General features: G+C 41.7%; 39 protein-coding genes and 3 pseudogenes (2 of these 42 cut by a window edge). 15 read left to right on the forward strand and 27 right to left on the reverse strand.

Annotated elements, in window-relative coordinates:
• On the reverse strand, positions 1-1,123 hold the 5' portion of the coding sequence (locus A3712_RS00265; RefSeq protein WP_063521774.1) for an ABC transporter substrate-binding protein. Its footprint begins 503 nt before the window's first position; the window shows 1,123 of its 1,626 coding nt (coding positions 1-1,123); the start codon lies at positions 1,121-1,123; its stop codon lies beyond the left edge, outside the window.
• Positions 1,124-1,265: 142 nt separating this feature from the next.
• Between A3712_RS00265 and mpaA the strand changes: the two genes are divergently transcribed.
• On the forward strand, positions 1,266-1,973 hold the full coding sequence (gene mpaA / locus A3712_RS00270) for a murein tripeptide amidase MpaA (protein ID WP_082856139.1): 708 nt from the start codon (positions 1,266-1,268) through the stop codon (positions 1,971-1,973).
• A gap of 196 nt (positions 1,974-2,169) precedes the next feature.
• Here mpaA and A3712_RS00275 read toward each other — a convergent pair.
• From A3712_RS00275 to A3712_RS00315, 10 genes and pseudogenes are all read right to left on the reverse strand, one after another.
• A pseudogene (locus A3712_RS00275) lies at positions 2,170-2,924 on the reverse strand (NADPH-dependent 7-cyano-7-deazaguanine reductase QueF).
• 1,270 nt (positions 2,925-4,194) lie between these two features.
• Positions 4,195-4,344 (reverse strand): annotated as a pseudogene (locus A3712_RS00280) (carboxymuconolactone decarboxylase family protein); the annotation flags it as partial.
• A 256-nt stretch (positions 4,345-4,600) separates the two neighbouring features.
• The gene (locus tag A3712_RS26370) at positions 4,601-4,813 is read right to left on the reverse strand and encodes a DUF2798 domain-containing protein (protein ID WP_082856140.1); all 213 of its coding nucleotides are present in this window, start codon (positions 4,811-4,813) and stop codon (positions 4,601-4,603) included.
• Between the two features lie 128 nt (positions 4,814-4,941).
• The gene (locus A3712_RS00285) at positions 4,942-5,622 is read right to left on the reverse strand and encodes an HAD family hydrolase (protein WP_063521775.1); all 681 of its coding nucleotides are present in this window, start codon (positions 5,620-5,622) and stop codon (positions 4,942-4,944) included.
• Between the two features lie 9 nt (positions 5,623-5,631).
• Positions 5,632-6,306, reverse strand: a complete 675-nt coding sequence (locus A3712_RS00290; RefSeq protein ID WP_063521776.1) for an AfsA-related hotdog domain-containing protein — start codon at positions 6,304-6,306, stop codon at positions 5,632-5,634.
• Positions 6,299-6,592 (reverse strand): hypothetical protein, encoded by a 294-nt coding sequence (locus A3712_RS00295; protein WP_063521777.1) that lies wholly within the window; start codon positions 6,590-6,592, stop codon positions 6,299-6,301. Before A3712_RS00295 ends, A3712_RS00290 begins: the two co-directional genes overlap by 8 nt.
• Positions 6,586-7,308 carry an SDR family NAD(P)-dependent oxidoreductase gene (locus A3712_RS00300; RefSeq protein WP_197465779.1) on the reverse strand — a complete coding sequence of 241 codons (723 nt, stop codon included), beginning with the start codon at positions 7,306-7,308 and terminating at the stop codon, positions 6,586-6,588. The genes A3712_RS00295 and A3712_RS00300 overlap by 7 nt, the downstream gene beginning before the upstream one ends.
• Complete coding sequence (locus A3712_RS00305; RefSeq protein ID WP_082856142.1) at positions 7,298-8,653, reverse strand: ANL family adenylate-forming protein; 1,356 nt, start codon at positions 8,651-8,653, stop codon at positions 7,298-7,300. The genes A3712_RS00300 and A3712_RS00305 overlap by 11 nt, the downstream gene beginning before the upstream one ends.
• On the reverse strand, positions 8,634-9,155 hold the full coding sequence (locus tag A3712_RS00310; protein WP_063521779.1) for a 4'-phosphopantetheinyl transferase family protein: 522 nt from the start codon (positions 9,153-9,155) through the stop codon (positions 8,634-8,636). Before A3712_RS00310 ends, A3712_RS00305 begins: the two co-directional genes overlap by 20 nt.
• Positions 9,156-9,656 carry a DUF2165 family protein gene (locus A3712_RS00315; protein ID WP_063521780.1) on the reverse strand — a complete coding sequence of 167 codons (501 nt, stop codon included), beginning with the start codon at positions 9,654-9,656 and terminating at the stop codon, positions 9,156-9,158.
• A 215-nt stretch (positions 9,657-9,871) separates the two neighbouring features.
• Between A3712_RS00315 and A3712_RS00320 the strand changes: the two genes are divergently transcribed.
• Both A3712_RS00320 and A3712_RS26375 read left to right on the forward strand, forming a co-directional pair.
• Positions 9,872-10,189: a MerR family transcriptional regulator gene (locus A3712_RS00320; RefSeq protein ID WP_063521781.1), complete on the forward strand. Its 318-nt coding sequence runs from the start codon at positions 9,872-9,874 to the stop codon at positions 10,187-10,189.
• Between the two features lie 105 nt (positions 10,190-10,294).
• Positions 10,295-10,833, forward strand: a pseudogene (locus A3712_RS26375) (IS6 family transposase); the annotation flags it as partial.
• Between the two features lie 545 nt (positions 10,834-11,378).
• Here the strand turns inward: A3712_RS26375 and A3712_RS00330 are convergent.
• Complete coding sequence (locus tag A3712_RS00330) at positions 11,379-11,723, reverse strand: DMT family transporter (RefSeq protein ID WP_063521782.1); 345 nt, start codon at positions 11,721-11,723, stop codon at positions 11,379-11,381.
• 310 nt (positions 11,724-12,033) lie between these two features.
• Between A3712_RS00330 and A3712_RS00335 the strand changes: the two genes are divergently transcribed.
• The 4 genes from A3712_RS00335 (at position 12,034) to A3712_RS00350 (ending at position 15,248) form a co-directional block, all read left to right on the forward strand.
• A complete protein-coding gene (locus A3712_RS00335) occupies positions 12,034-13,182 on the forward strand; it encodes an S-(hydroxymethyl)glutathione dehydrogenase/class III alcohol dehydrogenase (protein WP_063521783.1) in 1,149 nt (382 codons plus the stop codon).
• A gap of 168 nt (positions 13,183-13,350) precedes the next feature.
• Positions 13,351-14,190, forward strand: a complete 840-nt coding sequence (gene fghA, locus A3712_RS00340; RefSeq protein ID WP_063521784.1) for an S-formylglutathione hydrolase — start codon at positions 13,351-13,353, stop codon at positions 14,188-14,190.
• A gap of 149 nt (positions 14,191-14,339) precedes the next feature.
• On the forward strand, positions 14,340-14,672 hold the full coding sequence (locus A3712_RS00345) for a DMT family transporter (RefSeq protein ID WP_063521785.1): 333 nt from the start codon (positions 14,340-14,342) through the stop codon (positions 14,670-14,672).
• A gap of 174 nt (positions 14,673-14,846) precedes the next feature.
• Positions 14,847-15,248 (forward strand): hypothetical protein, encoded by a 402-nt coding sequence (locus tag A3712_RS00350; protein ID WP_004737543.1) that lies wholly within the window; start codon positions 14,847-14,849, stop codon positions 15,246-15,248.
• Between the two features lie 124 nt (positions 15,249-15,372).
• On the opposite strand, the gene A3712_RS00355 is transcribed toward A3712_RS00350, so the two are convergent.
• Positions 15,373-16,647, reverse strand: a complete 1,275-nt coding sequence (locus A3712_RS00355) for an MFS transporter (protein WP_082856144.1) — start codon at positions 16,645-16,647, stop codon at positions 15,373-15,375.
• 117 nt (positions 16,648-16,764) lie between these two features.
• Here A3712_RS00355 and A3712_RS00360 point away from each other — a divergent pair, with 117 nt between their 5' ends.
• The gene (locus A3712_RS00360) at positions 16,765-17,502 is read left to right on the forward strand and encodes a 4'-phosphopantetheinyl transferase family protein (protein ID WP_063521786.1); all 738 of its coding nucleotides are present in this window, start codon (positions 16,765-16,767) and stop codon (positions 17,500-17,502) included.
• Between the two features lie 47 nt (positions 17,503-17,549).
• On the opposite strand, the gene A3712_RS00365 is transcribed toward A3712_RS00360, so the two are convergent.
• From A3712_RS00365 to A3712_RS00400, 8 genes are all read right to left on the reverse strand, one after another.
• Positions 17,550-19,301, reverse strand: a complete 1,752-nt coding sequence (locus A3712_RS00365) for an ABC transporter ATP-binding protein (protein WP_063521787.1) — start codon at positions 19,299-19,301, stop codon at positions 17,550-17,552.
• A complete protein-coding gene (locus tag A3712_RS00370; protein ID WP_063521788.1) occupies positions 19,295-21,088 on the reverse strand; it encodes an ABC transporter ATP-binding protein in 1,794 nt (597 codons plus the stop codon). Before A3712_RS00370 ends, A3712_RS00365 begins: the two co-directional genes overlap by 7 nt.
• Before the next feature lie 67 nt (positions 21,089-21,155).
• Positions 21,156-21,875: a thioesterase II family protein gene (locus A3712_RS00375; RefSeq protein ID WP_004737538.1), complete on the reverse strand. Its 720-nt coding sequence runs from the start codon at positions 21,873-21,875 to the stop codon at positions 21,156-21,158.
• Positions 21,868-22,995 (reverse strand): Gfo/Idh/MocA family oxidoreductase, encoded by a 1,128-nt coding sequence (locus A3712_RS00380; RefSeq protein WP_004737537.1) that lies wholly within the window; start codon positions 22,993-22,995, stop codon positions 21,868-21,870. Before A3712_RS00380 ends, A3712_RS00375 begins: the two co-directional genes overlap by 8 nt.
• Complete coding sequence (locus A3712_RS00385; RefSeq protein WP_063521789.1) at positions 22,995-24,065, reverse strand: NAD-dependent epimerase/dehydratase family protein; 1,071 nt, start codon at positions 24,063-24,065, stop codon at positions 22,995-22,997. Before A3712_RS00385 ends, A3712_RS00380 begins: the two co-directional genes overlap by 1 nt.
• Complete coding sequence (locus A3712_RS00390; protein ID WP_063521790.1) at positions 24,058-29,568, reverse strand: non-ribosomal peptide synthetase; 5,511 nt, start codon at positions 29,566-29,568, stop codon at positions 24,058-24,060. Before A3712_RS00390 ends, A3712_RS00385 begins: the two co-directional genes overlap by 8 nt.
• Positions 29,565-40,922 carry a non-ribosomal peptide synthetase gene (locus A3712_RS00395; protein ID WP_063521791.1) on the reverse strand — a complete coding sequence of 3,786 codons (11,358 nt, stop codon included), beginning with the start codon at positions 40,920-40,922 and terminating at the stop codon, positions 29,565-29,567. Before A3712_RS00395 ends, A3712_RS00390 begins: the two co-directional genes overlap by 4 nt.
• A gap of 69 nt (positions 40,923-40,991) precedes the next feature.
• Entirely contained in the window at positions 40,992-43,070 is a 2,079-nt protein-coding gene (locus A3712_RS00400; RefSeq protein WP_197465780.1) for a TonB-dependent receptor, read from the reverse strand.
• Between the two features lie 448 nt (positions 43,071-43,518).
• Here A3712_RS00400 and A3712_RS00405 point away from each other — a divergent pair, with 448 nt between their 5' ends.
• Positions 43,519-44,259 (forward strand): NUDIX hydrolase, encoded by a 741-nt coding sequence (locus A3712_RS00405; RefSeq protein ID WP_063521792.1) that lies wholly within the window; start codon positions 43,519-43,521, stop codon positions 44,257-44,259.
• 118 nt (positions 44,260-44,377) lie between these two features.
• On the opposite strand, the gene rhtB is transcribed toward A3712_RS00405, so the two are convergent.
• Positions 44,378-45,001, reverse strand: coding sequence for a homoserine/homoserine lactone efflux protein (gene rhtB / locus A3712_RS00410; protein WP_063521793.1), 624 nt, complete (start codon positions 44,999-45,001; stop codon positions 44,378-44,380).
• A 117-nt stretch (positions 45,002-45,118) separates the two neighbouring features.
• Between rhtB and A3712_RS00415 the strand changes: the two genes are divergently transcribed.
• Complete coding sequence (locus tag A3712_RS00415) at positions 45,119-46,030, forward strand: LysR family transcriptional regulator (RefSeq protein ID WP_063521794.1); 912 nt, start codon at positions 45,119-45,121, stop codon at positions 46,028-46,030.
• Positions 46,031-46,103: 73 nt separating this feature from the next.
• Here A3712_RS00415 and exaC read toward each other — a convergent pair whose 3' ends face one another.
• On the reverse strand, positions 46,104-47,624 hold the full coding sequence (gene exaC, locus A3712_RS00420) for an acetaldehyde dehydrogenase ExaC (RefSeq protein WP_063521795.1): 1,521 nt from the start codon (positions 47,622-47,624) through the stop codon (positions 46,104-46,106).
• A gap of 324 nt (positions 47,625-47,948) precedes the next feature.
• On the opposite strand from exaC, the gene A3712_RS00425 reads away from it, so the two are divergent.
• From A3712_RS00425 to A3712_RS00435, 3 genes are all read left to right on the forward strand, one after another.
• On the forward strand, positions 47,949-49,739 hold the full coding sequence (locus tag A3712_RS00425) for a sigma-54-dependent Fis family transcriptional regulator (RefSeq protein WP_063521796.1): 1,791 nt from the start codon (positions 47,949-47,951) through the stop codon (positions 49,737-49,739).
• A gap of 109 nt (positions 49,740-49,848) precedes the next feature.
• A complete protein-coding gene (locus A3712_RS00430) occupies positions 49,849-51,342 on the forward strand; it encodes a cryptochrome/deoxyribodipyrimidine photo-lyase family protein (RefSeq protein WP_063521797.1) in 1,494 nt (497 codons plus the stop codon).
• 378 nt (positions 51,343-51,720) lie between these two features.
• Positions 51,721-53,835, forward strand: a complete 2,115-nt coding sequence (locus A3712_RS00435) for a methyl-accepting chemotaxis protein (protein WP_063521798.1) — start codon at positions 51,721-51,723, stop codon at positions 53,833-53,835.
• Positions 53,836-53,934: 99 nt separating this feature from the next.
• On the opposite strand, the gene A3712_RS00440 is transcribed toward A3712_RS00435, so the two are convergent.
• On the reverse strand, positions 53,935-54,786 hold the full coding sequence (locus A3712_RS00440) for a LysR family transcriptional regulator (RefSeq protein ID WP_032554014.1): 852 nt from the start codon (positions 54,784-54,786) through the stop codon (positions 53,935-53,937).
• 98 nt (positions 54,787-54,884) lie between these two features.
• On the opposite strand from A3712_RS00440, the gene A3712_RS00445 reads away from it, so the two are divergent.
• Positions 54,885-55,532, forward strand: coding sequence for a glutathione S-transferase family protein (locus tag A3712_RS00445; protein WP_004737524.1), 648 nt, complete (start codon positions 54,885-54,887; stop codon positions 55,530-55,532).
• A 71-nt stretch (positions 55,533-55,603) separates the two neighbouring features.
• Here the strand turns inward: A3712_RS00445 and A3712_RS00450 are convergent, their stop codons facing one another.
• From A3712_RS00450 to A3712_RS00460, 3 genes are all read right to left on the reverse strand, one after another.
• Complete coding sequence (locus A3712_RS00450) at positions 55,604-55,837, reverse strand: helix-turn-helix domain-containing protein (protein ID WP_004737523.1); 234 nt, start codon at positions 55,835-55,837, stop codon at positions 55,604-55,606.
• A 10-nt stretch (positions 55,838-55,847) separates the two neighbouring features.
• On the reverse strand, positions 55,848-56,396 hold the full coding sequence (locus A3712_RS00455; protein WP_004737522.1) for a DUF2975 domain-containing protein: 549 nt from the start codon (positions 56,394-56,396) through the stop codon (positions 55,848-55,850).
• Positions 56,397-56,799: 403 nt separating this feature from the next.
• Positions 56,800-57,207: a hypothetical protein gene (locus A3712_RS00460; protein WP_004737521.1), complete on the reverse strand. Its 408-nt coding sequence runs from the start codon at positions 57,205-57,207 to the stop codon at positions 56,800-56,802.
• Positions 57,208-57,592: 385 nt separating this feature from the next.
• Between A3712_RS00460 and A3712_RS00465 the strand changes: the two genes are divergently transcribed.
• Positions 57,593-57,671: the 5' end (the start) of a carotenoid oxygenase family protein gene (locus A3712_RS00465; RefSeq protein WP_063521799.1), read on the forward strand. 1,763 nt of this gene lie beyond the right edge of the window; only the first 79 of its 1,842 coding nucleotides appear in the window; the start codon lies at positions 57,593-57,595; the stop codon falls past the right edge of the window.

Raw genomic sequence — 57,671 nt, forward strand, 5'->3', positions numbered from 1 at the left:
CTTTTAGTAACTCTTTTGCTTTTTGATCGCGTTCTTTCTGAGTCCAAGTACTGTACTCAGGTTGTGTCGCATCAAAACCAGCTGTGTACTCATGTGCGAAGGTATAAGCTGGTAAGTTGCCCACCTGAGTCACACCATTGGTGATAACGTCACGCATCATAGAATAAGAGACAGCTTTACGTACTCGCGCATCATCAAAAGGCGGTCGCGTAGTATTGAATGCGTAGTAGTAAGTACACAGCAAAGGCACTGTGGTAAACGCTCCTTGGTATTTACTTTTAAGCTGCTGCGCCATATGGGTAGGCACGTCCGAAGTAATATCGACCTCGCCCACTGCATAACGGTTAATCGAGGCATTCTGATTCTCAAACGGAATATAAGTCACTTCGGTTAAGTGGGTATCTGAGCTATCCCAATATCTCGGGTTCTTCTTCAGTTCAATGCGCTCGTTCACCACCCACTCGTCTAGTACGAATGCCCCATTACCAACAAATTGCTTAGGATCGCTCCACGGCTTGTCGCTACTTTCTAGGGCTGATTGATGTACTGGCATCATGGATGTGTGGCCCGTCATCGCCACAAAGTAAGGTACTTGGCTGTCTAGCTCAAAACGGACTGTATGCTTATCAACAGCCGAAACGCCTAGCTCTTCAATCGGCTTCTTACCTTCTGCCACATCAATAATATTGTTGATTTTAGTGAGCTTGAGATACCACACATTTGGCGATGCTGTTTTAGGATCTACCGCACGTTTTATCGCATACACGAAATCATCGGCGGTCACCGGATCACCATTCGACCATTGCGCGTCTTTGCGCAGGTGGAATACAAACGTTTTGTTGTCATCGGTTTCCCAAGATTCCGCCACACCTGGGGTGATATTGCCATCGCGGTCTTGAATCACTAAGCCTTCAAATAGGTCACGTAGAATGTGCATTTCCGGTAGGCCCTCAGCCTTTGCAGGGTCTAGTGTCGCCGCTTCCGCATCATTAGCGCGCACTAAGTGTTGCTGCTTTGCCAGAGTAGTTCCCGCAGGCAATGTGTCAGCAACGGCAGTTACTGAGATAAAAGGGGTCAATAGAGATGAAATGAGTAACGCCGTTGAGTGTTTCTTAAAATCCATATGTTTTTGCTCTCCTAGCCTATCTTTGAAGCAAGTAATAAAATTAACAATGAGACTGTTGACGAATTTTAATGCTTTCGTTTATCTAAGTAGTTCTTTAATCGTTAATACTTGATAGTACTTGATCAATCAGGAGATAAAGGTGAGTTTAATTCCAAGAACGGAAAGAGCTGCATTTTCAATAAAGCCGCTACCATATGGAAAGTCGATACTGGGCGCACCCTTGCTCTATTTCCCTGCGCAAGTAGAAAGCGAATCTCGAGGTCTAATCATAGCAGGCACACACGGTGATGAAACCGCGTCTATCGCAGGTTTGTCTTGTGCGCTAAGAAGCCTACCTGCCAACAACTTGCGACACGATGTGATCTTGTCGATGAACCCAGATGGTAATCAATTAGGAACACGTGCCAACGCTAATCAAGTCGACCTAAACCGCGCTTTCCCAACTCAAAACTGGACAGAAGACGGCACCGTTTATCGTTGGAGTTCTCACACACCAGTCAGAGATGTAAAAGTAAAAACGGGTCAAGCCGACCAACTTGAACCGGAAGTGCAGTCGCTCATCAACCTTATCGAAACCCGTGAACCTAAATTCGTCATCTCTTTCCACGAACCACTCGCCATGGTCGATGAACCAAACCAATCGGAACTTGCCACTTGGCTAAGTAAGCAGTTCAACCTGCCGCTCGTTGAAGAAGTGGATTACGAAACCCCAGGCTCATTCGGCACCTGGTGTGAAGAGAGAAACCTACCGTGCATTACCGTAGAGCTACCACCGGTTTCTACGGACCTGACGATAGAGCAGTATTTAGATGCGTTTGTGGCGGTGTTGGGGTGTGAGAAAGGTTAGGTCAACTCGTTTTTTGGGCGATTACTAGCCAGCACTTTTGCTAAATTAGCAAACCTCCAATAACTACAGATATGGAAATTTACTTTGACTAACTAGTGCGATGAATAACATCGCACTAGAGAAAGTGTTGGTTTTTTTGTGTGTTTACAAACATGGGTTTACAAACAATGTTTGTGCAGCGAATTTTGTGTTAAATTTATTGCATAGGGTTTCTAGCAGAGCAAATTTCGCTTTCAAAGTCGCTACGGTAAGGGGTTATATCGAGCCAGCCTCGTCGCTTATATCTAGCAAAAACTGTCAGCTTTTCAGGCGCATAGCATCGTTTGATATCAGAATAAATACGATCGACACATTGCTCGTGAAATTCATTATGTTCACGAAATGAGATTAGATACCTCAGAAGACTCTCGTCATTGATTTTTGCTCCCTTATAACGAATATATACGCTTCCCCAATCTGGCTAATTCGTCACCAAACAGTTCGATTTCAAAAGGTGAGAGCATAAAGATTCAGAGACATATTCATCTACTTTACTTTCAGAGAGCGAATCCGCATCATACTCAAACGAGTCTACTGTGATGTCTAAACCATCAATACAATGAAATTGCTTATTTATTGAGGTTTGTTGTGGTTCATCTACATCCGTAAATGATACCGTCACTTCAGCATCTGCAGCATTAGCTAAATCAGACTGCATTTTCTCAATAACAATCTCTTTCGACTCAAAACATGTTTGATTCAAGCTATTTAAATACAATTTGAATGGCTTAGATTCAATCAAGTTGTCAGGAGTATGAGGAACTATAAACTCCGCTATTGCGACGATTGGCTTTCCTTTAGATCTTTAATCTCATCTCTGCCTTTTTTTCTTGGGATAGGGTCGAGCAACTCAGGTTGATACTGAGAGATATACTCACTTCTTTTACCTAGGTTCTTATCGTAGGTTGTCATTATTATTTAGCTCCTTGACGTTGATTAAACGGGTAAAAGTTTTCTTGCGAAGTAAATAGGCGCGACAATGAACAGCTATTCTACAAGCACCTCCTTGTCCATCTCTTCCTTAGTAGCCATCAGCTAACCACCACTATGTTAGAAGCAAATTCGATAATCTGCTCAAGAACTTCCTATTAACCATCGGCGATTGGGTCATGATCAATAACCAAGCGTTTTTCCAGCACGTAAATAACCACGGCGCTCCTCCCTATCGCTTGGAGAGGTAGCCCCCTGTGTGTATGATGAAAACATTCACATTCCTATATAATTTGCAATATATTGAAAGTAATAAATAAAATAGTAAAAATTATAGATTTTGGGGTGGAGCATGACCCCATATCAAGGGGTAGTTGCAGGAGGAGGGTTTGTTAATCTCTTTTTGTTAATGTTGATGCTCTCGAATCTAGGCGTTTTTTCTGAGAAGGCCGGAGAAGCCTCAGCTAAGCCATATTTCCGCTGGTTTCAGTGGGTGATAGTTCTCCCGCTTTCATTTGCAGACACGTATTACAACCTCTACAGTTCGCTGACTCAAGTATCCTCACTGGCCGTGCTCATTTCAGGATCTATTTTCTTTGTTTGTATTAGCAGTCGCTCTACTACTACATCGTAGAGCATCCTTTTGAAGTTGCTAAAGATAAGGCGGAGACTGAAGAAAAAAGAGGGCGATTTAAGAGAAGAGCTGAACACGCTCAATCCAAGCGATAAACTTTCCCTCCCACATCGTGAGCGCTGAATTAATCAGCGCTTTTTATTGCGCGTTTTTGGGCAATTGGGAAGGGGATTCCCAATTGCCTTGCCGCCATAGTTGATACTCGTCTATGTCTGGGTGAACCCACACTTCAGTGTTCCGCTACGGATTTTCGTGAATGCTATACCCATCTTCTTTTGCACGCTTTCCTTGCTGAATAATCTGATATTTGGTCAAAATACTCACCTTTTATTTGTTTGTACGAATTTTAACCATGCAATAGAAACTTGCTAAGAGTTAAATATACTCCAAGATATCGGATTTATACGTTTTCAAAACTGGAGCTCTATTACCGCTCGTATCATCAACCGAACAAACCGAGTAAAATAAATGGCCGTTTGAATTAAAAAAGTATTGAAAGATTCTTCATAAAGTACCTTTAGAGTGCATAAAGAGACCGCCACGGTGGACGGTCATTTTATAGTAAAGCTATTTATTCATACAAATTGAGCCTACACTCAATACGCCCACATGGAGAACTTAGCTATTGTGATTTGCCGTTCGATCAGCAAGTACTTCTTTGAACGCCAAAATCACATTCAGTGCCGCAGGAAAGCCAGCGTAACAAGTCATCTAAATTATCACCTCCTTAATCTCTTCTTCATTGCAACCCACATTAAGCGCCGTATTAAACACGTCAAGCTCTAGTTTGGAAGTCAACGGAAGGAGCCTTGGCTAATTGCGTGGGCGTGAAATCTGGACTATTTTGAAACAAGACCAGATAGATGTTGAAGGCAAGGCGGCCTTTGAGTGATTCTACGCGCTCGCAGTATAATTATATCTGTAGGATGGGCCTGTCAAGCTTCTAACTAGATTTGCGACAGAACCAATTACACCGGACTCTTCTTTCTCGTCAACCTTCAGTCTTTGCAACAATCACGTCCAATCAATTTTTAAGTACTTTATTAGTTATCTTTTGAGCAAATGGAGAAAAAAAGAATGATATAATTCCAGCGGCTGGCCAGGCTAATAAAAAAGCATTTACCCACAATTTAAAAAAAACTGGCGAACTGCCTATGTTTAAGTACGTAACCCATAAAGTCATTAGTGATGATAAAAAAAAAGACATTATAGTAGAAAATAAAACACGACGTTTCATATTAAATCCTATTAATTTAATTAATATATTATGATTTTAATATAGCTGTATTTATAAAACATTTAACAGAGATACAGAGATACAGAGATACAGAGTATGATGTTTAATTAATCCCTTTTCATAGTTAACTAATAATTATCTATAATTCTCCATCCACGTAATTTAGCACTCGATATTGTTTCTTTGTCCTTAGAAACAATTACGCCATCAGAGACACAAGATAACATTTGAAAGTCTGAAATATGGTCCCCATAAGCAATGCATTCATTAGATTCTACATTATGCAATTTCATAAATTTTTCTACAACAACGGCCTTACCATCTCCAATTGTTTGAGGAGGAATAATTTCTCCAGTTAGAATTCCATTTTCTTCTCTAATCCGTGTCGCAAGAACGTAGTCAACACGCAAGTCTCTAGCAATAAGCTCAATTAGTTTAGCTATAGAACCAGAAACAAATACGAGTTTAGTATTACTTTTCTTAAGGATATTAATTTCATCTATAATAGGATTAATAAAAAAGGATTCTCCCATTAATTTTTTTGTTATTTCATACCACTTTTCTACTATCGATTGAAACTTACATGAGTCAACACTTGAAAAAATACGGTAATACTCTTGATTTATTTCTTCACGAGGTCGTCCATTTTTCCAGTCATTTTTAATTTTCAACATATACTGATTGAAAATTAATTGCCCTTCTAATGGATTTATTTCATTATAAAAAAACTCTAAAAATTTAAACATTGTTTTAAAGCTAACTACGGTTTCATCTACATCAAAAAACGCATATTTGTAAGATTTAGACATATTACACTTCTATATTTTTGGGATTGACAACTTTTCAGTTAGAGCTGCAAGTTTTTCTGGTGTCAGAGATGCTTTTATTTTGAAATTCGCACACACTTTTGAATACTGCGATATTAAAATTTCAGCCTCTAAATTCGATTCCATTTTTGATATGTTAAAATTCATTATTGAAATTTTACCATCAACTTCTAATGGATAAACATAATTAACAAATTCGCTTGAAATTGATTTCAATACAAATCGAGATTTAGCTGACAGGTCTTCAAAATATACCTCGAGAACCGAAATTAAAGACTGCCTTGCAGCTTCTATCAACAATAAACCTGGAACGTGTATACCTGTAACATGATCAGATAATATCTCACTATCTTTGTTTATTCTAATTTTGAAGGAAAAATCCCTCTCACTTAATCTATTCAAGTTAGATATCAAAACATTTTTTTTGTTTTTCTTATGTACGGACTCTTGGTTAACCCACTCAATATTATTGATAAAATTTATTTTTTCATCTACCATTGAACTCAAAGTTAATACATCACCATGTGATAGGCCCTGACCTAAGTAAATACTATTAAACTTTTCATCATCGAAATTATCACTAAAACACAAAGGAGATAGTATATTTTTTTTATTAACAAAGGAATTAAATTCTTCACCAACAACTATGCAAAAATTATCACTCATGAATAACCTCTATAGTTTTATCATTAACTATCGTCTGATAATAAACATCAACAAACTCACCTATTGTCGAAATGTCTGAGATGGAATAAATCTCACTAAAAGGCTCAACTAAAATATCGTCCTGTACCAGCATTATTAGCTGTGCCATCATCAATGATTTGAATTCTAAATCTTTAACAAAACTAGTGCTGTCAAAAACATTTCTTTCTGATGAATCGTCAATGTCGTTTAAAATAAGTTTGATTTTATTAGTAACAATGTTAAATACTTCATTTCTTGTTAGCATGTCATGCCTCCATCTACAATTATATTTTGCCCCGTTATAAAAGATGCTTTATCAGATGCTATAAATAATACCGCATTTGAAATATCCTGTATCTTGGCGATTCTACCTAGTGGTGTTCTTTTTAATATCTGATTTCTTCTTTCTTCGTTTAAATATGAAACTAGTTCTGTTTCAAAAAAACCTGGTGATATAGTGTTTACTCGAATATTTGAAGGAGCTAATTCTTTTGCAAGACTCCGTGTAATCCCATCTAATCCAGCTTTTGATGCTGTATAAACAGATACTCCCTTATGACCTCTAACTGAATTTATAGAAGATATATTTATGATCACTCCACTTTTGTTTTTAATCATAGATGAAATACATAATTTTGTGAATTTAATAGGGTTTGTTAGGTTTAAATTAATTGTTTTATCTATGTCGATCATCGGAGTGAATGAGAGTAGACCCTCAAATAAGTATGCTGAATTATTAATTAAAATATCAACTTGACCAAATTTACCTTTAACTTGATTGTGGAATTCTTTTAGATTTTCAAATTTTTCTGCATCTACTGGCATCCAAAAAAAACTTTCATTTTTCTGTAATGTTTCTATGCTTCTATTCAGTTTCCTACTGAATGTCGCTACTTTGTATCCGGAATCAAGAAATTGTTTAACCAATTCATACCCCAGACCTTTACTTCCGCCTGTAATAATAACAACTTTATTTTTCAAAATGATCTCTCTCAAATTTTCTAACTTTTTTATAGCGATTTGAATATAGATCTTTATCTATAAATACGATAACCATAGGGATTTTATATTCTGATAAGTTTCTCTTACAATAGTTGATGATTTCTTTTCTTAACATTGATGTATCAGAGTCAATTTTAGCATTTATAAATGCTTTTATACCCATTCCCGTTATAGGGTTTTTTTCTCCAACCACTGAAACATCAACTACATCATCAACTTCTAAGATTGTATTTTCAACTTCCGTTGGATAAACTTTCTCGCCTCCAACATTTATGATCTCAGATTTCCTACCAAGTATTTTCATATACTCTTTTTTTTCATCAAACTCTATAACATCTTGAGTATTAAAATATCCATCTTCATCAAATGGAGATTCAGCATTTAAGTAACCAAGCATTGCTGTGTCTGATTTTATCCATAAAATGTTGTCTTTTACTCTGTAATCAAATCCTTTTCCACCAATTTTTAACCAAAGTTCATGGTTGTTTTTTGATTTTGTTGGTAGTATTCCCACTTCAGATAAACCATATGTCTGCTTAAATTTAACTTTAGTAAGCAATGTTGATATTTTCGTTAGCGTTGATTTTGGCATAGGCTCTGTGCCATATGTAATTAGTTTTAGTGAAGACAAATCATAATTCTCAAACAATCCGCTCATCAGCAACATATTAATGAAAGTTGGAGTTGTTGGCAGTATTTCTACAGACCATTGCTGTATATCTTTTAATACATCTAATGCTTGGCGTGTCTTAGGGATCACAACTAGTCCCCCTGAGCTTAATGTATAAAAAATTGTATTAATTCCACCAATGTGGTCAAATGATAAAAATGACATTATATTGAGATTTTTGTCTGATTTTTTAAACTTTTCAGCCATTTTGTCAAAATTTAAAACAGTTCCTTTAGGTTCTCCAGTTGTTCCAGAACTGAATAGAACTAAACCAGAAGCGTTAATTGCCGTTAATTTTTCATAAAGTTTGTGGCCAATATTTCTAGATGACGGATACACTTTGTTACTCACAGAGTCTAATCTATACTGAACATTCGCTACTTTTAAATACTTATCTATACTTTCTTTGTTGATTGAGTTTATAGGTACAATGATATTTTTATTTTCTATAAGTGCAATGATCGCTGCCATTACCCATGGCGAGCTTTCCCCCTCTACTGAAACCACAGCACCTTTAGGTACATTTGAAAAATAGATGATATCTTTCCACTCACATACATAATTATACATTTGGTTATATGTGGTTATCTTATCTTTGTAAACCACAGCTTTTTCATCAGCACATGATAGAAACCTATCCAGTAACCAATCCATTGTAATTCTCCTTACATTTTTTACTAAGACCAACTGATAAGTGCAAATCGTTATAGTTTGACATATATATTACATTTCTACTTGTAGGTAGTGATTTTTCAGCCACGAAGTTTACTCTCCATAACTCAAAATCTTTTGTTTTTTTAACGAAATTAACATTACTCCCTTTTAATATAATAGATAAACCATCTCCGTTTATTTTTGATGCAGCTTCTTTTATTGTCCACGTTTTCCTATCAATAACACTTATATCACTATTTTTTTTGTCTTCAATATCTATTGAAACAATATGACTTAGACTGACAGCAATGGCATAGTATTTTCTTGAATGTGACGCATTAAATGATATTTCATTGTCATATATATATGGTCGAATATTTTCTCTTTTAACTATATCAATTTTTTTTTTGTTAGTATGTTTTCTTAATATACTTTTTAGTATTTCTTCTTGATTTAAATTTAACCAATCGCACTTTCTGAAAACATATGTATAAAAAGACATTTATAGGTACTTATTTTCAGTTGAGTTAAACATTATATAACCTAATATTGAAATTATGATTCCCAGCAAGTGAACCATTTGAAACGAACCTTGATGCATCCAGTACCCAAACCACATACCACTACAAAGCAAACATGTAAAAACAGACATAAATGCTGAGATACTCAAGTTTATATAATTAAGGGTTTTATCTCTCAAGTCCCTTTTTTTTATAAGGTCGCTTAAATAAAGAAAAAATGCACTCCACATCAAAAAGTCAATTACTGCTTCAAGAGTTATTACTCCCCAGAGTAATACATTGGGTAAGAAAGGTAAGTTTACGGCTCTCCATAATAACCCTTCACCAACACCACTACCCACTGTGAATAAATCCATGGTCAAGACATTTTTTATAAACGAAGTGTTTGTTTCTGGATCCGTAATGTTATTTAAAGTAATAAAGGTCATCCACAGTGAAAATGTAAATAAATAGATAATTTTCGGCAAGTGCTTACTCAGCATTGTAAAGATCCTTTTTAAATTTTCGTTTTGTATTAGTGACTTCAACTTTAGTAACACTACACTCATTGTCGCGAGGCGTCAATTGTTTTATTAATAATTTTATAAAAGTATCTAAAGAGCATTAGGTGAGCTTTTGGTACTTTTAATGTTATCTTGTATTATTTCCAATCCCGAGATAACATTAAGTAAATCCCCCTTACTGAGTAAAATCCCAAATGATTGATATTAAAGAAGAAAGCACCAATTCTGAGAGTTATAGTTCATTTTTGAGGCAAGTTATTGTTGGTATCAGTGAAGTTTCTGAAATGACTTCCATACCTGTTCGTAAGCTACGTTATTGGGAATCAAAAAACATTATCAAAGCTGTTGATCCTGAATCTTCCAGTAGGCAGTTTGATTTGGCCAATATAAAGAAAATAATATTAATACAAGAGCTAATAGATGATGGTTATACGTTAGATGGTGCAAATGCAAAAGTTGAGAAACGTATAAAGCGTATTAATTCGCTAATGGCCTTACTCGATATAGAGTAACGTAAGCACCTCTAAATGGGCTAGTTCTAAAAATTGGCTTCTTTCTCAAAGTTTGAGTCTTCAAGTTAAAATTTACTTGATTTCTGTTCATGACACTGATTCTCAATACCTAAAGGCTGCCACTTTCCCTCTGAAGTTATTCTCGAAACTATCAGCTATTACCTTGCATACAAACACAGCTATCGTGAAATTGAAGAAATACAAATAGAGGGAGGTGTTGTTGTAGATCATGCCACCATCAATCGTTGCGTTATGAAATTTGCCCCATTATTAGAGCATAGATCGAGACGAGGAAAGAAGCCGGTATCTGTCTCGTGGCGTGTTGATGAAACCTATATCAAAATTAAAGGTAAGTGAATTTACTATTACCGAGTCGTCAATAATTTGGAAATGTCATTGATTATTATCTTAGTCCGAAGCGTGATGAGGCTGCTGCTAAAGCCTTTCTGAATAATGCTATTTCACAAAATGGCTCATCAAGTGAAGTCGTCATAGATGGAACTAAGATTCATTACGTGGGCATCGATTCTATGAATGTGCAGCTTTGATTGACGAGTTATTTTATGCACTCATTGGTAGAGATTTGGGACATTAACTACCTGAACAATATCATTGAGCAGAACCACAGTTGGGTGAAGCAGAAAGCACATCAAGCTCTAGGTTGGAAGTCAACGGAAGGAACCTTGGCTAATTCCATAAGCGTGAAATGTGGACGATGTTGAAGGCCAGGCGGCCTTGAGCTATTCTACGCACTCACATTAAAAATGTATTTGTAGGATGGGCCTGTCACGCCTCTAACTAGATTTGCGACAGAGCCTTGTTCGTCCTGTTTTACTTTGGGTGAACAAGACACGCTATTGAATAACACCTCCACTGGATATATCCCTTACCTTCATTCTAACCAAATCACATGACCCTAACTTACAGCCAATGGCTAAATTATATGATGCCAGTTCTTTTAGATTACCTTCTATCTCTAGCAGTGTACGGGTACGCCAGATATCTTCAAGTTTGAAGAGCTTTTTCTGCCCAGTTAGGTAATCTTTTTCTCCCGCATAACTCATTGAAGCGTAAATAATTTTTGTTTAAAGCCGCTCAATAATACGTATTTTTCACTCTTTACAAAAATAAATTTGAGACTAGTTATATTTGGGCAAAGTTCGCCTAACTAGGAACATAGACCCCTTAACTATTGACTCACCGAACTTGAAAACAGGTTGATGATCACCACACCTGACAGAATCAAAGCGATGCCGATGATCGCGTAGATATCGAGCTTTTGTCCGTAGACCAGCCAAGACAATGCTGCGACCAGCACTATCCCTGCCCCACACCAAATCGCATACGCCACGCCTAAAGAGATGGTTTGCACTGTGAGAGACAATAGATAGAAAGCACAACCGTAACCAATTAATACTGCGGCACTCGTGGGCAAAGAAGTAAACTGCTGCGTTTTAGGCAATAGAGAAGTGGCAACAACTTCAAGCACAATGGCAAGTGACAGCATTACAGGCGGTGAGAGAGAGAAAAGCATGTTCAAACCTACAAATAGAAAATAGGCGGCAAGCTTATGCTTAATTTATTTCGCATAAATGTCCCTTCTACTTAGTTACTGTTTAGAGTTTCGATAGATTCTCTTAGCAACATCTCCCCCTTCAAACTAACAAATTATTACAAATAGGTAATAATCATTTTCTATTTAAGGGGATTATCAAAACCCGTGACCGCACCTATACTGGCTCCAACAAAACGAGAGAGCGGAAGCAATTAAGCTCGACTACGCTTAACGGGTTGAACCAAATTGCAAAGTTATCTGCTGTACTGACATATAAAGGAAGCATCCAATGACTATCGAAATCAAACCTGGTCAAACTCATATCCAATCTAAAGCAATGGTTGCTTGGAAAGCTGGTGAGCCGCTAAAGCGTGAAACGGTTGACGTTGAACTGCCAAAGGCTGGCGAAGTACTTGTTCGTATCGTTGCTACTGGTGTTTGTCACACTGACGCATTCACTCTTTCAGGTGACGATCCAGAAGGTATCTTCCCTTCTATCCTTGGTCACGAAGGTGGCGGCATCGTTGAAATGGTTGGCGAAGGCGTAACAAGCGTTGAAGTTGGCGACCACGTTATCCCACTTTACACAGCAGAGTGTGGCGAATGTAAATTCTGTAAGTCTGGCAAAACTAATCTTTGCCAAGCGGTTCGTGAAACTCAAGGTAAAGGTCTAATGCCAGACGGCACAAGCCGTTTCTCTATCAATGGTGAGCCAATTTTCCACTACATGGGTTGTTCTACTTTCTCTGAGTACACTGTACTTCCAGAAATCTCACTAGCGAAAGTAAACAAACAAGCACCTCTTGAGGAAGTTTGTCTTCTAGGCTGTGGCGTAACCACTGGTATGGGTGCGGTACTAAACACAGCTAAAGTTGAAAAAGGCGACACAGTTGCTGTATTCGGCCTAGGCGGTATCGGTCTTTCTGCAATCATCGGTGCTCGTATGGCGGGTGCAAGCAAAATCATCGGTGTTGATATCAACGAGAGCAAATTCGAGCTAGCAAAACAACTTGGCGCGACTGACTGCATTAACCCAATGAAATTCGACAAGCCAATCCAAGACGTTATCGTTGAGATGACAGACGGTGGCGTTGATTACTCATTCGAGTGTATCGGTAACGTAAACGTGATGCGTCAAGCTCTTGAATGTTGTCACAAAGGTTGGGGCGAGTCTGTAATCATCGGTGTTGCAGGCGCAGGTCAAGAGATCTCAACTCGTCCATTCCAACTAGTAACAGGTCGTGTATGGCGTGGTTCTGCTTTCGGTGGTGTTAAAGGCCGCTCTGAGCTTCCAGAAATCGTAAACCGTTACATGGCGGGTGAGTTTGGTCTTCAAGAGTTCATTACTCACACTATGAGCCTTGACGAAGTAAACGACGCATTCGACCTAATGCACAAAGGTGAATCTATCCGTACTGTTTTACACATGGACAGATAATTCTCCTTGGTCTCGGCATTTAGGTGTCGAGACCACAGTTCTGACTTAAAAATCAGAGCGAAACTGTCTTCACCACCTCCTGCCCGGTGGGTGGTGAAACCTCTATCTTAAGCTACAGAAAATCAAATACATTAATTCCGAAACCATCAACCTAACGGAGCACAATAAATGACAATCGAAAACATTAGCCAAGCAAAGGTTGCTGGTGGTTGGCACAAACAATACACCCACTTTTCTGCAACGCTTGACTGCGATATGCGCTTCGCAATTTTCTTGCCACCAAATGCAAGCAAAGAAAACCCAGTTCCTGTTTTGTATTGGTTATCAGGCCTAACCTGTACCGATGAAAATTTCATGCAAAAAGCCGGCGCATTTAAAGCTGCTGCTGAGCAAGGCATCGCTATTGTTGCACCAGATACAAGCCCTCGTGGTGAGAACGTTGCTAACAATGAAAGCTACGACTTAGGCCAAGGTGCAGGCTTCTACGTGAATGCCACTCAAGCGCCATGGGACAGCCATTACCACATGTACGACTACGTGGTAACAGAGCTTCCAGCACTGATTGAGTCTTTCTTCCCTGTGACACCAGTGAAATCAATTTCTGGTCACAGCATGGGGGGACACGGTGCCCTTACGATTGGCATCAAGAACGAAGATAGCTACCGTTCTATCTCTGCATTTAGTCCAATCAGTAACCCAATGCAATGCCCTTGGGGCCAAAAAGCATTTAACCAGTATTTAGGCTTAGATATTGAAGAGTGGAAGCAGTACGACGCCTCTGAGCTTCTAAAAACGAAAGGCACTAAGCTGCCAATGTTGGTTGACCAAGGCGAAGCGGACAACTTCCTAATTGAACAACTGAAACCTGAACAGTTAGTTGAAGCAGCCACAGTATACAACGCGGATTTAGAGCTACGTATGCAGCCTGGTTATGACCACAGCTACTACTTTATCTCTAGCTTTATTGACGAGCACATTGAGTTCCACGCTGCTTACCTACACAAGTAGTCACTCCTGTTTAGCCCGCACCTTGCAAAAGCGTGAGGTGCGGGCTTTTTTTTGCCTGCAAGGCGAGCTAATCCGCGATTGGCACCAATGACCACTTTCAAACACTCTTGCTATACCAACACAAACAATACAAAGATAAAGGTACGAATATGAGCTGGTTTTTCTTGATAATGGGCGTAATGGCTGAAGCGCTTTCTCACGTTGCACTTAAAGCCACCGATGGATTTAGTTTGTCTAAACCAGTCCCAGCTTTACTGGTTATCTCAGGGCACTTGGCGGCATTTTTATTCTTAAGCCAAGCGATGAAAGAGATGCCGGTTGGGGTGGTGCACTCTTTATGGGCTGGATTAGCAATTTTGACAGTGAGCTTGCTCTCGAGCTTCGTTTACAGCCAACACCTAGACACAAAAGTTTGGATTGGCATGGGACTTGTCGCCGCAGGCGTCATGTTGATCAACCTATCACAAGGCCACGCGCACTAATTTGCCCAGACGCTTTTACATAGAAAACGTCTGAAACGTAAATTATGAACAGTGCGTCAATTCTTTCAGATTTCATAACAGAGTGATGCCGCTTTCACTTATACTTACTCTTACAATCGACAAGTCAAACCTGTTACCATAGCACCTTCAACATCACCTATTTTAAAGGTTGCCATGAAAGCAATTAAGACTCTTTTTCTACTGATGATTTTAGCTTGCGGTCTATTCACGGCTTGGTTGTTTATTTCAATCCCCGCGACGATAGATAAGCAAACACTTGATGTTCCATTGACGGAACCGTTCAAACTTGTGGCGTACCGTAGTAATCCAAATGATGCGAGTAAGCCATTTACTTATCACTACTACGTGATTTCAGATGCTGTTGATATCGATGATATGGACCCGTTTTTGGTTACGACAGACCAGTTTGTAAAACTTGGCGAGTTCGACGAAAACACGTTTAAGCTAACGGTAAATGGTAAGATCGAGAGTTACACAAACGATTTGTGGATCAAAAAAACGGACGGCACGCTTCAGCACTGGTATGTCAGCGTTGATGCGAACTACGTCCGTTAACTAGCTACTTGTTTAGCCTTTTTAAAACTGTGCTCTGGCGTCCAAGCCGAGCGCAATGTGCTTCTAGAGAACAATACGTATTCAGTCTATGGCGTTTGCTCACTTGCTCAAATATTGATTAAACTCAGTCATTGTACGCATCACTCCAGTGGCGATAATGAGTTGATTTCAACACTGCAAATAAGCAAGACAATGCAATCACTATTCCGAGCACCAAAGCACTACTATATCCACTCCCCCCCGCTAAACTTGTGGCTAAAGAAGAAAAGACTATCTCTCCAAAAGTCTGTGTTCCCTGAAAGAAAGCAATGTTTGTTGCAGGCTGCAAAGTCTGCTGAGAAAAACGCATTGAATATGTATAGGTGCTTACCGCAATAAAACCCATCCCCAAACCTACAATGACAGATGTTAACCACACACACCATGCACCCAAAAGCCAATCCTCGGCGATCGCTATCCAAAGAAAACCACCGAACATAACCAACTGCAAGCCGAACAGCAATGTTGAGCGATATCCGCAACGCTTTATAAGGTTGCTAGCAATGAAACAACCTACAAGCATTACTAGCAAATGACCAACTCCTGTTAGCATTCCTACTTGCGACATAGACCAAGATAAGTCAACCAAGATAAATTTTGACAGCGCCATTGTGATGACTCCACACAAAGTGGCGCATGAACATAGTACCAAAGTTGAAGTCGCTCTTGGGGCTTTGAAAAACTTGAGAAGGGATGCTTTTGCTGTTGTACTGCTGTGCTTCACTTTCGGCTCTTGCCAAGTGATAATTGGTATCAGACATACACACACTATTGCGGCCAATAGTAGTAAAGTCACCCGATACCCAACATATTCAAAGGCAACCATTGCAAACGGGCCCGCAATTAACATCCCGATAATAATTCCTGAAACCTGAATCGCATTCACTAAACCGAGTTGTGACTTCTCTGAATGATCAGCTGCTAAACCATCGGTCGCAATATCTTGTGTCGCTCCCACAATAGAAATGATCGCGAGTAATAATGTCACTATGGCCAAGTTCTGTTCAGTAACGTTAATCATCGCTAATGTTATCAGTGTCATTACCATCACCAATTGCATAGGTATGATCCATGACTTTCTTCGCCCAAGAGAGCCTAGCCAATTATTTTCCACTAATGGCGCCCACAAAAATTTAATGGCCCAAAAAATTCCAGCGAGCGGTACCATTGAGATCAATTCTAGTGGTAAACCGAGTGTTTTTAATAGTGTAGGAATAGCATGGAATGTTAAACCAATAGGAATACCCTGAACAAAATACAGACTACAAATAATGACAAAAAAGACATTGCTTTGTTTAGATCTAAAATTCTCACTCTCACCTTTAATATTGCAGCTTTCCATAAAAGTCCTTAATTTCATTTCTGTTCAATAGGTAAATTAATGTATGGTTTCTGAGAAACTAAATTATGCTTTACATATAAAAAAAAGTAAATGATAATTATTTTCAACAAGTAATTTGGTCATAACCTTAAAGTAATGGAAAATTTATCATCAGAATTTATTAATGACTTCAAATTTTTTAATTTTGATTATCAAGGTAAATCCTTAGATATAATGAAAATTAGTTTTTCTCCAGATAAATTTAGGGAAAACTTATTTTTTCACTTTGATATTGAATATCCAAATTCAGTCAGAGAGTCCGTACCCAAAAGAAAGAGGGAGTTTTTGGCAGGTCGGATATGCACCAAGTACTTGATAAAAAAGAATTTGGGTTACGCAATCGATGTTCCAATCTCCGCAGACCGTTCGCCAAAATGGCCTTGTGGATTAACAGGTTCAATATCTCATACCGATAATAGTGCTATTGCAATAGTGGGTAAAAAAGAACACTCAGACGACAACCTTTCATTTGGTATCGATATCCAGACTTTAATGTCTCAGCAACAGAGCAAAAGCATCCAACCACTTATTGCTGACATAACAGAATTATTGCTATTGAAGAAGCTTAATTACTGTAATGAATATTGCACTACATTGTTATTTTCGGCTAAAGAGAGCATATACAAAGCTATATACCCACATATTATGGAAATAGTCAATTTTGATGCTGTTAATTTAGTCAATATTAATCATCACAAATCAATCCTGACCTTTTCTACGTCCACGAACCTTAACAAAAACTTTAACATCAACAAAATTATCACGTGCAACTATCGCTATGACACCAAGAGAAATGAGATCACAACGCTATGCTTGTATAAACCAAGAAACTAAAAGCTGGCAAAACGTTATCTTGCCAGCTTTCTCTCAACAACAGAAAACTACGAAATAAAGTGCCAACTTTGAGCTTGCTGTTGAAGGTTCCAAAGCTCATTATAAAGAAGTTTATTTTGCAGCAAAGTGTCGTGCCCCCCTTGCTCAACGATCTTCCCTGAGTCTAAAACAACAACATGATCAGCGTATTGAACTGTTGATAACTTATGAGCTATTACAAGTACGGTTTTATTCTGAACTAAAGCTTGCATTGCAACCTGGATATCTCGCTCATTTTCAGGGTCTAGAGAGGCTGTGGCTTCATCTAAGATAACAAGTGGCGCATCTTTAAGAAGTGCACGAGCAATTGAAAGTCTCTGTTTTTCACCGCCTGATAAGTGTACACCACCAGCACCAATCTCGGTATCAAGCCCCTTTTCCATCTCTGACACTAAATTTTTGAGTTTCGCGAGCTCTATAACACGCCACAATTCATCATCTGTCGCACCTGGTTTAGCAACACGAAGGTTATTCGCCAGTGTGTCATTAAAAATATAATTCAATTGAAACACAATACTGACATGCTGAAGCCAATGCTCAACTTGCATACTTGCAATATCAACCTGACTTCCTTGTTCTCCTATTGAGATTGAGCCTGAATCAAGCTGCCAAAAACGAGCTATCAATGACGCAATTGTCGATTTACCTGAGCCTGATGGGCCGACAAGTGCGGTTACTTTATTGTGAGGGAGAGTTAGGTTTAAACTATCAAAGAGCGGATCTTTTGAACCCGGATAAGTGAAACTCACATCATTAAAGTTGATCGCCATATTTGAAATCTGCGGTCGGCCTTGACCATGTGGCATAGTAGGTAATGACAACACTTCATCAACTCGGTTTACAGCCAGATCTAAATAATTTAGCTCAGCCAAAAACATTGACATGTTAAGTAATGGCCTGAAAAAACGAACTGCTGCAATCAAAAATAATAATACTTCCGGTAAAGCTATTGTACGCTCTAACCAAGCCCAAGTAAGTACAACCAGCAACACAATTAAGCCTGACTCCACCAGTACATTAAAGCTGTATACAGGCCATACAGCAGCCTTCTCAGCTTTTAAGGCTTGATTACGTGTTGATGTTAAAACATCATTTAAACGTAAAAAAGCTTTCCCCATCATACTATGTGACTTGAGTTCCTTTAAGCCATTCATATACTCCATTACGGCATCATTCAGTTGATGCATCAAATGCTGCATGTGACTCTGCCACTTCCTAGCGTAAGCTCGCGTTAGTAAATAAGCGAAACAAGCTAATGGCAAGGTTGACATCATGGCCAGCCCCATTCGCCAATCTTTAGCTATCAAGCCTAAGGCAAAAAAGCACAATACTGAACCAGTGGCTATAATTGGTGCATACAAATGAGTAAAAATCCGCTCAATCATATCAATGTCTTTTAGCAAGGTGTTATTAACACTGCCAAAATCAGAACGCTGGAAAAAACCCATTGGCATTTTCCGTAAATGGTCACCTAAACGCTGACGAATTTGCCTTCCTGCATCAAAACCAATAAGAGAAATGTTCACGTGAATGACTCGTGCCAATAGGGCCCGTATGATCATCATGACAGCACATCCGATCACCAACAAAAATTGATGCTGTATATCTGGCTTATCGGCTAACATATCCAGCAGAATATAATAAAGAAAGCCATAGGGAGCAGAAGCAAAGAAAGCATCAAGCACTGTCAGAAATACAGTTCGATTTAAACCTTTCAGAGACGTACCGGTTAAACGCTTTAAGGTATTTATTCTCAACATGACTCTACACCCTCTGACACTGTCATAGTCTCTTGACCCTTTGATGATTGCCCAAAGTGCCAAGCTTTAGTTTCTTGGTGTGCTTCCCACATGGACTGATATAGCTCGCAGCCTTCTAGCAATTCACCATGTGTACCTTCTGACACTTTTTTACCTTTATCCATAACAATAATTTTATCGACATGAGTAAGCGTATTTAAACGATGCGCAATAACTAATACTGTTTTGCCTCGCATTAAACTTGAAATTGCTTGCTGGATGCGAACTTCATTGCGCGCATCAGCATAAGCCGTTGCTTCATCAAGGATCAAAATAGGCGAATCTTTAGCTATAGCCCGAGCAATCGCAATTCTTTGAGCTTGCCCACCACTTAAACTCCCTTGATCAACTATCGTCTCGTAGCATTCTGGTAATGACAAAATAAACTCGTGAGCACAAGCTGCTTTCGCTGCATTAACTATGTCTTCATCGGAAAGCTCATCATTACCCATGCGAATGTTTTCTTTGATAGTCTGCTCAAAAATATAAACATCCTGAAAAACAAAACTAACAAGCGACATCAACTGATCAAATGGAAAATCTGTTATCAACTTATTACCGATAGTGATCTCACCACTCTGGTATTCAAAAAATCGAGGAATCAACTGAGCCGCTGTTGTTTTACCCGCGCCAGATGGCCCTACAATAGCGGTAATTTTTCCTTGCAAAGCAGTAAAAGAAACATCATCGACAGTACTTTTAATCGCTTTATTATGTCGAAACGTTACATGATCAAAAGTGATACCTGTATGTGCTATAGTTTGCTGTTGAGAGCCCTCACTCTGAGGAGTTATTTCACAGAAGTATTTTATCTTTTCAACTCCTTTTAGCATCTCACTGAACATACCACCAAATTGAATAAGGTTGTAAAGAGGTTCCATCAACCCCACGCCCAGTAATATAAAAATAAATAATGTCGATAGCGTTAAATCACCTTGAGCGTATAACCATACACTAACAGGTAATAAAAAAAGCAAACCAAGATCAAGCGATAACTTAAATAAAGATGCTGGCGTTTTTGTATCTAACAACCAATTCGTCACCAGTTTATGATGCTCATTCACTGCATCTCGATATTTTTGATGCGAATCGACCGTCATGTTAAACGCTTTTACTACAGGTATAGATGCTACAAAATCGACAACACTAATATGCAAATTGGAAACGACTTTATGGTACTCATCTACTCTAACGTTGAAGCCTTTGAACATAAGAGCTTGTAAAACCAAAGCGATAGGTAAAGGTAAGAGAGCTATAAGTGCCAATCGCCAATCGATATATAACAAGAGCAGTGAAGCAACTAAAGGGCTCACAATCGCAGCAGCCATATCTGGTAAATGATGGGCAATAAAAGTCTCAATTCTGTCGACATCATCTGAAATAATTTTTTTCATTGATGCCGCAGCTTGTTTATTACTTTCACCTAATGATAACTGCCCTACGCTATCAATAATTTGTTGGCGTATTTCAAATAATAGTTGAAAAGCGGCTTTGTGCGACAATAATCCAGATGCTAGTTGCAACAGCATTTTCATCACTAATGCAATCGTAGCAAGTAAAACTAATTGCCAGACAATATAGGAGTCAGCAATAGCATCATTGATAAATCCATCAACCAAATGATAAATAATAAAATATGGTACTACCGTAAGTAAAGAATAAACAACGGCTAATACCATAGACGATAAAAGCTTACGGCGTTGGTTTGCAACCAATTGAATTAACCAAGAAAACGGCGTTCCTTTCATTTTTTTGCCTATATAAAGAAATAAAAAACAAAAGCGTAAAATTTCACCTTACGCCCCCAATAAAGAACTAAGACATTTTATTTTTAAGGTAGTCAAACAATGTAGGGCAGAGGTTATTAAGGTAAAAATGCCCACCAGAGAAACGCTGAAAATCAAACTCCCCCGTAGTTGCTAATGACCAATCTAGAATTTCACTTTCTGTTACTTCTGTATCTCCCTCACCCAGCAAAGCACTAAGAGGACAAGAAAGTGTTGGTAAAGAGTCTCGTTGATAGCTTTCTATTGCCTCAAAATCAGCACGAATAATGGGTAGCATTAACTTTCTAAGGGCTGGGTTATCAAACACAACCTCTGATGTTCCCCCCAACCCCATGATTTTGTTAACCAAAGCATCATCACTTTGCTTATGGTAGTTGGTCCCTCTACTTTTATGCGGTGGAATTCGTCCTGAAGCAAAGAAATGCGCCAATTTACGCCCCTGCTGCTCCCAGCGTATTGCGGTTTCAAACGCCAAAGCGGCGCCCATACTGTGCCCAAAAAAGGAGGTGGGGCGATGAGGCAAAAAAGATAAACTTTGCGCAACCTCATCAGCACACTGATGTAAGCAAGTCTTGAGTTTTTCTGATAGTCGATGACCACGACCTGAGAGTTGCACTGCATACACAGCGGTATGCTCATCAATATGGTCACGCCACGGCATGAAATATTCCGCATTCCCTCCAGCAAAGTGAAAACAGATTAGCTGCCTACGTGTGCCTGGTTTGATGAGTTTCAATTGCTTATGCATTTTCACTCTCCTGATGATATTCAACCAACCAACCTTCAATAGAAGGGCTCGTTAACATTGGCTCTTGCGCCGAAATGACTTCAGGATTCCCAATGCACCCCATTAAAGATCGCCATACTGATGCTTGTCCTAGTAAGAACTGTGCTGATGCAGGGGTTGGTGATTCAATATTACTTACCATGCTATGTAATGCTGTTCTGATTGCCTCTGGCCAGTGTTCGTCAATAATTTCTTCTAAGCTTGGCATTTCTTTGTATAGAAACTCGCAAGAAGCGGGCTGATAAAACTCTGGCGCTTGTTGTTTATCGAGCAACTCTCTCATCCCATTTTCCTCAGGGGTTCGAGGTATATGAAAAGCTCTATTCCATAGCACTGGGCCATGTGTGTTAACTAACACCAAATTGCCACTCGGTAACCCCACAGTAATGCGATGCATAATGTGGAAATGGTTATCAGGGTCGCCTGGATCCAACTGGTTCTGAATCTTCAAGATGAGCGGAATCCCAGCAAAAACACCGTGAATTACTTGATAAGGCGGTAATAGCTCCGACTTTAATTTTCTCACCTCAGACCAATCAACATTAGAATGGAACTCAAATGGCGTAACCCCTCCTAATGCCTGTCCCAACATATCGAGCAAGCCGCAAATCACTTGTACTCCACAGGTCGCTTCAATAAAGCAAGGCTGCTGAGTTTCACGCGCTTTCTTTAAGTACTCAACAAAGTGGCGAACAGCTGGCACATTAGGATAATGAGTATTAATTTGGTAATGACATCCATTTTTCCTCGCTAACTTTAAGCATTCCACGACATCTTTTTCATAAACGGGATGCTCTTGCAGAACATGTATGCCTTTTTCTAATAATGCGCGGGCAAGTTGTGACCCAGCCCCCCCTACAATTGCAGAACGAACAACAACACATGCAATATCAATATCTTGAGGTAATTCTGACACCTCACGATATAAAGGCACACCATACTCCTTAGCTATTGTTAACGAGCGTTCACTTCCTCTTGCTAAAATTCCAGCAAGTTCAAATCCTGGGAATTGGCGTTTAAATGCGGAAAGGTATACCTGACCAAAAAGCGTTCCACATACAACAACACGATATGTTTTCATCACAAAGCTCCCTCTTCAAACGCTAATTCATAATTAGGCTCAATCGAGAGGTCCCAATGACTAAACATATTTTGTTCGTGCAAAAACGAGATTAAATGACCTGTTTCAACTATTTCAGAAAGCCAAAACACCCCATTATTTAAATGAGATGATGATTGCGTTAACAATTGGTGCGCAGTAAAAGCGGCGACCAGTCCCGTCATTCGATAGCCATCATTAAACTTACAACGAAGCGTTAAATTAACTGGCTGTTGAGCAATCCAACCTTGCACATCCATTACGCAATATTGCTGAGTACCATGCTTCTGAACCATGGATTGACTCAGACTAACTAACGCTGCATTTTGCTCCTTAGCACTTTCATTTGCTGACATTAATAACTGTCGATCAGCGACTAAATTAAAGGCCGCGAAGTTAGATATTGAAAGTGTGTTAGCGACGCGTTGATGCTCAGCACTCAAATAAGGTAATGCGGTAAATTCTTTTCCCTCAGGTAGTGGTTGATACCCCTCTCTTGTCCCCTCTCTCACCTTTATATCATCTCTAATTACCACCCCGCTTAAAGCATCATTACCCCCTAAGCTTGCAATAAAATCTATCGCAGACGTTGATGTAAATGCTTCAATACCCCCTACATAAAGCTCGATACTGTACAGTTCTTGTAGCTTTTCTTTGGCAATAAAAGGAAGCAACGAGGTAAAACCGGGAACAAAACCCGCTCCAAAAACACAGCTAACTGGTAAGTCTCGCCCCTGCAACTGCTGCTGAACGTGACCGAAAACATCCTGCTCCCCCCCCACATCGACATATAAGGTATGAGTGTCTATTGCAACGCGAGCTATATTGTCTCGAATCGCCGACGCAGGCCCTGCTGCATTTATGATCAAATCATGATGATGGCAAACAGCTGCCACCTCCTTCTGATCATACAAATCAACAATCCTATAATGTGTTAAGTCAGGACGTGGCTGTCGTCCTATTCGAGTAACTTGATAACCAAGCGCACAAAGCGCTTGGTCAATATGTTGTCCCACTTCACCACAAGCTCCGAAGATGGCGACTCTATTCATGCTTTCCTCCTTGCATAGCAACTGTGTTTAAGTGCTTAGCTAGAGGTAAAACTTGAGATGATTGCATACAGGTGAAGTGATCACCTTCAAGCGAAATAACATCAATGTCACCAACACTATATTGCTGCCAAAAGTCATGCATATCGGCTTTAAGCGTGGGCAGTAAATAAGTTTCATCTTGCTGACAAGCGAAAGTGAAATCACCACTATAAAAAGATGGTTCATAATGAGTCACAGCCTGCAAACTGTGATGGAACACTGGATAGAGCTGAGAAATATCTCCTACTTTTGCCGTTTGTTGATTTGATTGGATATCAAGTACTGTTTGGAAATAAGCGATACGCTGTGCTTCATTTGCTTTTGCGTAACTCGCATAATTTAGTGAGAGCTTATCAAAGCCGAGCTGTTTAGCTTTAGCCACTACATCTTCAATATTAATTTGATTAGGCTTAGTGGCTAATAAAGCCAAATAAGTTTGCTCAAGCTGAAGTAAATCAATACCGCTCCAAGGGTTTGGTACATTCAGTTCTTTAGCAAGAGCGACATCCGTCATCATAGGGTCATTTACTTTGTACGGAATTTGATAACTACTTGCGATCGTCAATGATGCGAACGGAGAGCCACATTCCATCGCTTGTCTTGCCAGCTCAAAAGCAATTAACCCCCCCATACAAAAACCAAAAAGATGGCATTTAGACAAGTCAAAATTATCTTCCAACAAGGCTTTGTATTGATCAGCTAATTCAACGATCAAATGTTCACTTGGAATAGTTAAATATTGCTGTCTATCTTGAACACTAATGCCATAAACTGGCGCTGTAAGGTGCTCTACGAGTGCTAAGCAAGGCATCACAGTGCCGCTACCATCATGAAGAATAATGATAGGTGCGCCGTCACCTTCTTTAATACGTTGCAAAGCCGTTGAACTATCTTCAATCGCACTGCAGTGCTGCTGAATTGGCGTTTGTTTTCGTAAGAAGATCGCAAGCTCTTTAATAGTGGGGGTTTGCAATACCTGGCGAAGTGTCCCTTCCCAGGGAACAAATTCTTCACCTAATTCTTGGCGGATCCTACTCACCCACTGCGTTATCAATAATGAGTCACCACCCGCACCAAAGAAATCATCATTTGGCCCCATATTAGGGTTACCAATCACATCCCGACATGACGATAGTAATAACGTCTCAAGTTGATCAAGGTCTTCTGATACCTCGTTTTGTAGAGTCTCTTGATGGCCTATAATTTCAGGTAACGCCTTTCTATCTATTTTACCGTTATTTGTAAGCGGAAAACGGTCTAAGACAGCCAATTGTGCAGGTACCATATAACTAGGTAACTCTTTACTAAGCTGTTCTAAGATTTCAGTCTTATCACATTCATGCTTCTGACCATTGAATTGGGCCAGCATAAAACTTTGACCTAATTGATATAAGGCTTCTTGATTATTAGGGAATGCAAATAACTGCTCAGCCCCTACATCCGACATTGCGTTTAACCAACGTTCCTGAGGCATAAATGGAGAATTTAATGCTAAACGCTCATCATTATGAGCGGTCAAGCCATGTTTGAATTCCATTGAAGTCATAAGTTGGTAATTATCTCTTGTCGCCTCAATTACAAGTAACCAAGCCCCTGGCTTCATTAACTCACGTAAGTGATTTAACCCTTCACGTGCAACAACTGCGTTATGTAACACATTAGAAGAAACAACCAGATCATACTGACCGCAATCAAAACCTTGCTCTAACGCAGGTTGATTGAAATCGTATAAGCGATAATCAACAAAATCATAACCTTGGTAACGAAGCTTAGCTTCATTGAGGAAAAATGATGAAACATCAGTAAAGGTATACTCGACATTATGTGCTGCTAGAGCCGGAATAAGCTCGTTACTTGTACCACCAACACCAGCACCAATCTCTAGGATACGAATTGGCTGAGCACGTTCAGCTAAATGCTTTACTTTACTTAACGCCGCTGTGATCAACATTTTATTCATCATTTTGCTGATCAAGTTATTTTGGTAAGTTGATGTCGCGACATCTAACTTGCCATCAGGAAACAACAAATCGAGAGGATCGGCCTTATCTCGCAGTAACTCAGGCAAACATTGACTACTTCGCTCAAGGTAGTTAACTAAGCCTTTATCACCATCCAAACACTCCAGTGCTTCGTAACATCTTTTCCAACATAACGAGATATCATCTTCGCTCACTTGCTGTAGTAAAGCGTATGTTTCTCCATCATGTCGTGCTAGCTGATTTTCAATAAGCACTTTTAGCCATCGACTTAATAATTGTTTATGACGAGGCGCATAATTACCATCAGCAATCATGTCATCGATGTTTTTCTGTTGACCTTCACCTAATCCTCCACTTGATTGCAATGCTTGAACCATATGGAGCAAAGCGACTCTATCTAAATAATAAACAAAGTCTGTTACCGACTTCTCTGGCACTGTTTGCCTAATAGCTTCTGCCGTCAAAGTTAACTCGGTTTCCGTCTCTGCAAATTGATGCGAGAACAAAGTACTTTTTGCATCATTTTGGTAAATAGCCGGCTCAATGTAAGCTTGAAGGTGATAATTATGCTTATCTCCTCGCGCTAAGACGACAGCTTGAGATACTGATGATTGACGCTCAAGCGCTGATTCTATTTCACCAAGCTCAACTCGATATCCTCGTACTTTTACTTGGTTGTCATCACGACCAACAAACACGATCACACCATCATCTCGGTAATAACCTCGGTCACCCGTTCGATACCAAGATGTTCCAGTATTTGCATCTTGGAAGAAATGGGCAGCCGTTTTCTCTTCATCTTGCCAGTACCCGAGCGCTACCCCGCTACCGCCAATACACAGTTCACCAGCAACCCAGTCAGGGCAGGCCATACCTTTGTCATCCAGTACAGCAAACATCTGATTTGATAACGGAGTACCGTAAGGAATAGAAGTGTAATAATCAAAAGTAGGATCAATTGGGAAATAAATAGACCAAATAGCGGCCTCTGTCGCGCCACCTAAGCTGTATAGTCGGGCGGCAGGCATCAAGGTAGCAATCGCTTTAGCTAATGCGACCGGAATCCAATCACCAGACATCATTACGCATTTAATACTATCCAGTGTAGGTAATGATTCGTCGGCTAAATATCGCGTTAACATTGTCATCTGCGCAGGTACAGAGTTCCAAACACTGACGTTATGTTCTCGAATTTGACGAGTCCATTCTGCTGGGTTTTGAATATTTTTCTCGCAAGGTAGCACCAATGTAGCACCACAAGCTAAGGTACCAAAGATGTCATAAACTGAGAGATCAAAACTTAGTTTAGCCAATCCAAACACCACATCGCTTGCTGTAATGTCAAAGCGACGATTGATATCGACCACAGTATTCACAGCCGCTTGATGACTTACCATGACACCTTTGGGGCTTCCTGTACTACCAGAGGTATAAATAATGTAAGCCAGTCGTTCAAATGACTGAGTTATCTCTGTACTACCAATGTTATGAACACGACCTTGTAGCGCTTGCGCATTACAAATATTGACGGCCTCAAACCCATCGTCTGCTAGCTGTTGGGCAAGTTCATTTGAGCGCGTCAACACCAACTCTACATCAGCATCAAACAGAATTTGCTTCATACGAGAAACCGGCTGACTAACGTCAAGCGGTAAATACACCCCATCAGCTAATAACGTTGCTAATGTTGAAACAACTTGTTCAACACTTTTATCAATCGCAATCGCAATACGAGCTCCCTTTGGTAACTTGCTCGCCAGTGACTTTGAACGAACGATCAGCTCATCGTATGTCACTGTTTGTTCGGGCGTAACCAGTGCTGTCGCATCAGGCGTTAACACTGCTTGCTCTAACACCAGTTGATGCAACATAGATTCAGCAACAGGTTTAATCGTATTATTCACCTGTTCGCGAACCTGTTGTTGTTTATTCGGTAAAGCAAGGCGAGTAGCTTGATCCCACTGCTGAAGTCCACCAGCAATGACTTGTTCAATCGCACCTTCAAAACATGTAAACATTGACTCGATCATTGAGTCAGGGAATATGCCGTCAAGTACATCCCAATTGATGTACAAACTGCGGTCTCGATTCATAAGTTGGCAATCAATCCAAACTTGAGGCGTTTGACTAATACCATATGCAACCTCCATCCCCATCTCGTACTGAGATTTGGTCTCTGAAACTTGCTCTCTATTACTACCGACTAATGCACTCGTGAAGACTATTGGCATGCGAGCATAATCAGCACCACGTTGTCGGGCTATTTCACGCATAACCTCAACGCCACTAAACGCTTTATACTCTAAGTCTTGCCACAATTGATTCTGCTGCTCTTTCACTTGTGCTAATAAGGTTCGTGACTCCGTAAGATTCACTTCCAGCAAGTTGACACTCGTGAAATCCCCCACCATGTTGAGTAAATCTGGATGGATCGGTTCACGATTCATTACCGTCATGTTCAAGCAAAAATGTTTTGATTTAGACCACTTAGCTAACACTTCACTAAAGAGCGTCAGTAATAGCGATGAAGGACTAACCCCTTGATGATTACATTGACTTTCGAGTTCAGCCCATTGCTTTGGCGCTAATTGCATTTCATGGCGAGTGAAATGCGGTGTTTCTTTCTTAACTTCCGACGTCAAACCATCATTAATATCAGCGAGGAGTGATAACTCTGGTGCCATTGGCAAATGAGGCACTCGGTCTTGCCAGTATTGTCTCGCTTGCGCATATTTGTCTGTCAGCTTCTGTCGCTTTTCAAACTCCATGACATCTTTGAACGATAAGCTAATAGGCGCTAGCACCAATTCAGACTCATGATAAAAATGAATCAACTCAGACAAAATCACCTGAATACTCATAAAGTCTGCAATCAATAGGTCAATACTAAAATGCAGGTATGATTTACCTTCCGACTCGCTTACTTTTAAGTCAAACAGAGGCCATGCTTCAGTGTCATAAACGCGATGGGACATGTTTGCCCGATACGTTAACCTCGTATCAGTTTGCAAATCACATTCAATCTTATACTCAGGTACTTGTGATAGTATTTGCTGAGTACCATTAGAAAAGACTATAGCTCGCAACATCTCATGGCGTTTAATGAGCTTATTCCAAGCTTGGTTTAGCTTCTCAGCATCAAGATGTGCAAATTCGAGCTCAAAGTAACCGTGGCAGCCTGTGCCACCGAACTCAAACACATTTTGCCGTCCAATAAGATAAGCGGCCTGTACATCATTTACCGGAAAAACCTCATATTTATCTTTCGTACTAGGACAAAGAACAGCGCCCAATTCACGATCTTTTAGTATTGTTATTAATTCACTTTTTACTGCTTTCAGCTGCTCAACAACCTCTTTGGTCATCACGCCTTGAGGAGCTCTGAACTTCAAGGCGTCAGCTTCAAGCCAAAACTCGGCTTTCTTAGCTTCTAACTGTTGCAGTAACGCTAATGGTGACATTAATGTTGTTCCTTTTTTCATAAGGTTCCTTCCTCAAAATCAACCTCGTTGCTCTCTTTTTCTGAGGTTTCAAGAGCAAGTGCAATACGTGAAATCGTTTGTAAATTAAACACAGCGTGAAGTGGCAAAGTAATGCCGTGCTGTTGTTGGAGTAAGCTGGCTAGCTGAATCGCAACAAATGAATCTCCGCCTAAGGCAAAGAAGTTATCGCTCGCGCTAATTGGCGTATTAATACCAAGAACTTGTTGCATTGCTTGAGTCAGAACAATCTCTTCATCTGTACTTGGTGCAACAAACTCACTCTCATTAGAAATTGAAAGCTCCAAGGTTTTTAATACATTTCGATCGACTTTACCGTTAGCTGTGAGTGGCCATTCTTGAAGTACGGCGTAGCCATCAGGCATAGAGTAACTTGGTAAATAATTTAATAATTGCGGCTGAATAATCGACAGTTCGACGGCCATATTCGACAACAAATAAGCATGAATCTTAGGACGAGAATCATGATGCTCAATCAATACAATCGCATCTTTCACTCCAGCGCATGACTTAAGTGCTTTCACTATTTCACCGAGTTCAATACGCAGCCCTGCCACTTTAACCTGGTGGTCACGACGCCCAAGGAACTCTATAGTTCCATCAGGCCAGTAGCGCCCTATATCACCGGTTCGATACCAACATTGTGATTGATGTTCACAGAACTGCTGCTGAGTTAATTCCTCATTACCAATGTAACCTTGGGCGACACCATCTCCCCCAATCCATAGTTCACCGGCAACCCAATCAGGGCAGTCATCACCAATATCACTTGCAACTCTAAAACATTGATTTGGTAAAGGCTTACCATAAGGAATTGAACGCCATTGCTTTTCAACTTGCTGAACAACACAATAGTTCGACCAAATTGCAGCTTCAGTCGCACCTCCCATCGCCACGAATTTGGCAAGACAACTGTTACGACGTAAGCGTTCAGGTAATTCCAGATTGATCCAATCACCTGACAACATAACGCAGCGCAATGAGGTCAATAGCTGACATTCAGCCTGTGACTCATTCCCCATCAAAAGCATTTCTAACAATGCTGGTACGGTATTCCACAAGGTAATTTGATGCTGCTGAACCAACTCTAACCAAACGCCAACGTCTCTGGTTTGCTCATCGTTGATAAGCACTAATTTCCCGCCAACAGACAGCAAGCCAAAAATGTCATATACTGATAGGTCGAAGTACAAGGCTGATAACGCTAAGACACTGTCATCTGCAGTTACATTGTGCTGGCGATTGATCGCTTCAATGGTATTCATGGCCGCGCCATGAGTGATCGCAACCCCTTTCGGTGTTCCTGTACTGCCTGAGGTGAAGATCACATAAGCCAACTCATCAAGCGTGCTCTGAAGGGGCTCAACCAAAGCTTCTTCAGAAGCCAGCAAGCTTTCAACATTGATCCCTTGGCCACCATTCTCAAACAACTCGTTACGGTCACAAATCACGAACTTGATGCATGCTTGCGCCAATACAGACTCAACCCGAGCTTTTGGCCAATCAGTTGCTAATGGTACATAAGCCGCTCCAATCCACTGAATTGCAAGGACAGAAGCAATCTGCTCGATAGAGCGCGGCAACATGACACCAACGCAATCACCTTTAGCAATTCCATGTTTTTGCAACTGGTACGCTGCCTGACTCACTTTTATATGCAGATCTCGATACTTATAGCGCTGACCATTAGCGACAATCGCCGTCGCCTCAGGTGTTGCTTGCATTTTTTCATACACACTAATGTGCATTGCTCGCAGAGGCACCACGTCCTGAGTGCTGTTAACAAGAGTGCGAACTTCTCGCTGTGATGCAGGTAACGCTATTGGCGATGGCTGTGACCAATCACAGTCAGCAAGTTGCTCCAATAATTGGCAATATGCATTAAACATTGCATCAATTACGCCGTCAGGGAACAACGCCTCGACAACATCCCAGTTAAAGTGTAATTCTCCATCTTGCTCAAATACTTGATGGTCAATCCAAACTTGAGGTGTTTGAGATACGCCCCATACAGATCGGGTAATGCCTAACTCAGAAGACTCATCAAGGCTAGTGTCCGCACCTAGTGCACTAGTGAACACCACAGGCATACTCAAATCAGTCACTTCTTTTAACTTGGCTAACTCACGTATCACCCAAACAGCAGAAACATCGGCGTACTCCAAGTCTTGCCATAACTGCTGTTGCAAACGCTCAGCACTTTGCAACCAACTTTCACCTGCAATTTGATTTGTCTCGAGTAACAAGAGTGAGGTGAAATCCCCCATAATGTGCTGAATATTGTCATGGACAGGCTTGCGATCAAACAAAGTAACATTGATGCAATGCGATGAGGATTCGGACCATTTTGCCAATACTTGCGCATAACAGTTAAGCAACAAACAAGACGGCGTGATCGCACACTCTCGTGCTTTCTCTGTTAAACGGCTCCATAATTCTTTAGACAAGCAGGATTGGCGTCGAACGAAGCGTGGCTTCTCTAATTGATTTGGCTCCATGCTTAACGGCAGACGCGGAGCCTCCGGTAAACTAGGCAGTCTGCTTAACCAATAACTCTTCGCTAATGTTTGGGATTCATGTTCTTCTTGCAGATAAACTTGCTGTTGATAATCACGGAACGTAATCCCCAACTCTGGCAAGTCGGCTTCCAAATCACGATATAAAATTCCAAGCTCAGCAAAGAAAATCCGCATGCTAAGACCATCAAGAATGACATTGTCTAAGCCGATACATAGCCGTTTTTTCCCACATTCAGACTCAATGAGTGTAAGGTGGAAAAGCGGCCATACCTGAGGATTTAACACTCGATGAGATAGTACCTCACGTTGATGAGTAACAACTTCTTCCCATTGCTTTTCAGTACAAGAGACCATTTCCATCGGACAGTAAAGCGCTGACGGAATACAAACTTGTTGCCCTTGATCATCAAACACAATACGAAGGGTGTCATGACGCTCAATTAAACGCATAAGCGCTTGCTCTAGACGCGTCACATCAAAGCCATCAGCTTCAAATTCAGAATAGAAATGTGTGCCAACACCGCCCATCACAAAGCCTTCGTTTCGCCCCATAATGTAGGCTTGTTGAACATCAGTCAGCACAAATGGTTGATAACGTTCATTCTCGTTATGCACTAACGTGATTTGTGATGAAATTTCACCTGCATCAAATTCTAAATGGCGAGCAAAGTCACTCAACAAAGGAAGTGAAAAGACATCGGACAACTTCACACTATTAAAGCCAACCTCGCCCAATGCCGCCGTAATTCTTGTTGCATGAAGACTATCGCCTCCTAACAGGAAAAAATTATCTGTACGTGATGGTGTTACACCAAGAACTTGCGCCCAAACCTCTGCAACATACTTTTCATTGTCGGTTACACAATCTTGTTTATCTTCATGAGTAACCATAGCAATATTGGCAGCTGATAAGCGCAGTTGAGTACGGTCAATTTTGCCATTGTTTGTTAAAGGCATTGTTGAACAAACGACAATGTGTTGAGGCAACATATAATTGGGTAGCTGTAATGCTAACCAGTCAGCCAGTTGAGAGGTATCAGACACAGCAAGGGTTTCAGCCTGGCGCCCCGTCATCACTAATAAGTTCGCTTTATTTACTGCAGGCAAGACATTCATGCTTAGTGATGAAGTTTGCAAACTAGTTTGCCATTGTTGGGCATCAAGTAGAGGTGAAGCCCCCCCTCGGCGACAATCATGATAAGGGCTTTGATCTACGCTTCTCATTAACGCTTCTGGCTGCATTAATGTCACCGTTAATAATGCAAGAGGGCTCAGCGCTTGCGTCTCTATCGCAACAAAATGACCACTTGGTGCGATAAGTGAGGACATTAGGTTAATCCCTTCATTCACATCATTAAAACGATGGAGTGCATTGTTACTGATCACCAAATCAGCGTGATGCCTTTCAACGTCGCTTAATGCACAAGCAAAAGCATGATCCCCATAGCCCGCTAATCGGAATGTCGCTTGATCAAGAACCGACTTAGCTTGTTCAGCTACGCAGTAACTTACCTGGCTAGCGTCACATTGATTCAATATATGTGATGCTAAATGACCCGTTCTACCATTGAGTTCGACAACGTTTACAGCTCGACCCAATTGCTTAGAAAGTAAGACTATTGTTTCAACAATATATTGTTCCGTTGATGAAAAATCAGGGTGGATTAATGCTAACGCTTCAGGTGTCAACACCGGGTCATCAATAAGCGTAATTTCACTCACCTCGCCCTGCATCAAATCAACATACCAATCAACCTTATTTTCTAATGCCGATAAGATTGAAGCATGAGCAGGCATATGCGCTACCTTCTTTTGGTAGGCAACCATTGGACTAACGACTTCTTGCTCTTGACGCCAGTATCCCCGCTCAGCTGACCATTGCTTTGTTTCAACGAGAACATGCAACCAGCTTTCAAATACAGCTTGAAAACGAGGTGTAATATGCAAACTACATAGCCACTCATCCAGCGTCAATGACGCACCCGGTTTAACGTTATTTGCTATCACCATCTTATCGAGCACCAAACGCATAACATGCGTTGCCATTGCTTTCTCAATAGCGGTGTGATCGACAGACTTTTGTAGTGTGGGTTGCGATACCTTTGTATCAAGCAGCGTCATATCAGCTTCATACTCTGTTTGAAGAGCACTAACCTCACCTTGCTGTTTAGAAACAAAAAGTTGAATATGTTTCTGTGGTTTATCTAGCAATAGCGCTATCGCTTTTTGTACCCCAGAAAATTGCTCTGCCGCATGCTCAACGTCCCCAAGTTCAATCCTAAAGCCATTAAGTTTGACCTGGTTATCTCGTCGCCCAATAAACTCAACGATCCCGTTAGACCAAAAACGTCCCATATCACCAGTTCGGTAATACTGTTGCCCATCATGGAAAATAAATTGTGCTGCTGTTCTTTCAGGGTCAGCAAAGTACCCCTCTGCAACCCCCTGACCACCAATCCAGAGCTCACCAATCACCCAATCAGGACAATCTCGGCCCAAGGCATCCATCACTCGGTAACTTTGATTACTCAATGAATAACCGTATGGAATGCTTGTCCAATCCGTCTCTACGTAGTTGACATCAAAAGCATTAGACCAAATCGCAGCTTCTGTTGCCCCTCCTAATGCCGTCAATTGAATTGATGGGTTCAAAGCATTTAATCTTGGTTGTAAATCCAAACCAACCCAGTCACCTGACAACAGAACATTTGTCATCGAGCTTGGCAATTGACGAGTGTCATTTTCAGCTGCAATTAACAACATTTCGAACAGTGCAGGCACACTATTCCATATCGTAATTTGATATTCATGAATCAATGAAATCCACACTTTTGCTTCTTTTCGTTCTGACTGTTGAGGAACAACAACGCAGCCCCCTACAGAAAGTGGTCCAAAAATATCAAAGACAGATAAATCAAAGTTCAGTGCCGATAAAGCAAATGTTCGACAGTCACTAACCAACTGATAGCGTTGATTAATATCATCAATAGTATTGGCCGCTGCTTGATGGGTAGTAATAACGCCTTTAGGAATACCGGTAGAGCCAGAGGTATAAATAATATAAGCAACATCGTGTGGTGATACCGAAGCAATTTGTGTTGCTATGATGTGCTCTTGCCCACGTTCATCAATATCGAGCAATGACCAACCAGCCATTGCTTCTTGGTTGGTAATTGCCTCCACAGCATCCTGATTTATTACAACGATTTTAATTGCTGCTTGCTCAATAATTTGATTCAACCGAGCGACTGGTTGCTCAATATCGAGGGGGACATAACTAGCGCCCAATAAGTGTATTGCCAACACCGCGACAACTTGTGATGCTCCCTTTGGCAATAAAATCGCCACACGATCCCCAGACAGTACACCTTCTTGCTTGAGACGATAGGCAAGTTCACCAGCACTTTCTGACAACTGGCGATAAGACATCGACGCTTTATTTTCAATAACCGCAATGGCATCAGGTTGCGCCTCTGCCAATTCAAAGAATCGCTGATGGAGAGTGCGAGGGGCGTACGAAATCACGTCACTGCTGTTTCTCGAAGCACGATCTTTTCTTGCTTCTTCGGTTAAAAACGCGGGCACCGTTTGTTTCAGCATGTTAGGTCGCTGCGATATTTCAGTGATTAGCCTCCCCATGCTAGCAAACATCTGATCGACCATATTGGCTGGGAATAAATCATCGACTGTATCCCAACTTATTATCAACTCCCCTTTTCTCTCCATTACCTGGCAGTCAATCCAAACCTGAGGCGTCTGAGAGATGACATAATTCATCTCACCCAGACAACTATCGCCAAGGAAGTCATTACCTAGGTTACTAGTGAAAACTATCGGCATGGCAACTTGAGAGCCTCTCTGCTTGGAAAGCTCTCTTAACAAGCGAATTGCATCGAAATCACTATGGTCAAGATTCGCCATAAATTGGCGATTCAATGCACTTGCATTATCTAAGATATTGGATGCTTCTCCATCACGGCATGCTAATAGCATCAGCGTAGTAAAATCAGCAACAACACCCGACACATCCATGGCAGTATGACGTCGGTTGAAAATCGTAAGATTTAAACAAAAATCCTTATTATCACTCCAGCCTCTTAAGGTCTCCGCATAACAACTCGCCAACATCATTGAGGGTGTAATACGGTGTTGACGGCATGCTTGCTGTAATGCTCGCCATTTATCGGCAGCTAAACGCCATTCGCGGTGAACAAACACGGGTTGTTTGATTTCTTCCGGTCGTTTTGCCAACGGTAATTGCGGCGCCGAAGGCAAGCTAGGCAGTTGTGCTAGCCAATATTGACGATCAGCCTCTACATGCGCTTGCTCACGTATTGCTGATAGATATTGAGGGAAATGCAGGGTTGGTTGCGCAAGTTGTTCACAATTATCATCGAGATAGAACTGAGCTAGATCATCAAGCAGGATTTGAATGCTTAATGCATCAGCAACAACCATATCAATATTGAAGTGAAGACGACTACCTCGCGGACTATGACTTAAATTAATTGCCAAGCCAGATTCATTTTCTAAATCCAGAATCTGCGCTTCTAAATTACGCCTCAGACCTGCCTGTTTACTTGTTGCCAATTCACAGTCAAGAGTTCTCCAATCATATTCATGGATTTGCGTTGGAGCATTCGCTGTAATATAGCCAAGACCATCGCTATTCATCCTCATTCGTAACATGCTATGACGGGCATATAGGCGATCAAGCGCTAAACGAAGTTTGTCACCATCGATCCATTCACTATCAAGCTCTAAGTAGACCTGGCATGCAACCCCACCAAGAGTTTGTGTGCTGTTCCTACCTTGCCAATACGCTTGTTGAACACTAGTCAACTCGAAAGGGTGAGTTAATACTGTTTCAGTATCTTGTTCTTTTTTAGCATCTAGATATTTTTCAGCAACTTGGTCACAACTTACTGATGATTGCCATAATGCAGACCACGCAGCTAAAGTTGGCGCTTCGTACATCCGAACAAGTTCAAACACAACATTGTGCTTTTTCGCTTCATCAACAAGATCCATCATCTGCAATGAATCCAAGCCTAAGTTAATCAAATCAGCGTCTAAGCCTATTTCTCCTGGCTCGATAAGTAGCACATCGCTCAGCCATTCAGTTAAGAATGCTTGATGATCAATGATTGATTTCGTGGGTAAAGTGGCTTCCTCTATATTATTTTTGCTACCTGTATTTTGCCGTTCAACCCAGTATTGCTCTCGTTTAAATGGGTATAGCGGTAAAGCCAATAAAATTTCGGTTGGATAAGTCACTTTCTCACTAAAGTGCGACCAGTCATAATCAGCACCATTGCACCATTGTTCAAGTTCGGCTGGTAATGCCGACGGAACGAAAGATTGACCTACGGCAATTTGTTTTAATTTACATAGTAAGTCTTCGATATCTGTAAATGGAACACATCGCCGGATTGGTAAGTGATGCTCGCGTTTATCTCTCCAAGCATGGAATAGCTCAACAGCATTGTGACGGTGTGATTCTATAGTTTGAATCCAAGCTTTAGCCAATTGGCTAAGACTATCAATATGACTTGCTGTTAAGGGAAGGAACCCTATCTGTGGTAGTACATACTCAGATTTGTCCGTCACATCTTGATGATTACGAATAATAATGTGACCCAAAGTCCCAGTAAAACTAAAGGAACTAACCCCCATGCGTCTTAACGGTATTGGACGAACGTCGTTCTCAAAAATATAACGTTCAATCCAAGGCCGTAACTCAGGATTAAACGATTTAAACGTTGGGTGAGGGAAAACAGTTTGTGCACGCATTTGAGCAATCGCCCTAATCACCCCCGCAACACCAGCAGCAGATTCTAGGTGACCAAACTGCGCTTTGCCTGCAGTCAAATGCAGCGGTTGAATACGACTCTGATAAACACCATCAATAGCACTTAATTCGATAGGGTCGCCAAGCGGTGTGCCGGTGCCATGCATTTCAATTGCATCAATATCATTTTCTGTTCTTCCACTGCGCGCTAGTACTTCTTTCAACAGTGTTTGCTGTGCAAGTGGGTTAGGTGCCGTCAAGCTACTACTCTCACCGTCTTGTGCCACACCTGTAGCCTCAATAACCGCTAAAATAGGGTCACCATCTCTTATCGCTGCATCATAATCTTTTAGCAGTAGTAACCCTAAACCCTCAGCACGAGCATAACCATCAGCATCAGCACTAAAAGTAGCGCATCGCCCGTTCGGAGAAAGCATACCTGCTTTTTGTAAAGCACTCTCTATTTGAGACGAGAGAAGAAGGTTTACACCACCAGCAATTGCAGATTCACAACGCTTTGATTGAATGTTTTGGACAGCCATATCAATGGCAACGATAGATGATGAACAAGCGGTATCTACAGTAATAGCTGGGCCACTTGTACCGTAATATTTAGCAAGTCGACCCGAACTACCACTACGACTCGTGCCAGTAATTAAATAACTTTTTAAAAACTCAGGAGCGTTTTGATTAGCCAACAGATCACTATAATCTTGGCTTCCCTGGCCGACAAAAATACCTAATGACAACCCTTTTAATTTCGAAGGTAACCAACCCGCTTGTTCAAAAAGATGCCAACTTGACTCCATCAACCAGCGTTGTTGTGGATCGAGCAAGCAGGCTTCTCGAGAAGACATAGCAAAGAAATTAGCATCAAACTTGTCTATGTTATCAACCGCACCTATGGGTAAAGAAAATGTGCGTAACTCATCACTCACACTCGCTAGTGCTGATTCGCCTTTAATTAGCCAATCTGCGTACTCAACCCAACTTGCGTTTTGTTGCTTTGGTAAACGACTGCTAATTGCAATAATCGCAATATCAGTTGACCGAGATGAAAACGCCTCCACCAACTCTTTTGGGGACTGCTGCCTGTGTTGCTGTTGAACAAACTGACTAAAAGCGGATAGATTTGGATAAGCAAATAACTGTACAGGTGAAATCGAGATACCAAGCTGACTCGAAATTTGTGCGCACCACTGTGTCGCAAGCAAACTTGTCAGTCCGACATCAGTGAAACCTTGCTTATCACCCAATAGCTCAATACCGACAATAGCTTCAAGGGAATTTCGCAAATATTCAGAAATGTCAGTAATGAAAGCGGGAGTGGCTGGTAGCGACGATATGTATAGTGGCTTTAATTTTTGTGCTTGGAGCTCTGATAGCATCAAGCTTCGACGGATCTTACCGCTAGAAGTTTTTTGTAAGCAACCTCTTGCGATGAGGGTAACTTGACTCACTGACAAATTATGATTTTTAGCGATAAGCGACTTAATTGTTTTTGAAATTTTTATTAGTTGTCTTTGTTCTGTATGGCGATGCACTTCGCATAACCCATGAATTTCACCTGACTCAATATCTTGAACAAAGCAAGCCCCCCCAACCTCGATGTCACCACACATGCTCTCAATCGTAGATTCTAGGTCGTTAGGCATATGGTTTTCACCAGAAACAATAATGACATCTTTGAAGCGGCCGCAAATGTACAATTCACCACCCCACTTAAATGCCAGATCTCCGGTGCGCAGATACTCCCCATCGTCACAACTTGAATTTATCGATGCATTAAACGTTTGTTGAGTGAGCGAAGCTTTATTCCAGTAGCCTTTTGCCACGCTATTACCGCGAACCCAAACTTCACCAACCTGTCCCAACTCACAAGCAGCACCGGTATGAGGGTCAACAATCTCAACTTGCCAAGAATTAAACTGGCTACCGCTACTGACTAACTCGCGCCCCGACATAGATTCAACAGCATGTCCTTCAGCAAGGCAGCCAACATCAAAAGTCTTCATTGCTGCAGAGGTATTCGCAGGTTTATGGCTCACAATAAGCGTGGCTTCTGCCATTCCATATGCAGGTAAGAATCTAGATGACTGGAAACCTGACGATTCGAACTTTTGAGAAAAGCTCCTTATCGTTGAAGCGCGAATTGGCTCAGCAGCATTCATCACGACCTTCAAAGATGAGAGGTCCAGCTCACTGGCTTGGAGATCTGAAATAGAATCAACACACAGTTGGTAGGCAAAATCTGGCGCAGCGGTAATTGTGGCCTGGTACTGCTCTATCATGTTTAACCATTTTTCTGGTTCTACAGAAAACTGACTTGGCCGGATAAAACTGCACGTACCACCAGACAATAAAGGGAACATAAGACCGTAGAACAAGCCTAGATCATGATAAAAAGGTAACCAATTTGCGGTGTGGATATGCTGTAGACTTGGTTCTACTTGAAGCATAATGTCGAATTGATGATAAATATTTTTATCATAGTTGCAAACCGCTTTTGGGCTTCCCGTTGAGCCCGATGAATATTGCAACATAACGGGACCTGTGGGTGGGCACAGGTCATTCCAACAAAGTGGTTGTTTCTCTCCGAATAACTCATCCAGATATACAACTTCTCGGTTTATATCCCAACCAAATTTTTCAATTTCTCCTTTAGTCGCTGACAAAGCAACAATGAGGTTTGGTTCACAGTCATCCAGGATATGCTCAATATTAGATTTAACTCGCTGTAACCGTTTAACACCAGGCAAATTGACAGGTACCGCAGTAACCCCCACCATCAGACAGGCTAGGTACGAAAAAATAAAACTTGAGTCCCCTGGTAATAATAATAACGCTCTTTCCCCGGAAAAATATTTTATATTTCGAGCAACTTTACTCACTTCATAAAATAGTTCTTGATAACTATAGCTCTGATGTTTTTCACCAGTACAATCATTCAGTGCTATTTCTAATGCATTATTTTCAAAATTATGCATTAACCTTTGCTGCACCCAGCCAGCTACAATTTCTTGCATTATTTTTTTCCTACACGAATAATTTGTAGTTATCCCCCTCAAACAGAGGGGGAGTATATTATTGGAGAACTACCATTTTAGATTGACAGTGGCACCAATTGTCGCTGGGTCACCAGAGCGGCCGTACCATTTTTCATTTGGTCCATCCCCCATAGGGAAGGCACGTGTCAGGTATTCTTTATCTAATACATTTTTCGCCCAAAGAATCAGGTCAATATTATCACTTGTGTAACCACCCCTTAAGTTCAGAACGCCATAAGCATCTTGTTTAGTCGTGTTAGCACTATCGAAATAAAAATCACCCGTTACGTTATAATCAGTGTAAATAAAGTAGTTTTCTAAGAAGTTATAATCCACACCTAGGCTATAAGTATATTTAGGGGAGTTGGCTGGGCGATTACCGCTATAATCATGTTGACCGGCGAAGCCACCATTCATGTCGTAATCCTTGCTAACAAAATCATCAAAGCTTGCATCATTAAATCCACCGTTAACCCAAGTCGTTAAACCAGGCTGAATTAACCATGACAACTCAAATTCAGCGCCCTTACTAACGGTGCCCCCTGCATTTTGGGTAAAGGACTTAGGGTAAGCCTGCTGTTCAACTTGTTGATCTTTCCAATCGATCAAGAATACTGACGAATTAAAGCGAATACGATTATCTAACCATTCACTCTTCATTCCTAATTCATAGTTTATTGTGTATTCAGGATCATACTTTGGTGAAATAGTTGGCGGGGTTAGCATATTAAACCCACCACTTTTATAACCGCGCGCGATGCTCGCAAACATCATAATGTCGGGGGTGGCGTAGTAATTTAGACCAGCTTTAGGCAACCACTCATTAAAACTAGCCTCATCTGAACCATTTGAACTTGGGGCATACATATTCCAAAGGTCAAGATAATCAAACTGAACTTTCTGATAGTCATAACGTAAACCAGCAATCGCTTCCCATTTTTCAGAGAATCGATAATTAACATTGCCAAATACAGCATAATTTCCTACTTTTGACTTTGTTTTAGTTTTATTAAACATACCGGCATTTTTCATACGCATATCAATGTCATTTTTGGCAGTTTCATCAAAGAAGTACAGACCACTCACCCAACGAACGGCATCATTTTGATCAGAACTCAATCGGAACTCTTGTGTCATGCGAGAGAAGTCTGAATCAATAAACAGTTCTTGGTTATCAACTTGAGTAAAGTCTAAATCTTGATTATCAACTTTATCCTCTTTGGTATAAGCCGTAATAGACGTAAAATCGAAATTATCTGCAGCATAATTTGCACGAATTGAACCAGTCAAGATATCAGCTTTCGCTTGCCCCTCTAAGTTGGAGTAGACTTTATGGCTATCTTGATTAATCTGGTCTAGTGTAGCGAATGACATATTGCCATTTTTACGATTTTGGGCATCGACAGTTGCAATTACATCCCATGACTGATCAACGGGTACCCAACGAACTTTTAATCGACCATTAAAGTCTTTTACGTTATTAACGTCGTCTTTACCGTCATAGTCCCTTGTAAAATAGCCGTCATCCTTCGAATATTGAATCGCAGCACGGTATGCCCACTCATCGCTATCCGCAATAGCACCGCCCGAAATAAGAGTGCTCTTCTTTTGGTTATAACTTCCGTAGGTTAACCCGGCGCTACCTTCAGTGAAAAAGTCAGGATCCTTTGTATGGATGCTAATAACACCTGATGAGGCATTCCGTCCATATAGGGTACCTTGTGGCCCACGCAATACTTCAATACGTTCAACATCGAGTAATTCTGTGTCAAACGTTTGATACATGACACCATCAATTAAAAACAGTACAGATTGTGAGCCTTCCATGGTGGGGGTAATTCCTCTCATAGAAAGAAAACTCGCATCGGAAGGGTTACCTGCTTTAATCATGGAGACATTTGGGGTTCTTTTTACAATATCAAACGTGTTTTCGATACCCGCTCTTTCAACATCGTAATCCGATAACACTGAAATGCTGATCGGGGACTTTTGTGATTCTTCGGCTACCTTTCCAGCCGTCACCACCATTACTTCTAATTTATCAGGGTCAATAGCTTCCCCTAATACAGTAAAGGAACTTAATGATAAACACACACTAAATGCTAGCTTAGATACTTTTAACGTCATAGGTCCAACCTTTATCCATAAATAAGTAATATCTAATAAAAAACAAATGAATATAGTAATAATAATGTAAACGATTCTCATTTGAGTTGCGTATATTTCCTTGTATTGCAAATAAATGCAAATAACTATCATTTATAAAGAGAGGCTTACTTATTATATTTACATAAAACTCATTTAAATAAGGGGGAAATGCCATTGGCAGGCACAGTTTTTTAGTAGAAAAGGGATTTAAGGTTATTGATTGACTTCCTAAGCGATCGCTAAAATAAAGAGTAAGGACACTTAATTTACTATTTTAACAATAACACTCAACTTATGATTGTATTTACTAAGGCGTGGGGTTACCTCGTACATATCCTTTAATGATTAGAGTGTTATCGACACCTAAGATGATATAAGCTGACCAAATTCTCGACATTTAATAAATCAAAACCATAAAGGATCATCTGTGGAATTTACGCTCGATAAATTTAACGGCATCATCATCAATCCAGCAACAGTCACATATGATGTTGACTCATTCCATGCTGAGCTCAACAAGATCACCGAATTTTCAAAGCAAAACAACAAAGGCATCATTTGGATCAGCTTACCAATTGCATTATCACACCTTATCCCTGTAGCGACTGAACTTGGTTTTGTGTTCCACAACTGCCTAGAGGACGAAATTACGCTGATTCACAAATCCGAGATTGTTGAATTTGTGCCTTTTATTCCCACTCACACCTTGGGTGCTGGCGCATTGATCACCAATGAACACAACCAAGTACTGATTATCAAAGAACATGGTATGACGGGCTATAAATTACCTGGCGGCCACATTGAACTAGGCGAAAGTATTGAAGAGTCTGTGGTTAGAGAGACCATTGAAGAGACTGGCATCAAAGCAGAGTTTGTATCGGTAGTTGGCATGGCAACGCGCCACCCATATCAGTTTGGCAAATCGAACCTCTACTTTGTTTGCCACCTTATCGCTCAAACTCAAGAGATTGCGATTCAAGACACGGATGAAATAGCGGAAGCCAAATGGGTAGATGTAGAAGAGTTCATCAACAACGCTGAGAACTACCCGTTCAACCGTCAGATGGTCGCTTCTTTGGTCGGCAAACAAGGTTTGGAACTGACTCAACTCGAAGGCAATTCAGGGCCTACTCATAAGCCAGAAGTCTTCTTTTCCAAAAGCGAATAATAAAAAGTTTGTTCGAGAAGTTTACACCATGAAAAAAGCGCCATTAATAGGCGCTTTCAAAGAGGCAATATCTGAGTTAAGTAAATCAATAAACTCATCATATCCTTTGAAGCCCATATTAGCTTCGCCCAGCCAACGCTAATAAACTGCCTGTCCCAATAAATACACTGCCGAAAATACGGTTTTGCACAATCATATGACGGCGATTCTTAACCAATCCGGTCAAACGACTGGCTAATAGTGCATAACCAAACATCACAAGCATATCGACGGTAAGTAAAGTACTACCTAGCACTAGTATCTGCTCTACATGGGGACTGCTTGACACAATAAACTGGGGCAAAAGAGCAACAAGAAAAACAATACTTTTAGGATTGGTAACGTTGACAATCACTGACTGACAAAACATTTTCAAGCCACTTACTTTCTGCTGGTGTTCTTTGTAATCTGTATTATCCACCGTCTCGGTAAACTTCTTGATACCTAAATAAATTAAGTAGAGTGCCCCGACCCACTTTATAGCGTTAAACGCAACCTCTGACTGGGCAAGAACAGCACCAAGCCCAACACCAACTATCGCAATATTGAACATATTCCCAACTTGTAACCCAAGGTTTGAAATCACGCTTCGGCGAAAGCCGTATTTCATTGTTATTGACATCATATTCACGGCCCCTGCACCAGGAGAAACAGCTAAAACAATGCACGCCATCAAAAACGCAAACCACAAATCAAAATTCATTTAAGCTTCCTTTTAAAGTGACATCGACTCTAGACTTAAGCCGCAGTTGTAGTTAGTTTACTCACCACATAAAAGTAGAAAAACTAATTTTTCATATATTCATTCGTAAGGAAACCTATGGACAGTCGATTTCTTGAAAGCCTTGTCGCAGTCGTAGAGGAAGGGTCAATAGCCGCTGCAGCTCGTGCCCAAGGCATAACACCAGCAGCTATCAGTCAAAGGATTCAAACGTTAGAAAGCGAGTTTAACTGTAAGCTGTTTAGACGAGCAGGAAGTACTGTTCAGGCCACGTATGCCTGTTTGGCGGTTGTCCCCAAAGCAAAATCGATTATCAGGGAGACTCGTGATCTTATCGAAGTTGCGCAAGGGTCGGGATTAGATGGCACGTTAAGAGTGGGAGCTAACTCAACGTCATTAACCGCGTTTATCCCATCGACTCTCAAGTCCATTCGCGAAGTTGCACCGCAGGCTAAGTTTCATATCATTCCTGGGAATTCTATCGACTTAAATCGGAGCCTTATCAATGGCGACCTTGATGCCGCGATTATCGTTGCACCTCCCTCAGCTATCCCAAAAACATTACGATGTAGAGAACTGAGAAATGAGCCTCTTGCATTAATTCATAGCAAAACGATTCAAGGGTCTATTGCAAGTATACTGAAAAACAACGCTTATATTAGATATGACCCTACCTGTTGGGGCGGGCAGATGTCGGAACGATTCATGAACGACACGGGGATGACTAAGAATACCATTTTTGACCTGGATTCCCTTGAGGCGATTGCTCAACTGGTGGTGGAAGAGGTTGGAGTATCAATTGTTCCAGTTTGGCCTGGTTTGGAACTCTTTGATGAACACATCACCATCACACCAATAACCAACAAGAAATACAACCGGAAGATGGTACTACTGAGTGCATACCACCCTAGACAGCCCAAACTTCTCGAATTGTTTGTAAAACATTTAGGTGAACTCGACTCGATTACACTGCAAAAAAGTGAGTCAGAGCATTCAAGATCGGGGCAATAAAATGGGAATAAGCGCCGTTGATACGGCGCTTTGTACTGAGTCCAAATAGTCCCCTGAATCCATTTTAGTGTAATCAGAAAAAGCCTAGCGGATTCGTATCGTAGCTGATCAGTAGGTTTTTGGTGTTTTGGTAATGATCGAGCATCATCTTATGTGTCTCACGACCAATGCCCGATTTCTTGTAACCACCAAACGCTGCATGTGCTGGGTAAGCATGGTAACAGTTAACCCAGATACGGCCCGCTTCGATATTACGACCCATGCGGTAAGCAAGGTTGGCATCACGCGTCCATACACCTGCACCCAAACCATATTCGGTATCGTTGGCAATCTCTAACGCTTCCGCTTCATCTTTAAAGGTAGTCACCGCGATAACTGGGCCAAAGATCTCTTCTTGGAAGACACGCATCTTATTATTGCCTTCGAGCATGGTTGGTTGAATGTAGTAACCATTACCGAGATCGTCTGGCTGCTGCGCAATCTCACCACCAGTCAGGACTTTCGCCCCCTCTTGACGGCCAATCTCTAAATAGCTAAGAATCTTATCAAACTGCTCTTGAGAGGCTTGTGCGCCAACCTGGGTATCGGTATCTAGTGGGTTACCTTGTTTGATGGTTTGAGCACGCTCGACCACTTTCGCAACGAACTGGTCGTATACCGATTCATGAATCAGCACACGCGAAGGACAAGTACACACTTCACCTTGGTTAAAGAACGCCAGAAGCATACCTTCAACACACTTATCTAGGTATTCGTCTTCATGATCAAAGATATCCGGGAAGTAGATGTTTGGAGACTTACCGCCCAGTTCTACCGTTGAAGGAATCAAGCTTTCAGCCGCACATTTTAGAATATGATGACCAACCTCAGTTGAACCAGTAAATGCTAACTTAGCAATACGATCACTAGTCGCTAGGGCTTGCCCCGCTTCACTACCGAAACCATTAACGATGTTGACTACGCCAGCAGGCAGAAGGTCGGCGATCTTCTCCATCATAACCAAAATAGACGTTGGTGTTTGCTCGGCAGGCTTCATCACTACACAACAACCTGCCGCCAATGCTGGTGCTAGTTTCCAAGCTGCCATTAGAATCGGGAAGTTCCAAGGAATGATCTGACCGACTACGCCAATTGGCTCTGGGAAATGGTAGCTTGCCGTGTTTGAATCGAGCTCGGCTGCACTGCCTTCTTGCGCTCGAATACAACCCGCAAAGTAACGGAAGTGATCGACAACTAACGGGATATCTGCTGCCAGAGTTTCACGAACTGGTTTGCCATTTTCCCATGTCTCAGCAACCGCGATCTCTTCTAGATTCGCTTCGATACGGTCAGCAATTTTAAGTAGGATGTTAGAACGCTCTGTCACATTAGTGGCTGCCCAAGTTGCACGAGCTGCATGTGCTGCATCGAGTGCTAAGCTAATATCGGCCTCAGTTGAGCGCGCCACTTGGCAATACACCTGACCATTCACTGGTGAAGTATTATCAAAATACTCGCCGCTGACAGGCTTCACCCACTCGCCACCGATAAAGTTATCGTATTGAGCTTTAAAGTTCACCACTGCATTGTCACTACCCGGCTGTGCGTAAATCATAGTTAGATCCTTCTTAGATTTGTTGTTCGTTATTGAGCGAGAGCTGTCTTTTTTTGGCGACTTCTCCTGCGAAGAGAACTCATAATAAGACGCCCATGTTTATGCTTTCTGTTTAAAACACTAATAATTCTTACTTTCTTCACAACAAGAACAACGCAAATCACACGCCATAACCTCAAAGCTTGTTGTTAATGAGTTGTAAAACTATGATTACCAAACATTTACAAACCAAAGTGAGTTGGCATTGAACGGCCGTATAGAAACCAATCCAATGTTCAACTGTTCCAATTTGGTACACCTTCACTGTTACAACATGGAACAGTCATGCACCTTCAACAAGCAAACACCTCAGATTGGCTTTCATCTTCTTGGCACCGCAGCACAGAAGCGGGACTAAAACAGAGACGACTTCCCGAAGATATTCGCCTACCACAGTCGATTCTTAAGCAGCGACGTCATCAGTCATCGAACTTGATTCAAATCATCGAGCGCAATGCACTGCCTCTGTTCAACCAGATGTTTGCACGTACCGACAGTCGTTTGATCTTGACCGACATTGAAGGGGTGATTCTGGCTAGTTGGGGACAAGAGCGGTTTAGGGAAAAACTGACTTCGATTGCACTCAGCTCTGGTGCGTGTTGGCAGGAACAACTCAAAGGCACCAACGCCATCGGCACGGCGATTGTAGAAGCTAAACCCGTGACTATCATTGGTGAACAGCACTTCATCCACCAGCATAGGTTTATCAGCTGTTCAGCGAGCCCTGTATTTGATCACCAAGGGCACATGGTTGGCATACTGGACATTACCAGTGAGCAGCAACAACACGACAGTTCGGTACAGCTGCTCGTTCAAAACATGGTTCAGCTTATTGAGAATCAGTTGTTAAGCAATATCCCACAAGGCACGACTCGTATTGATCTCGCGTGTGAGAAATCGCTACTTCACAGTGGTTGGCAAGGGATTGTAATAGCCAATGAAGCTGGAGAGGTGGTCGCGCACAATCAGGTCGCCTCTCAACTATTGGATCAAACCTCGATCGTCGGTGAAAGTATCGATACCCTCTTCAACCGAACTTCAATAGATGCCTCCTTTGTGTTTGAAAAACAGCATCTAAAGCGCCCAACAGCCAAGCACACACGCTCTCTTTCCACATCGTGTGATTTACACCATGGTGAACAACAGATAGAACACGCTTGGCAGCAGGCCAATAAGGTTATCGACAAAGGCATCAGCCTATTAATCCTTGGTGAAACAGGCGTCGGCAAGGGCGAGTTTGTTAAGGCGTTACACAAGCAAAGCCAGCGTAAATCATCGCCCCTAGTAGCGGTAAATTGTGGTGCGCTGCCTAAAGATCTTATCGAATCTGAACTGTTTGGTTACGCACCGGGGGCTTTTACTGGCGCAAACAAACAAGGTTTTCAAGGGAAGATCCGTCAAGCAGACAAAGGGATCTTATTCTTGGATGAAATAGCTGATATGCCGTTAGAGGCTCAGTGCCGACTACTGCATGTTCTGCAAGACAAATCCGTGGTGCCAGTTGGTTCCAATCAAAGCTACCAAGTCGATTGCCAGATCATCGCCGCGACTCACAAAAACCTCGAGCAGTTAGTCGCAACCGGTGAATTTAGGCAAGACCTGTATTACAGACTCAATGGCTTAGCCTTTACCTTGCCAAGCTTGCAACAGCGACAAGATAAGCATGCCTTAATCGAACACATTCATCGTAAATACGCCGAGGCTGAGCAGTCAATTTGCCCGCACCTGATGAGTTTATTGTGCGCCTATTCTTGGCCGGGCAATATCCGCGAGTTAGATAACTTACTAAAAGTCGCCACTTTACTGGCAAGTGACGAACCACAACTCACTCTTGAGCATTTGCCTAACCATCTTACTCAACACCTCACCTGTTTAGCTCAAGATAGCCATCATCAGGTTACTGCTTCTCGTATCATCGAAGGTAAGCCAAATGCTGATTTAAGAAGCACCGTTGAAGAAGCCTTGTTGCAAACCTATCTAGCCAACCAAGGCAATATCAGCAAAACTTCACGCATACTTGGCATCAGCCGTAATACGATTTATCGAAAACTAAAAAGCTTAGGCATTCTCTTATAATGAACACAGGTGCTCATAGCCAGCCCTTTCATTATCGAAAATAAAATTCAATTCCAGTGAGACATTTTGCCCTCTGACTCGTAATGCTCCAAAACGAAAGAGGGCTCAGATGCAAACAATTAACGTAGTGTGGCTAAAGCGCGATTTAAGGCTCACCGACCACGCACCTTTACAACACGCTTTATCAGCTCGATACCCAACGATTTTGCTCTACATTTTCGAACCCATGCTGCTAAACAATGACCACTATTCTGAGCGACATTGGCGGTTTGTTTGGCAGTCGCTGCAATGCATGAACCAGTCGCTGAAAGAGTATGGACATCAGGTCTCAATACTTCATGGCAGTGCGGTGGACTGCTTCAAAGCAATCCAATCTCGTTACCACATAAAAAAACTCTTCTCTCATCAAGAGATAGGGTTAAATTGCACTTTTGAGCGCGACATGCAACTTTCTGCTTGGCTTAAAGAGCACAACATCCCATGGCAAGAGTTCGCACAGGGCGCTGTCGTGAGAGGGTCGAAAGATAGAGTCGGTTGGGACAAACATTGGAACAGTGTGATGCGTGCTCCCATCGAAGAAAGTGAATTAACTGCAGAATCACTACATACCCTTGATGCTGAAGAGCTTGAACTCGCTATGGAACCTCTAGAAGCATGGTTAACCAAAGTTAACGGTATACAAACGGGCGGAAGTGCACTGGCATGGGAAACGTTACACGACTTCTTTGAGCGCCGTGGTCGAGATTACTACCGCAGCATCTCAAGTCCTGAAGCCTCGCGACATGCCTGTACACGTCTATCTCCATATTTGGCTTGGGGTAACATATCGCTGCGTGAGGTTTATCAACACCTATTGGGGCACTGGCAGGTCGCGGGATTTCGTCGCAGCTTGATTGCGCTCTCCTCAAGGCTCCACTGGCACTGTCATTTCATGCAGAAATTTGAATCGGAATGCGCGATGGAATATCGCTGTATCAATCACGCCTATGAAGCGCTCTTACAAAAAGAAACGGTAAAAGATTCTACACTTCTTCAAGCATGGAAGATGGGGGTTACAGGGGTGCCATTGGTCGATGCCTGTATGCGCTGCCTGCATCATACGGGGTACATTAATTTCCGCATGCGCTCAATGCTGGTGAGCTTTCTCACTCACCATATGAACATGGACTGGCGTGATGGTGTCACTCATTTAGCCCGGCTGTTCCTCGATTTTGAACCCGGCATTCATTATCCACAGTTTCAAATGCAAGCTGGGGTAACGGGCATCAACACCATCCGTATTTACAACCCAACAAAGCAAGCCCAAGAACACGATTCTGATGGGGACTTCATCCGAAAATGGGTACCAGAACTCTCAGACATACCCACTCCACTTCTGTTTGAGCCTTGGAAGATGACGCCAATGGAAGTCATGATGCATGAGCTTGAACCAGATTCCCCTTACCTTAATCCAGTCATCGATCTCGAAGCTAGCGCTAAAGAGGCACGAGTGCGTTTATGGTCATGGAGAAAGCTTACGGAAGTGAAACAAGAACGAAGTCGTATTTTGTCGCGCCACGTTAGGCCACCGAAGAAACAAAGCAAAACAACACGGGCAAGCTAAGACAACGCATTCCCTCTTCAAATTACTTATAAAAAGAGTGGTCATCCACTAGGGTAGATAAAATTAATTGTGACCCTCGTCATATAATGAGTAATAGACTCGCGGTCACAAACTCGAAAAGAAGAATCGCTGCCTTACTAAAATATTGAACTCACTTAGGTATCATTAAAACTAATAAATACAGAAAGTTAGCAATTGCTAAATGATGATTTTGATCGTTCTCTAAGCGTTGCGACCAAGGCCAAAACTGCACATTATGCAATCTTGTTTATATTTTTGATCTCCCTATTCTTTTTGTGTTCATTTTTTTGCATTTTCCGTTCACTTATCTTGTTTAAAATCTCTGCAAAACTAACACTATTTAGCTAGAGAGATCATATGTTTAACAGTATACGAACGCGAATTGCGGTGAGTGCAGGCGGAGCGATGGCTTTCACCCTGTTGATCGCAATGGGCATGACCACTAGCGCTTTTACTGATGTGAACAAACAAGTCACAGAGAAAGTAAAACTCCAGTTAACCGACGCTACGACAACCGATTTACAGAATACGGCACTTCAGCAAGGGTTGAACATTTCCAACCAACTTAACCCGGTACTCGCCAACTTAACACAAGCACGTTCAATCATAGAGTTAAGTTCAGAAACTGACGCTAGCGCAGACCTCATCGTTAAACAGTTCACTGCCGCACTAGAAGCACAAAACAAAGCCGTATTTGCCGGCTACATGGTGTGGGAAAACAAAACTTGGCCACGACAAACCGATCTCAATGGCGAGATCAGCTTGGACAGTGAATTAGGCTTTAATAGTCAGGGCTATCTTGCCCCTTTCTTCTCTCCCAATGACCAAAACAGCTTTGATGCGGTCGCAATGGAGAGCTTCAGCAATACCGAGTTAAACAGTAATGGCGAACGCAAAGACGACTGGCACTTAATGCCTTATCAAACCGGTAAAACATTCGTAATGGAACCGTACTTCTATCCGGTTCGTGGTAAGCAAGAACTTATTACTACTATCAGCCAGCCAATCAAACAGAACGGTAAGATCATCGGCTCACTTGGCTTCGATTTGTCACTTCATGAACTGCAAAGCCAGAGTGAAGGTCTTGCTCGTCAGCTATTCGACGGACAAGGTAGAATCCTCATCACTTCATGGAAAGGCATTACCCTAGCCAACAGCAGTGCTGGAAATATGGTGGGTAAGAAAGTCTCACCAGCGCTAGAAAAAGAGTGGTCGCGTGTTCAGTCTATCGCGAAACAGTCTGGGGCTGGGCTGGTGACGTTTGGTGGTGAAGAGTACGCCATAACGGCTATCGAGACCAGCGACGCACCGTGGGTAGTCATGGTGTCGGTTCCCAGTAGTCACCTTGCAAAAAGTGTCGACGAGTACACCCAGTGGAGTGATGAACAGAATTCGAAAGCGCTTGAAAAAGGTGTGTGGGCGGGGATCGTCGCCGTTCTTCTAGGCATCATATCGATGGCATTGATCGCCAACTCTCTGGGCAAAGTTCTCAATAACTTGGTCGAGCGATTCAAAGATGCCGCACAAGGCGAAGGCGATTTAACCTACCGCATCGAAGTAAAAGGGAAAGATGAGACCGCACAACTGGCTCACTGGTTTAATACCTTCCTATCTCGTATACAAGAGATGCTACTTACTGTAATGGCGACAGCAGACCAAGTCGATAAAAACGCGACTGAAGGCCAAGCGCGTGCAGAGGTATCTCGTGACCAGTTGAACGCCCAAGTAAACGAAGTGAATTCACTCGCCACTGCAATCAATGAAATGAGTGCAACTGCGCAAGAGGTGGCAAACTCAGCCGTGCAAGCCGCTGCCGCTGCTAGCCAAGTACAAAGTAATAGCCTTAACGGCATGACACGCATGGACAATGCTGCAAGCGCGGTGGATAGCTTAGCGGTTCAGGTGAATGATGCGCAGCAACAAACGCAAAACTTGGTCGATTCGAGCACTGCGATTCAAGGCATTTTGAGCGAGATTGGTGGTATTGCAGAACAAACTAACTTGCTTGCTCTGAATGCTGCCATTGAAGCTGCCCGCGCAGGCGAAGCAGGACGAGGCTTTGCCGTGGTGGCCGATGAAGTACGTAACCTAGCAAACCGTACTCAAGGTTCGACCGAAGAGATCCGTTCGATGCTAGCTCGCCTAGAGCAAGAGACCCAATCTATCGTGGTCTTGATGGAGCAAAGTCAAAAGCAAGCGAATGATACCAAAGGCGAAACTCAAGCCGCTCATTTGGCGCTGTCTGAGATTAACCAAGCCATTGAAGTCATCAACGACATGAACAATCAAATCGCTTCTGCAGCTGAAGAGCAAAGTTCAGTATCTGAAGAGATTAACCGTAATGTCGTCATCATTAACGACACCGCCGTGGAAGTGATGGACACCATGACATCCTCGGTAGAAATCAGTAATGAGCTGACAGTAAAAGCCGGAGATTTACACGGAGAACTGAGTAAATTTAAGCTCTCATAATTCGCTCTCTTCCATAAAAACAAGGCCGAGAAACGCAATGTTCTCGGCCTTTCTATTTATTGTTCGCTCTCGAACTCAATGCATCTCACCGAGCAAGAGCTAATTAGAATCCAATTCAACCAGCTGATTGAGTACCTCTTTGTCCAATACTGGATGATGCTTACTCGCGAGCAACAGTACGATGTCTACCGCAGGTAACGGTGGCATATCGTCGAGAATCTTCAAATCAGGCGTGACACTGAGCTTGCCCATCGCACCAATTGCTAACCCCGCTTTGACGATTGCACGCTGCGCTGAAGCCGTATTACTACAAGCCAAAAGCTGATATCGCGTGTCTTGTTTAGTTAAACCATTCACCGCCGCAGCATGATATTTACAATCCGTCTGGAACAGAGCAAGTGGGACAGGTTTAGAATCATCAAACACAAAATCAGGACTGCTTATCCAAACGCCCACATCATTGGTTAGCCAATATCCCTCTTCACTACCGGGAGCGCGGGTCACAATCGCAGCATCAAGCCGACCATCATCAAGCCACTCTCTAAGCGTAATGCTCGGCAAGCTAAATATCTGAATGGAGCACGTGGGTTCCGCGTTCTGCAACAGCTTAATCACGTTCGGCAAGATGCTGTCGTTATAGTCTTCAGGGCAACCTAATCGTAGAGGCTGTTTGTCTTCATAACGCTTCACTTGTTTCAATGCCGTATTGTGGAGTGCGACGAGCTGCTCAGCATGGGCACGCAATGCCAAGCCCGCTTCAGTCAAAACCAGGTTGCGCCCTTCCTTTTGAAACAGGGTGACGTTCAGTTCTTCCTCTAACTTGCGCATCTGAGCACTAAAGGCCGATTGGGTGCGATTAATCTGCTTTGCAGCACGTGTAAAACTGCTGGTCTCCACAAACGCGAGAAAGCCTCGCAACGCATCAATATCCATACTGTAATCACTACCCATCGTTTTTATTAATGTATTGCATCAAAATTATCCGTTAGTGCGCCGTAATACAATCCCTTAAGCTCAAATGCACATACACCAGACGCAAGGAAGCATTTATGCAGCTTTATATCGCTAATCAGAACTACTCCACTTGGTCACTGCGCGCATGGCTAATATTCGAACACTGCAACCTCAACGCAGACGTCATCAAACTTAAGCTATCCACCCCAGATTTTTATGACACGCTGGCTTCAGTTACACCCACCGCAAAAGTGCCGACTCTAGTTGATGGTGACGTTGCAGTGTGGGATTCACTCGCAATTCTCGAATACGTTAATGATGCCTATTTGGACAGTGCTGCATGGCCAACTTCCGTTGCTGAACGCGCCTTAGCCCGAGCTATCTCGGCAGAAATGCATTCTGGTTTTTTCAACATCAGAAATGAATTACCAATGAACTGCCGAGCCAAAAGAAAACTGGTTTTGAGTGAGGGTGCCCAGAAAGATATCGCCCGCATCGATGCGATTTGGTCAGAGCAAATGGAGCAATACCCAGAGGGCTGGCTATTTGGTGAATGGTCGATTGCTGATGCGATGTTTGCACCTGTAGCACTGCGAGTTGAAACCTACGGCATTCAACTTTCGGATAGAGCCCAACAGTATCAACAACGAGTGTTGAATAGTCCGTCGATAAAAAAATGGTTGGCAGAGGCGAGTTTAGAAAAAGATATCGTTGAAAAAGACGAGGCAGGAGAGCCTGTTTAATTTGGAGTGAATGAGTCTCGAATAACTTCGAGACTCATTGTTTTCATGAGAGAACACGATTTACTGACTCGCTATTCAGCAGCTACGCTCTCTTGATGAACGTTCGCTTCAAATTCCAATATGTCACCCGGTTGGCACTCTAACACTTCACACAACTTGTCTAGTGTCGATAACCTTACCGCTTTGGCCTTGCCATTCTTTAACACCGACAAGTTGGCTTCAGTAATACCTACCTCTTTTGCCAATGTCTTTAATCGCATTTTTCGCTTGGCCATCATAATGTCTAAATTAATGCGGATAGTCATGACAAGTCCTTTAAATCGTTTGGCTGTGCTCATCAGCCAGAATATAACCTTCTTTCATCACCCATGAGATGATTAAAATGATTATACCTACTATCAGGGTCAAAAAATCCATTCCCTCAAAACTAATCGCAAAGATACGCTCTCCGGGTGGATTATTGAACGACAAAATCACTGACATCAATGAACCATAGACAACGGAGCCGAATACCCAATAGAACAAGCTATACCCGAGCTTCTGGTAAGACATTGCATTTTCTAGTGAAAAAATTTCGCCTCGTTCATAGTTACGGAATAAACGTATCAGAACCATTAGGGCATATATCAAGATGCTAGACATCGCTAAGCTTGTGAACGCAGCCACCATTCTTGTTGTCATAGTAAGCGGCAACATCGTGTAACTCCCGATGTCATAAGTGAGATAAAAAATACCTGTCGAACTTATAAAGTCATAGGGGGTTTCAACGGTCAACCAAAAGTAGCACACCATGATAGGAGTAAGTACAAGAAAGGACTGCAATAGCATGCGGACACGTCGGCTTTGTTTTTGGATGTTAGGCATAGTTAATGTTCCTGTTAAGTTGACAGGTTAAATACTAAAAGCAAATCAAACTCAGAGCAAGAAGGTATTATTGTTTTACGATAATTTATTATCAAATAACAAAGTGTATAATTGGTATTCTTAAACTTGCCTTGGAAGCCGAGGGCCCTAAAGCAAACAAACATAAATCCAATAGTTCACCAAAAACACGATTTAGAGCACAACCAAAAAATAATAGGTGACTTATCTGATTAGCTAGCACTTTAATCACTTAAAATGGAAGTTGTATGTTGTGAAGCAAGATAAATTTAAAGGTAAACGTAGTCGGTCAGCTCGATAATATTCATCCTTGACAGGTTTTCTCAAGCGCACAACGAAAATGAGCCCGTTTAAAAGGCTCATTTAAGTATCTCTTGTTGTTTTATTATCTTCTTTTATTCTGCTCTACCAGCTTCTCATTCCATGCTGTATTGCCATCACGCTTAGAGACTTCATACTCCGCACAGAACTGGGATATGGTCATGTTGTTGTCGCCAGTGGCAAGCTTGAGAGCCAACTGAACTTGTTGCAGCTTGCTTTGCAGTCGCAAGATTTGACCAGCATTTGGGCTTTTCTCTTTGGCGTATTTTAAAGCCGCATGCTTACGTTCCGCCGCGCCAGCCCTACGATCCGCTTCTGATAACAGATACTTTAGCTGCGCAACACTCTTGCCCTTCTTAAAAGCAGGATCAAGCAGCTCAACGCACTCATCAAACGATGGATTAATAACGTATGGGTCTACTTTGTGTGCCTGTTGGCGCATCCACTCTAGTGCGAGTTTTTCATCTGACATAATCACATCTTTTCCAAAGAAATAGCCCTATATGGTATCGCTCAATAGCGAATGGCTGCAATAGCAAATTAACTGAACTCAAGCCTTTAAATACACCGCTAAAGAAAGTATTGGTGCCACGCATAAAGAAGCACCCTCTCTTCAAATATTGGCGTTAGAAACTAAATAAGGGCTAATCACACCGTTAAAAATCGCCAAACCAAACGCAAGAAAAATGAAATTAAAAACATTTAAATCAATAGCTTATTGATATTAATCCTTGTAATTCACATGTCAAATTACACGACTTCTTTGCACTCTTTCATAGTTTTGTGCATTACTCATTCTAGCCAATAAAACTCACCTACTTTTTTTATATGCATAGATGAATATATAAATCAGAGCAATGAAAAGACGTACATTTTTGAAAAGCGTAGCCGGGGCTGCATTTGTGCCAAGCCAACTTTTGGCTTCCCAAGACAACA

The organism is Vibrio sp. HI00D65, from assembly GCF_001635455.1.
Classification (GTDB): Bacteria; Pseudomonadota; Gammaproteobacteria; order Enterobacterales; family Vibrionaceae; genus Vibrio.

What these genes read in the sequence shown, in the direction of transcription:
- A3712_RS26370 (WP_082856140.1), bottom strand. Translation starts at nt 4,813, where the DNA reads ATGAAACGTCGTGTTTTATTTTCTACTATAATGTCTTTTTTTTTATCA.
- A3712_RS00285 (WP_063521775.1), bottom strand. Translation starts at nt 5,622, where the DNA reads ATGTCTAAATCTTACAAATATGCGTTTTTTGATGTAGATGAAACCGTA.
- A3712_RS00290 (WP_063521776.1), bottom strand. Translation starts at nt 6,306, where the DNA reads ATGAGTGATAATTTTTGCATAGTTGTTGGTGAAGAATTTAATTCCTTT.
- A3712_RS00295 (WP_063521777.1), bottom strand. Translation starts at nt 6,592, where the DNA reads ATGCTAACAAGAAATGAAGTATTTAACATTGTTACTAATAAAATCAAA.
- A3712_RS00305 (WP_082856142.1), bottom strand. Translation starts at nt 8,653, where the DNA reads ATGGATTGGTTACTGGATAGGTTTCTATCATGTGCTGATGAAAAAGCT.
- A3712_RS00310 (WP_063521779.1), bottom strand. Translation starts at nt 9,155, where the DNA reads ATGTCTTTTTATACATATGTTTTCAGAAAGTGCGATTGGTTAAATTTA.
- A3712_RS00315 (WP_063521780.1), bottom strand. Translation starts at nt 9,656, where the DNA reads ATGCTGAGTAAGCACTTGCCGAAAATTATCTATTTATTTACATTTTCA.
- A3712_RS00320 (WP_063521781.1), top strand. Translation starts at nt 9,872, where the DNA reads ATGATTGATATTAAAGAAGAAAGCACCAATTCTGAGAGTTATAGTTCA.
- A3712_RS00330 (WP_063521782.1), bottom strand. Translation starts at nt 11,723, where the DNA reads ATGCTTTTCTCTCTCTCACCGCCTGTAATGCTGTCACTTGCCATTGTG.
- A3712_RS00335 (WP_063521783.1), top strand. Translation starts at nt 12,034, where the DNA reads ATGACTATCGAAATCAAACCTGGTCAAACTCATATCCAATCTAAAGCA.
- fghA (WP_063521784.1), top strand. Translation starts at nt 13,351, where the DNA reads ATGACAATCGAAAACATTAGCCAAGCAAAGGTTGCTGGTGGTTGGCAC.
- A3712_RS00345 (WP_063521785.1), top strand. Translation starts at nt 14,340, where the DNA reads ATGAGCTGGTTTTTCTTGATAATGGGCGTAATGGCTGAAGCGCTTTCT.
- A3712_RS00350 (WP_004737543.1), top strand. Translation starts at nt 14,847, where the DNA reads ATGAAAGCAATTAAGACTCTTTTTCTACTGATGATTTTAGCTTGCGGT.
- A3712_RS00355 (WP_082856144.1), bottom strand. Translation starts at nt 16,647, where the DNA reads ATGAAATTAAGGACTTTTATGGAAAGCTGCAATATTAAAGGTGAGAGT.
- A3712_RS00360 (WP_063521786.1), top strand. Translation starts at nt 16,765, where the DNA reads ATGGAAAATTTATCATCAGAATTTATTAATGACTTCAAATTTTTTAAT.
- A3712_RS00365 (WP_063521787.1), bottom strand. Translation starts at nt 19,301, where the DNA reads ATGTTGAGAATAAATACCTTAAAGCGTTTAACCGGTACGTCTCTGAAA.
- A3712_RS00370 (WP_063521788.1), bottom strand. Translation starts at nt 21,088, where the DNA reads ATGAAAGGAACGCCGTTTTCTTGGTTAATTCAATTGGTTGCAAACCAA.
- A3712_RS00375 (WP_004737538.1), bottom strand. Translation starts at nt 21,875, where the DNA reads ATGCATAAGCAATTGAAACTCATCAAACCAGGCACACGTAGGCAGCTA.
- A3712_RS00380 (WP_004737537.1), bottom strand. Translation starts at nt 22,995, where the DNA reads ATGAAAACATATCGTGTTGTTGTATGTGGAACGCTTTTTGGTCAGGTA.
- A3712_RS00385 (WP_063521789.1), bottom strand. Translation starts at nt 24,065, where the DNA reads ATGAATAGAGTCGCCATCTTCGGAGCTTGTGGTGAAGTGGGACAACAT.
- A3712_RS00390 (WP_063521790.1), bottom strand. Translation starts at nt 29,568, where the DNA reads ATGAAAAAAGGAACAACATTAATGTCACCATTAGCGTTACTGCAACAG.
- A3712_RS00395 (WP_063521791.1), bottom strand. Translation starts at nt 40,922, where the DNA reads ATGCAAGAAATTGTAGCTGGCTGGGTGCAGCAAAGGTTAATGCATAAT.
- A3712_RS00400 (WP_197465780.1), bottom strand. Translation starts at nt 43,070, where the DNA reads ATGACGTTAAAAGTATCTAAGCTAGCATTTAGTGTGTGTTTATCATTA.
- rhtB (WP_063521793.1), bottom strand. Translation starts at nt 45,001, where the DNA reads ATGAATTTTGATTTGTGGTTTGCGTTTTTGATGGCGTGCATTGTTTTA.
- A3712_RS00415 (WP_063521794.1), top strand. Translation starts at nt 45,119, where the DNA reads ATGGACAGTCGATTTCTTGAAAGCCTTGTCGCAGTCGTAGAGGAAGGG.
- exaC (WP_063521795.1), bottom strand. Translation starts at nt 47,624, where the DNA reads ATGATTTACGCACAGCCGGGTAGTGACAATGCAGTGGTGAACTTTAAA.
- A3712_RS00425 (WP_063521796.1), top strand. Translation starts at nt 47,949, where the DNA reads ATGCACCTTCAACAAGCAAACACCTCAGATTGGCTTTCATCTTCTTGG.
- A3712_RS00430 (WP_063521797.1), top strand. Translation starts at nt 49,849, where the DNA reads ATGCAAACAATTAACGTAGTGTGGCTAAAGCGCGATTTAAGGCTCACC.
- A3712_RS00435 (WP_063521798.1), top strand. Translation starts at nt 51,721, where the DNA reads ATGTTTAACAGTATACGAACGCGAATTGCGGTGAGTGCAGGCGGAGCG.
- A3712_RS00440 (WP_032554014.1), bottom strand. Translation starts at nt 54,786, where the DNA reads ATGGGTAGTGATTACAGTATGGATATTGATGCGTTGCGAGGCTTTCTC.
- A3712_RS00445 (WP_004737524.1), top strand. Translation starts at nt 54,885, where the DNA reads ATGCAGCTTTATATCGCTAATCAGAACTACTCCACTTGGTCACTGCGC.
- A3712_RS00450 (WP_004737523.1), bottom strand. Translation starts at nt 55,837, where the DNA reads ATGACTATCCGCATTAATTTAGACATTATGATGGCCAAGCGAAAAATG.
- A3712_RS00455 (WP_004737522.1), bottom strand. Translation starts at nt 56,396, where the DNA reads ATGCCTAACATCCAAAAACAAAGCCGACGTGTCCGCATGCTATTGCAG.
- A3712_RS00460 (WP_004737521.1), bottom strand. Translation starts at nt 57,207, where the DNA reads ATGTCAGATGAAAAACTCGCACTAGAGTGGATGCGCCAACAGGCACAC.